This window comes from Streptomyces lichenis (assembly GCF_023218175.1).
Classification (GTDB): domain Bacteria; phylum Actinomycetota; class Actinomycetes; order Streptomycetales; family Streptomycetaceae; genus Streptomyces; species Streptomyces lichenis.
The window spans coordinates 55,000-112,016 of the sequence record NZ_JALPTH010000023.1; the positions used below are offsets into that span (position 1 = coordinate 55,000).

The window sequence follows — 57,017 nt, forward strand, 5'->3', positions numbered from 1 at the left end:
TGGCCCGGCGCAGGGTGTCGGTACCGGCGTCCCGGCTGTCCAGCCGGTGCCCGTCCTCGGCCATGGCCGTGTTGGGCAGACAGGCGAGCGTGACGGCGGCCAGATGCCGTACGGCGGTGGCCACGACCAGCTCACCGGCGTCGGGGGCGGTCAGGACGTGGTCGCGCAGGAACGCCATGGTGGCGCCCAGCCGGCGGTTGGCGGCCGGGTCGATCGCGCGGTGGCCGGTGAGCTCGATCGGCCCGCGGCCGCGGGCGCCGGTGGCGGCGACCTCGGTCAGCAGGGCGGGGTCGAACATGGCGACCGTGTAGCGGGCGGCGTGCACTGCGCCCGTGTAGGGCCGGTCGGGCCGGGTGATCAGGAAGGAGTCGCCGGGGCCGTAGACCTCGTGGCGGCCACCGGTGGTGTCCACCACCGTGCCCGAGTGGACGGACAGCAGGGTGACCCGGTTCAGCACCCCGGCGTCGTAGGCCATCGTGTAGTCGAGGGCCAGCCGGTCGACGCTGATCCGCTCGGTGGCCGTGCGCTCGACCCGCGTACGGGTGCCCTGCGGACGGCCGCCGATCCGCATCGGCGCGTACGCCCGCGACATGAACTCCTCCGTCGCCTCCAGGCTGGTGCTGTCAAAACGAAGAGTGTCCACGTTGCCGCCTTCGGTAGCGCCCCGCCCAGCGCTTGTGCCCGGTGCCTCCGTCCGTACGCCCCCCGGACCCACGGGCGGGCCGCCAAGTGACCGGAAGCCTCAGTCGCGGCCCTCGCCCTCGGGCGGTTTGGCCGCGGCGCGGCGGAACTCCGCGTTGACGCGCTGGGCCTCCTCCAGCTGGTCCTCCAGGATGACGATGCGGCAGGCCGCCTCGACGGACATGCCCTGGTCGACGAGCTCGCGGGCGCGCGCGGCGATGCGCAACTGGTAGCGCGAGTAGCGGCGGTGGCCGCCCTCCGAACGGAGCGGAGTGATCAGCCGGGCCTCGCCGATGGCGCGGAGGAAGGCGGGAGTGGTGCCGAGCATCTCGGCGGCCCGCCCCATGCTGTACGCGGGGTAGTCATCGTCGTCGAGACGATCGTTGAGCGGGGAGTCTGCCGTCATTCCCACCTCCTTGTCCTCGTGCGGGAGGCGCCCCGGCAGCCTCACGGCGACAGGGCCCGTAAGAAATTCAACACCATCCGCCACCCGCACCCCGGCGCCGAGTCCCACCCGCACACCACTGAGGGGGCCGACCGGTGTCCCACCGGTCGGCCCCCTCTCCAGGTCTGTTCAGGGGAAGGCCCCCTTCCCGCCCCCTGGCTGCGGCCCCCTTTACGCCGTTTACGCGGGCGCCGAGCCCCCCAGCAGTTCCGAGGCCTCCTCGACCGCGGTCAGCCCCGCCGCGGGGGCGGCCGGCTGGGGAGCGGCGTGGCAGGTGAAGCCGAGCCGGGTCATCGCCCGGGTGACCTCACCGGCGGTGAAGTCCCGCCGGTCCTGCCGGGTGATGACCTCCCCCACCTGCATCACGGGGAAGTGGCGGCGGCCGATGACCACCGAGGCACCGGTGATCGGCTCGGGCTTCACCCGCTTCATGGAGGCCGTCACCTCGTCCTTGGTCAGGTCGAACGGAAAGCGGGCGATGATGCAGCGCATGGTGTCTCCTGGTCTCTCCGGGGGTGCGGGCCGTCGAAAGGGTGGGCGGCGGCGGAGCGGTCGGCTCCGCCCGCCCGGTGCTGCGGACTACGCCGCGGCGTCCCGGGCGGACGGGCGTCCCCCCGTGGCGCGCCCCGCCGCGCGGACGCCCCCACGCCTCCGACCGCCCCCGTCCCGGCCACCGCCGTTGCGGCCGTCGACGCTCAGACCGCCACCGTCCCGGCCCTCAGCCGTCCGGCCGCCACCGTTCCGACCGCTCCCACCGCGCCCGCCGGCGCTCCGCCCGTTGGCACTCTGCCCGCTCGCACTCTGCGTGCCGCGTCCGCGGCGCCGACTGCGGGAGCCGGAACCGGAGCCGGAGGCGCTCGCGGCGCGCTCCACCGGAGGTGCCGCGATGGTGACCGGGATGCCGGACGGGGTGCGCGCCCCGGTGATACGGGTCAGCTCGGCCTCGCCGGAGCGGACCCGGGTGGCCACCGGGGTGATCCTGGCGTCCGCGAGCAGACGGTCCATGTCGCGCCGCTGCTCGGGGGTGATCAGGGTGACCACGCGGCCGGACTCCCCGGCGCGGGCGGTGCGGCCGCCGCGGTGGAGGTAGTCCTTGTGGTCGGCGGGCGGGTCCACGTTGACCACGAGGTCGAGGTCGTCCACATGGATGCCGCGGGCCGCGACGTTCGTCGCCACCAGCACCGTGACCCGCCGCTCCTTGAACTGGGCGAGGGTCCGGGTGCGCTGGGGCTGCGACTTGCCGCCGTGCAGTCCGGCGGCCCGCACCCCGTTGGCCAGCAGGTGGCGGGTGAGCTTGTCGACGGCGCGCTTGGTGTCCAGGAACATGATGACCCCGCCCTCGCGCGCGGCGATCTCGGTGGTCACCTGCTGCTTGTCCGGGCCGTGCACATGCAGCACATGGTGCTCCATGGTGGTGACCGCGCCCGCCGACGGGTCGGTGGAGTGCACCACCGGGTCGGTCAGATAGCGGCGGACCAGCTGGTCGATGTTGCGGTCCAGGGTGGCCGAGAACAGCAGCCGCTGCCCGTCCGGGCGCACCTGGTCCAGCAGCTCGGTGACCTGCGGCATGAAGCCCAGGTCGGCCATCTGGTCGGCCTCGTCCAGGACGGTGATCTCCACCTGGTCCAGCCGGGCGTGGCCGCGCGCGAGCAGGTCCTTGAGCCGGCCCGGGGTCGCCACGACCACCTCGGGGCCGTCCCGCAGCGCACTCGCCTGCCGGCCGATCGACATCCCGCCGACCACCGTGGCCAGCCGCAGCCGCAGGGACCGGGCGTACGGGGTGAGGGCGTCGGTGACCTGCTGGGCCAGCTCACGGGTGGGTACCAGCACCAGGGCGAGCGGCTGCCGGGACTCGGCCTTCCGGCCGGCCATCCGGGCCAGCAGGGCCAGCCCGAAGGCGAGGGTCTTGCCCGAACCGGTGCGTCCGCGCCCGAGCACATCGCGGCCCGCCAGCGAGTTCGGCAGGGTCGCGGCCTGGATGGGGAACGGCACGGTCACGCCCTCGGTGGTGAGCGTGTCCAGTATCTGCCGGGGCAGGTCGAGCGCGGTGAACGTCTCGACCGCGGGCAGCGCGGGGGTCTCGGTCGCCGGCAGGGCGAACTCGCCGGGCGCGGTGGCGGCCCGCCCGCGGCCACCGGGGCGCCCCCCGCCACGGGCGGGACGGCCCGCGCCGGCGCCACGGCGGCGGCTGCCGCCCTGCCCGGAACGAGAGGCGGCGGTAGCGGTACGAGCAGACGGGCCGGACTGGCCGAACTGACCGGACTGACCGTTCTTGCGTGTGCGGTTCAAAGGAACCCTCCTCGAATGGGCGCGTTGTCGAGGAGTGCCCGCGCGAGAAAAACGGCGCGGGGAGTCGCGAGAACGAGCCGGTAAATACGAAGGTGAATCAACCCGGAGCACGGGCTCACAAGCCGGTACTCCGAATAGGATCGCGCCCCGTCATCAGCGCACCGGGCCGGCGGCATCCCGCCCCCGAGCCCCGGCGCCCGCCAGGCGCGGAACGCGATCCGCCCCCAGCGACCTGGAGGCCAACGCGCCTGGGGCCCGCACGCACGGTGCGGGCCCCAGGCGCGAACGGCGCGCCTCAGACTCAGGCGGGAGTGATGTTCTCGGCGCTCGGGCCCTTCTGGCCCTGGCCGATGTCGAAGCTCACCTTCTGGCCTTCCTGCAGCTCGCGGAAGCCAGTGCTGGCGATGTTCGAGTAGTGGGCGAAGACGTCGGGGCCGCCGCCGTCCTGCTCGATGAAGCCGAAGCCCTTTTCGGCGTTGAACCACTTGACAGTGCCAGTAGCCATTTTTCTCTCCTCAGGAAGTGCGAAATCCGCACCGTGCGGATTTCGGCCGCCGTGATGATTTCCGTCGGAAAGTACCTCTGGCCACCACAACTGCAACGGACACCAACGGTACCACGCCACCCCCGCCCCGCCCCGGAATTAACCCCCACCGCCCCCGCGCCGACTAATTCTCCCACCCACGAAGAAAATATCTGCTCCCGCGGGACCAGATATCTCCGGCGGTGGGGACGAGACGGCGACAGGCCGGCGCCCGCCAGCCCTCTGCCGACCGGGGCTGCGCTCCAGGCACCGATAGAGCAGCGGCAACCGGCCGCGGAGCGGGAGGTCGGCGGTGCCGTTTCGCGCAGGATCGCTGCCACCGAGTCAGCTCTGAAGCTGCCGTTCGGTCCGCTCCAGCCAACTCCGGTACCAGGGGCCGAAGTCGTGCCCGGTCGGCTCGATCCCCCGGTCCGCCGGTCGCAGATCCTCCCAGATGGCACCTCGGTGCGGACCTGTCATCACCATCAGCGACGCATAGCCGCAACCCTGCTCGCCGAGGTACACCGCTCCCGCCTCCTGCGCGTCGTACAGCTCCTCGTAGCGCGCGTCCCACGCCGCGTGTGCGCAACGGAACTCGTCCTCAGACGCATAGTCGTCCGAGGCGGGCTGCTGTGCCTCGATCGCGTCGAGCTCTTTCTGCAGCTCCTCGGCCACGAAGGATCGTCCGGCGAACTCGGCGGTGGTCGGCTGCGCGGAAAAGGCAAGCCCGGCGCCGAGCCACTGCCACCCGGAGCTACCCAAGGTCGGTGTCATCAGACCGTAGTCGGGGCCGGCTCCCCCTCCTCCGACGTGGAGCAGGAAGCTCCGATACTGCCCGGGCAGGCCGACGCCCAGGTCCGCCTCCAGCGCCCGGAGCTGTTCCTCATCCATGACCGGACCGAGGCGAAAGCCATGCCCCTGTGCCCCGAAGACCTTGTCCGCCCCGGGACGTCCGGCAAGCCGAAGCACCCGCTCCCGCACTCCCGCCCACGTTTCCTCGCTCACGCGTCCACGCTAGAGAGACGCACACCGCACCGGCACGTTGTTTTCCCGCGCGGCAGTTACGAGGCCCCTTCACGTCGACTGATGCACTGTTAACCCCTGTCATCATCTGCTCTGACACGATACTCAGCCAGGAGAGTGCGCCTGAACAGGCATTTCACCCGCTTCCGGATCGATTCTCGGGCTCTGGGTGACTGACTTCCCTCTCGTTCCACTCCGGTGAACGCATGAGCACCCAGCATGCGCACTTGTTGTGCAAGGCCTCCTCCTCGTACGGTCCTCGCATCGGAAGATCAACCGGCCCGATCTTGAGGAGCCATGATGGAGCCGCCCCACCATGAACGAACCGCTCTGGTCACCCGGACCCAGATCGCGGACCGCTTGGGCGTCAGGCGCCCGGCCGTGTCGAACTGGGCCCGGCGGCACAAGGACTTCCCCACCCCGGTGCGCTCCGGTGACATGGAGCTTTTCCGGGAGGCCGAGATCCTGCGGTGGCTGGCGAACCGCACCATCCCGCCACGGCAGCTGGTGAACGGGGAGCGGGCGGGAACGACCTACGCCGATCGATTCCTGGCCCGCGGCAAGCACCGGGAGGCGGGCCCGAAGGCCGCGAGGAGCCTTTCCCCGCGGAGTGCGGACGAGGACAGGAAGGCCGTCGACCAGTTGATGGGCCGGCTCGCGGAGCGGGTGCGGGGCCCGGCAGCGATGGCGGATTTCGTCAACCTCTGCCTCATCGTGATGTATGTGCGGCACGCGGAGCCGGAGCAATGGCGGCGGATCGAGAGCGCCGTGTCGGCGGATCGAGGTGCCCAGGACGTCAAGGGGCTGCTGAGCTCCCTCGGTGACATGGCCCAGGACACGCTGCGCCGGAACGGCGACCGCACCGACATGCGCAGCAGCTTGCTGCAACTCGAACCGCGGAGCTGGGACGACCTCGTCACGGCGGTACGAACGGCGGCCGGCACGGGCGTGGGCGCGTTCCAGCTCGTATGGGAGTCGTTCAGCTCCCGGGACGGACTGAAGAGCACGGAGTTCTGCAGCCCGGCGGGCCTGGCCTCGTTGGCGGCGGAGCTGCTGCTGGCCCCGGGGAGGAAGGCCACCGTGCTGGACCCCTACACGAGGGGCGGGGAGATGCTGGCGGCTGCGTACCGGCACATCGGGGACGCGGGCGGGACCGTGTACGGCGAGACCCTCGACGGCCGTCTGCAGGCGGTCGCGAGCCTGTACCTCCTCCACCTCGGTGTACAGCCGAAACTGAGCAGCCACCGGTCCGACCGGTGGCCGCCTCGCCGTGAGCACGTCGCCGACGTCGTGTTGACCAACCCGCCGTTCAACATGAGCGACGCGCCCGGTCCCGGTCGACGGACGGGCAACTGGCCGTACGGGCCCCCACCGCGGGGCAACGACAACTTCGCCTGGCTGCAGTACGTCCTGGAGGCGCTGGTCCCCGGCGGCCGAGCGGCGGTGGTCATGCCGGTGAAGGCGGGCAACTCGGTGAACTCGGCCGAGCGTGGGATCCGCCGTGCGCTGGTTCGCACCGGAGCGGTGGAATGCGTCATCACACTGCCGCCCCAGCTGTTCTCCGCGACCCCTGTGCCGGTCTCCCTGTGGTTGCTGCGACGGGTCGAGCAGCCGGAGCGCGAGGACGTCCTGTTCGTCGACGCTCAGGAACTGGGGGAGAGGAACCGGCGTCGGCGCGTGCTCCGGGACACGGATCGCGATGCGATCACCGCGGTGGTCCGCCCATGGCTCGACGGAGCGGAACTCGATGGTGCGGAGTACGCACTGCGCGCTGCCGACCGGGGTCTCTCGGTTGCTGTCGTGGCGCGCGCGGACATCGTCAGCGAGGAGTGTTCGCTGCGCCCCGCCGACTACCTCGGCAGCGGACACTACGGCGCCGCCCCCGACGCGGCCCGGTTGCGTGCAGCCGATGACGAGGCAACGGCCCACGGGCACGGGCTGCGCCTGCTGGAGCAGCGGGCGGCCGGAACGGGGGGCGGCTACCGCGCGGGTCCGGGGCCCGGCGGCTGGGAGGAAGCGCTTCTCGGGGACCTGTGCGAGATCCAGGCCGGTCCTTCGTACACCCGACTTCCAGCGGCGGCTCGTGCGGGGGACGCCGGTGTTCCTCTCGTCTTCCCGCAGGATCTCGTCGAAGGGAGGATCACGGACGAGCCCCACAGCCACGTGCCGTGGAAGACGGCCGAGCGCTTCGAGAAGTTCCTGGTGCGCCAGGACGACATCGTCTGTGTGCGCACGGGTGCGCAGCGACGACCCGCGCTGGTCTCTGGTCCGCAGGCCGGTCGGCTGCTCAGTTCGAACGTGACGCGTCTGCGGGTACGCCCGGAGGCCGGCGTCGATCCGCAGTACCTCCACGCCTGTCTCGGTCTCCGGTACGCGCGGGAGTGGATGTCCCACCGTGCCGCGGCCACGGCGGCTCCCTCGCTGAGCTCTGCGGCCCTGGCCCACCTTCCTGTGCGTCTTCCGCCCATCGAGGAGCAGCGCCGGTGCGTGGGACTCCTCGAAGACCTCGCGCGGCGCGCCGAGGCGTACGAGGCGTATGCCGCGGCACTCGGCCGGCTGCGAGCCGAGCTCGCCGAGCACCTCCTGCACGGGTCGGTCGAACCGCTGTGACGGCCTGCCATGAGCCGATCCCTCCACTCACCCGCCCTTCCCCCTCCTCATCCGTGACCCCCGAAAGGATCGAGTCCATGTCCGACGCGACAGCCCCTTCCGGACGCACGTGGCGACTCTGGCTCGCGCTGTACGTCGCCTGCTCCATGGTGGTCGGCCTCGTCGTGAGCCTGCTCGTGCTCCGGTCAGGCGCCGGCACCACGGAGGTCGTGCTGGCTGGGGGAGGCGGCTTCGCGACGTCCTTCGCCCTCTGCCTGGCGCTGCCCGCGGCCGTCCGCGAACTCAAGCGTCTGGGCTGAGTCGGACCGGCGCGTCCGGGGTCAGCTCGTGGCCACGGACGCGCCGAACTCGGCGATCGCCTTCCGCAGCGGTTCGGCCGCGGTCTTCGGGTCGACGCGGGTGTTCAGGCCGAGCACCAGGATGCGGCCCACCAGACCGCGCGGCCCCCGGAACTCCAGCCGGTGGCTGGACGGTCCCTGAGGGTCGGGATGGACCACCAGGGCCAGGGGGTTCGAGGGGTCGGTGTAGCCGGCGATGTAGGTGAGGAGCTGATGGCGGTCCTCGCGGGAGACGTCGCACTTGGCGTAGTTCTTGTACTTCGCGTCCACGGCCAGGTAGGTCGTGGACGGTTGACCGGGCGGGTCGAAGGACAGCAGGACGTCGGGCAGGAAGGGCGGGCTGTCACCGCCGTGCCGCCCATGGGTCCGGATGCGGTCGCCGTCGTCCTGGGCCGGCCGGCCACCGACGGAGGCCGCTGCCTCCGTCGCCATCCGCCGGACCACGCTCTCCCAGAGACCGTCCAGCTTCAGCAGTAGCCCCTGTGCTCTGAAGCCGTACGGGTTCAGCAGATCGTCGGGCCCGCCACCGCCGAGCACCATGCGTGCCCATGCGTGGGCGGGCCGGTAGTGGGTGTTGAGCGCGGAGTACCGGGCGCGGGCGAGCACCGACAGCGCGTCAGGGGCCCGGAGGGAGTGCGGGAAGTCCTTCGCCGTGGAGTGCAGCTGGTGCTTGAGGATCGGAGAGGCCACCTGCTCGGCCGCGACGGAGAGGGCGGCACCGCATACGAGGTTCTCCCAGCACCCGTCCTCGTACTCGAAGGTCCTGACGTGCAACTGGTCGACCGCGCCGAAACACCTGGTGGCCTGCGCCTCCACGTCCAGCCGGCCCCGCAGCGTGGTGTCCACACGCTGTCGGCGTACGTAGTCCCGGCGCAGACCGCGGCGCAGCAGCAGGCGGCACTCGTGCAACAGCGCGGCGGGTACGAGGCCCGCGTAACCGTCCTTTCCGAGAGGCCAGTTGCGCAGCTCCTCGTCGACGGTGCTGTTCTGCCCGTTGGCGTACGAGAGCCAGTCGATCAACCGGTTTCCCGCGATCGGGAATTTGGGACGGAGTACCAGGCGGAAGGAACCGAGCTCCATGACCCCGGTGACCGTCCGCGCGCTGAGGACGTAGTGATCCTGCTGCTCCACGACACCGACGGACTTGAGGGAACGGAGTCTGTGGAGATCGGCGGCGCTCAGAAGAGATTTCGGCACCCTGCCGGACTTGTACTCATCGAGCGTCACTTCCCTCCTCGCGGCTCCCTGTGACACCCGGCTACTCCTCGCCCCACTCGGAATCGACCGACGCGCCGTCCTCGTCGGCGGCTCCGTTGGTGACGAAGACCTTCGCCAGCATTCCCGGAAGGTCCTGCGGGCTTGTCTGAACGACCCGACCCGTCTTCTCGTCCACCAGCTCGCCGAGCACGGTCCGCAGCATTGCGGGACGGCCGAGGCAGTAGTCCGTCACGAGTGGCACGATCTCGTGGTGGAAGGCGTGGGAGAGCTGCTCGACGGTGGCGAGCGGACGGTCGTCCGAGAGGAGGTACGCCTGGCCGAGCAGATGGTCCGGGCCGAAGTGCAGGTCGAGTCGCTCGTTCAGACCCTCCAGCAGGGAGGCCAGCCCGAGCCCCTCGATCTCGCCGTCCAGAGCGTCCAGGTCCGGCGGTACGTCGAAGAAGGCGAACCTGCGACGGATCGCGGAGTCGATGTGGCTCACGCTGCGGTCGGCGGAATTCATGGTGCCGATGATGCGGATGTTGGGCGGAACGGTTTGCTGCCGTCCACTGGTCGGCAAGGTGATGGAGACGGACCCCCGCTTGTCGAGTTCCAGCAGAGTGATCAGTTCGCCGAGAACGCGCGGCAGATCACCGCGGTTGATCTCGTCCACCACTATCAGGAAGGTCTGGTCCGGGAACTTCTCGGCGGCCGCGCAGACCCGCAGAAACACACCCTTCTTCATCGTCAGATGGAGGCCGGCTCCGTCCGCCGTCGTGTCCGGCCTGAATCCCTCGACGAAGTCCTCGTACCCGTAGGACGGATGGAAGGTCACCATGGTGAGCCGTGCGGCCAGGTCTTCCTCGGGTCCACTCGCGTTCACGGGCACCGCGGACAGTTCCGCGAGAACAGCGGCCCGCTCCGCCGGAGTGGCCTCAAGCAGGTCCGCGCGGCCCGCGAGGGCCAGGGCGACGTTGAGCGCCAGCCGGGTCTTTCCGGTGCCGGGTGGCCCCTGAAGGATGACCTGCCCCTTGTGTACCAGCAGATCCCGTACGTTCCGCACATCATCGGGAAGCTCGTCGTCGAGCAGCACGACCTTCCCCGGCGCGCTCCCCTCCAGGGCGACGACCTCGTTCGCCACCTCGACCGCGACTGCTGGGCCGAGAACCTGAGTGGTCCCGCGTCGGCCCTGCCCGCGCCGGATCTCCCGCATCAGGGTGGCGGGCACCTTGGCGAGGGTCTGCTGCCACGCGTGCCGCGGCTCGTCGAAGCTCTGGGCGTACGAGGTGTCCCAGTCCACGCCCACGGTATGGCGGTGACTCCCCGCATCGGAGAGGTACGCGTAGCCGCCCACGACGGTGCCTACGGCCAGCACCTCTGACTTGCCCCGGTTGGCGACGATGAGATCACCGCGCTCCAGGTCGCGAAAGGCCAGCAGTTGCCGTGCGAGCCGAAGGTTTCCTCCCGTGCTGTGCGGCCAGTGCCAGTCCAGTGCGGCCTTCAGCTCCTGGTCGCTCTCGTACTGCCCCAGACTGCCCACCTCGTCCCAGGCGATCCGGATGCGATGGTTCCGGAGGCAGTCGTCCCAGAGGCTTGCCCGTTCCCCGGGTGCGATCTTCCAGATCACCCGGTCCTGCGGACGGGGATCGTGGAAGGCGTACAGGAATGCCGTCACCTCATGCGGACTCCACTCCCTGAACTCCTCGTACTCCCGCAGGAGCTGCAGCAGCTCGCGGTTCGCCCGCCACGTACGTACGCCGGAGGAGTGCGCACGTGGCTTACCGCCCAGCAGAGCGGTGAAGTGACGGACGTGCGCGGCCGAGAAGACGGGCAGGAACTCACCGGGGAAGTAGACCGCCAGTGCCTTGGTGGTCAGCGCCTGCCCGTACGACAGCGACTCCAGGTCGTCCAGACGCTCGTACGCCCCCTTCCCCGCCGCTTCGAAGGCCGTCACGAACTCGGAGCGCACCCGGGCCCATGCCGCTTCCACCTCGAGCCCGCGCAGTGCGCTGGGCACGACTCGCCACTGGTCCGATCGGTGCTGGTAGATGATGTGCTTCGCCGCGCTGCCGCCGCGGATGCTGCCGAAATGGTCGGTGCCATACTCCATCAGCCGGCAGAAGGAGAGCCCGTTCCGGCGGCCGTCGGGGCCCAGCGCGTACCGATCCAGTTCCAGGTCTTCCCAGCCCGACAGCGGGAACAGGGTCAGCACCCGCTGCCGCTCCTCCTCCGCCAGGTCGGCGATCCGTCGCGCCCCCTCCCGATCGAATCGCGCGATGCGCGCGGCGAGCCCTTCCCGGAACCGTCCAGCGTCAGCCATGGGCCCATTCTTCGGCATCCCACCGTCCCGGGACACCGGCGTCTGAGTTTTCGAGCAACGACAAAGCCCCAGGTCACTGACCTGGGGCTTCGCTCACGAGCGGGTGACGAGAATCGAACTCGCGCTCTAAGCTTGGGAATCAGCGGGGCTTGGGCCTCTGGAAGGGCTCTGACCTGCACTTTCCTGCGAGGAAGCTGGGATTGCCATGGCCTCTGGAGGCTGTACCTGACCGCTGTTGTCCGCTCTGCTGGGCACGGTTGGGGCACGAGCAGAAGGGGCGAAGGGGCCCTCATGACCAAGCTGAGCAATCCTCCAGCGAGATCTCCGCGCCGGCCGTGTCTGTAACAGCCTCCAGGTCCGGGATGTAAGGGGCGGGCGTCGGGAAGGACGTAGGTGCCAGGTGCCTCCGGACAGAGGTCGGTCAGCACGCGCCCACCGGCGGCTGTGAGGGACCACCCGCGCTCTGCGGCTTCAAGGTACATGGGGGTGTCCCGATGGCTCAGGTCGGTGATGTCTGCCGCCCGCAGGATCTCCTGCATCTGAGGATGCTTCGCATACCTATCCCTCGCCGAGTGCGGCGAGCCCCTTTATGATCCCTGCGATGAAGCCCGGACTGCCTCCGACGGCTTTCTCGACGCCGCGTGGAATCCCTTCTTTCCTGTGTATTGCTCCGGTCCTGGAAATGGAGTTGCCCCACTCCTCCGTCGGGGTCGGGAAAATGATGACTCGATTCCTGTGGGTAACCTTTATTTACTGTTTCATTTACTCATCCGTCGACGTCGCACCTCTTTCAGTATTTCCTCACGGTCTGCCATCATTCCGATTACGGTGACAATGTCACTGCCTACCTGAATGTCCTGGGTTTTCACAAAACTTGCTAGTTCCTCTGAAGTTATCGGTTCGTCTTCGAAGTGCATCTTCAGTCGATTTGATCGGTCGAAGCCCGGAGCGTTCTCCCGATCCAGCAGGCGAACGATCGCGGGCAGATCGAATCCCGGCGCAGAGTCGTGCCACGTCTCGGTCCAGCCGCCCTGTGGAAGATGCCTGGAGGTGGCTCCCTGTCGATATTCAAGAACCCTGTTTAGGACGTATCGTTCGACAGTAAAGGCCGCCTCGCGATTGGGGACAATGACTTTTTCGATCAAAGTTCCCCCTTGCTTTACATGTGCCTTGATCCGGTTGTAGCGTCGATCTTCCGTGTTTGTGATCCCAACCTTCATCAACTCCAATTCGGGGAAATGGATGAGATATACCAGATGAGGCGAATCGGGGTCGATCGATTTGGCGCACGTTAGGCAAGGCTGCGCGTTTTGAGCGAGTGCCGATAGGGATATCCTGCGCTCCGCCCCACAGTTCAGGCAGATGGCCGGGACCGGCTGGGTGAGCTTGGCGTAACCGTCGAAGTTCCTAGCCAGGCCGTGTGCCGCAAAGAATTCCGTGTGCTGGCGAATGAGATCCGAAATGTCCAGATATGGGCAGTGATCACCGTGTCGCCATGAACTGGCCAGTACGTGAACGACGCTTCGCCGAGACTCTTTTCCGCAGGTTACGCAACGTACATCGACGATGTCCCATATGTTGGGGAGGATTATCTTGGCCGCTTCCTCGACCGCCGCTTTTCCATCCTTTTCGAGAATTGAATAACCCGCTTCGCGCAGCACGGAAAAGGCTTCCTGAGGGGTTTTCGCCCATCGCTCCGGTTCCGATCGCAAGCGTGCTTCGTAAATCCTTCGGGAAGAACAATGCTCGCAAGCCGAATGGTCATGGTTGCGAATGCTGTTATAGGCTACTGCTCCCGCCTGCCCGCATGTTAGGCATCGGAAATTGCGTTGGGCCGTCGGGGATTCATGGTGACCGATAGGATGGACGCCGACTCGCCTGAACTGCTTATCAATGCACTCATGGCAATGGCCGGGTTTCCCTTTTCGGTTGGCGCATTCGTTTCGTCCACATCTGGAGCACGCGCGCACGATTGCCATAACAGTCCTCCTGGCATCTCCTTGGCCTTGGGGAAGCCTACAGTCGACCACTGACAGGCGGTCGAGATCAGTCGGGCGCTGGGTTGCCCGGTAGGCATGGGCGGCTCTGGTGCGGCCGGGAGGGCCTGCCTGCCGATTGTCTGGGCCTCCGAAGGCTGACTGCGGCCCGTGCCAGTACGACGCCCATCCCTACACCGACTGGCCTGAGCTCATCCCGCTTGCCCACGCGATAGGGATAGGGCACCCGAGCGGACGCTCCCCCACCCCGCGGAGCTCACGTCAGCCGAGATCCGCCGGCTCCGGGCAGCTGCCCTGACCCCCCTGCTGCGCGGAGTAAGCACCCAAGGAAGGTGAAGTGGTCGCGATGGAGCCGCCAGCGCCAGGCCGGAGCCCACTACATGTCACGCAAGCAATCGTTCGCGGGACGGGCTTAGCGAACCCACCGTGGATGGCGCCTTGAGGGACGACGTCGCTGGGAGTTGGAGCACGCGAAGGGCGCGGCGGGCCCAGAGTGGTCTAGGCAACAAACAAGGCCCTGGTCTCCGACCAGGGCCTTCATCGCGGAGCGGGTGCCGAGAACCGAACTCGCTCTCTGAGCTTGGGAACTAGCGGTGACCAAGGGCGCTTCGTAGCGCCGGCCAGCCACGATTAGGGTAGGCGCGCTGCTCAGAGAGTGCCTCTAGGCCCCGTCGTTGGTCGTACTTAGTTGGCCGCTTTGGTTCGGAACTGGCACTACGGCACTGTGCTGCGATGCGTTCGATCCCCGGCGGCAACGGGCGGCGTCTTTCGGCAGCGCCGAGACCATCGCATCCCGCCTAGCCGACACCGAGGCGCAGCTCCGCAGCAAGGAGCCCGCCGTTGAGCAAAAAGTTGCAGCGCCGACGCCGCGGGTCTGCCTTCAGCCGGCCGCAGCAATCCTCCGGTAGCCGCTCCGTCGGCTTACGGAGGTCGACGGAATCGAATAGATGTTTTATTAATCATGAGTCTATAAATCTGAAGAAGTTGCATTCGCCCTCTTTCCATCAAGGGGTCAACCTGGGGGCGTAATCCTCTTGGGCGACACGTGGGGGCGAGCACATGCGCGTATCGATCTACCTCTTCCGTGAGGAAGCTGGCGATTTTGAGGACTTGCTTCGCGACTTCCCTGAGGGGGCGAGAGTCCCGGAACGCCGGGAGTTGAGCGACGGGGTGGATTTGGACTGCGAAATCCGGGTTATGCCGCAAGAGCCAAAACCGCCAATGTGGGCAAAACACGTTTCCCCTCTTGTTGAAATTTCAGACCTAAAGAACGCTAACGCCTCGGTCGTAGTCTTCTTTAATGTTAGCGGAAGATTCTTTGCAGTCTGCTTCGGCTACGCTCATGCTCTTCTCAAAGGAGAATTGCTAGAACCGGAATTTGGGTTGCGTGTGACGGCCAATCTAGCAGACCCCCTCAAGGTGGCTGCTATGCAGGTCAGGACGCTCAGCGAAAACTCGCGACAACAGCTTTCTCCCCACTCTGATGCTCACTCGAGCCGCGCGACCGGAGCGAGCCGCCTTGATGAAGTAGGGAAAGTTCTACTGCGCTGGGAGCAGGTTCCCGGCGCAGCTTGTGTGCCGGACGTGGCCGCCCCCCCGTCCAACCGAAGCAGTCGACGGCCACGTCCGGAGGCCGTCAGGCCGCAGCAGCGGCCTCGCGGCCCCTTCGCGTTCGGCGGTGGAGGATCTCGTCGAAGGTGGCGCGGGCGCCTGTGGGGTCGATGTAGTGCATGGCCAGGAGGGCGGCGATGACGGCGCCGACGAGGTCGTTCTGGACCTCGGACCAGGCATGGTTGTCGCCGCAGGTGGTGAGTCCCTTCAGGCCGTGGAGGGCGTGCATGGCCTCGCCGGCTTCCTCGGCGACCTTGCCGACCTGGAGGGCTTTCAGCTCCTCGTTGGGGAGGTGGGCGCCGGCCGCTCGGCAGACGGCGGAGAGCTTCTCGATGTTGTCCCACAGGGTGTCCACGTCGGACCTCCGATCGATGGGTTCGGCTATTCCTGTGCGGGTCGTCCGAGCTGGCGTACGGTCCATCCGGCCATGCGCCAGGCGTCGGCGTCGATGAGGTTGCGGAGGTCGACGAGGACCTGGTCCGCGACCAGTGGGGCGAGGGCCTTGGGGTCGGCCTCGCGGAAGTGGGGCCATTCGGTGGCAAGGACGATCAGCTCGGCTGCCGCGAGGGAGCCTTCGAGGGTTTCGCAGTAGTCGAGTTCGGGGTGGCGGCGCAGTGCCGTGGGCACGGCGTGCGGGTCGTGGACGGTGACGGTCGCGCCGCGCTGATGCATGAGCGCGGCGATCGCCAGGGCCGGGGATTCGCGGACGTCGTCGGTGCCGGCCTTGAAGGAAGCGCCCCAGACGGTGATGCGTACGCCGTCGACGGGTCGGCCGAGCGTCTGCTCGATGAGTCTCAGCGCGGCGGTGGGGCGGGATTCGTTGACTTCCTCCGCCGCGCGCAGCATGGTCGCCGCCTCGGCGGCGCCCAGGGTGCGGGCGGAGGCGGTGAAGGCGCGGACGTCCTTCGGCAGGCAGCCGCCGCCGTAGCCGGGACCTGCGTTGAGGCCGCCCCGACCGATGCGGGGGTCCAGGCCGATGGCCTCGGTGAGCTGTTGGACGTCGGCTCCGGCGGCGGTGCACATGTCGGCGACGCCGTTGATGAAGGAGATCTTCATGCCGAGGTAGGCGTTGGCGGCACCCTTGATGAGTTCGGCGGTGCCGGGGTCGGTCACGAACAGCGGGATGCCGTTCGCCAGGAGGGGTGCGTAGACCTGGCGTACCGCGTCCTCAGCGCGGGCCGACGGGACGCCGACGACGATCCGGTCGGGGCGCAGGGTGTCGTCGATGGCATGGCCCTCGCGCAGGAACTCGGGGTTCCAGACGACCTCCACGTCCTCACCAGCCGGGGAGAGCCGGGCGAGCAGAGCACCGAGGTCACGAGAGGTGCCGACGGTGACCGTGGACTTGCCGATGACGACCGTGGGGCGGGTCAGGTGCGGGGCGAGGGCGCGGGCTGCGCCGAAGACCTGCCCGGTGTCGTAGCTCCGCCCGTCCGCGTCGATCGGCGTGCCCACCGCGAGGAAGTGGATGTCGGCGAACTCGGCCGCCTCGGCGAGGCTGGTGGTGAACCGCAGCCGTCCAGTGGCGATGTGGGTGCTGAGGAGTTCGGGCAGGCCGTCCTCGTAGATGGGGCACTCGCCGGCGTTGAGGCGGTCGATCTTCGCCTGGTCCAGGTCCACGCCGATGACCTCGTGGCCGATCTCGGCCATGGCAGCGGCGTGGGGGATGCCCAGGTGACCACAACCGATGACGGATACGCGCATGGGGTCGACGCTCCTTTCCTTGCCTCTCGCCCGCCCGGGGAGTCCGGGCCGGCCGGGTGCGTCACGCTAGCGCCAACGCTCGGCGCGGCCCGCTTCGCGCAGGTGGATCAACCAGCTTGCTGTTTCAGCAGGTTGACGAGGGCGGGCAGTGCCTCGGCGGCGGTCGCCCGGCACACCAGGTCGCCGTCCTGGGGTCCTTCCAGCGGGTACGGCATGAACTGGCCGTCGCGCCAGAAACCCTCCGGGTCCAGGTAGACGACCTGCATGCTGCGAGCGCGGGCGCGCGCCTGGACCTTGCGGCGGTCGGCGTGCAGGCCGACGACGAGGAGGGCCTTGACGCCATCCACCCACTCGACATCGGGTACGGCCTGGTCGTAGCGGCGCATGAAGCACTCGTCGAGCCCGGCACGCGCCGCGAGCACGTCGAAGTTGTTGGTGATGACCGGGCCGACGAGGTGACCGGCGTCCTTCAGTTCCTTCAGCGCCCACATGGCCGGAGTCGGTTCGGCCAGGAAGCAGGCGCGGAACATCTCCACGAATTCCGCAGTCTTCTCCTCCGGCTCCGTCAGAACCTCGTGGAGGAGCGTGTCCGCTGTCGGGGAGAGGGTGAAGCGGTGCTCCCGAGGCTCGTGGCCTTGGCGGTCGGTGACCCGGTAGATCTCGTGGAGCCGGTGCAGGGGCGGAATACCCGCCTCCACCGACGTACCGCATCCGATCTCCACCTGGAACGGCAGCAGGTCCGCGAGGACGGACAGGTCCGGGACGCGGGTCGGCGTACCCGGGCGGTCCTTGGACCTGATCCCGGTGGAGAGGACATTCCACGGCAGCTGCCGGACCGAAGGCGGCGGTGCGTAGGACACCGAGGCGATCTGCACGTCCAGGCTCCGGTAGCCGACGGGGAGGATACGCCCCACTGCCGCGTCCTGGGGATGGACGTCGTGCTCCGTGATCCGGCACTTCAGATCCCGACGTGTCCATAAGAATCCACCGGGAGCCTCCTTCCAGCCGCCGGTGGCCAGCGAGTCCCACAGGGCGTCGTGGTGCGCGTCGATCTCGTGCGCTGGAGCGGTAGCGGAGTGGTAGAGGTACAGGTCGGTCAGGCCGATGGCCGGCGCGGCGGTGGTGGGGACCAGGCCGTACCGGTAGCGGTAGTGGATGATCCGCCGCCGGGCGTCGTCGGCAGTCGTCCAGCCGCTCTGTTCGGCCGTGGCCTTCTCCTGCGTACGGCGCCAGATGCCTTCCTCGATGTAGCGGGGTCGGTCGGCGTCGCCGAAATAGGTCCTCCAGACCTGCTGTTGGTCGGGGGTGAGCTGGTCGATGACGATGTACGGGATGTCCATGATCTCTCCCTGGAGAATCACGTCTGGATGTTCCGGGTGCATGGCGGGCTCCGTTGGCCGGGAGGGTGGGGTGAACGACCCGGACAGCGGAGCGGAGCCAGCGGTCGGAGGGCGGGCTCGCGTCCGTTGAGACGGCGGCGGGCTGGTGACCGAGGACGTTGAGGAGCGGGACGGCCTGCTCACGCAGTGCCCAGGCCGGTCCCACCAGCCCGGCCACGGCCAGAAGCGTGAGCGCGATGCCTCCGCCTTCGGGGCGTACGGAGCGCGGCGCGGCCTTTCGGGCGTGGCGTCGCCGCGCACCGGTCACGGGGTGCCGCCGAGGGCCTGTCCGTGTGCGTCGACGAGACGGCTGGTCTGCTGGTGCAGCCACTCCAGCTCGACAGAGGTGAGGATGAGTGCGCCATCGAGGGTCGAGCCGTCATCCAAGTGGAACTCGATGGGAACCGATCCCTGCCTGGCCCGCGGGTCGTAGACCGCGTCCCGTCCGGCCGAGAGCGTGGCGTGGGTGGCCCTCACCGGCACGGGCCTGAGCGTCGTCCCGTCGGCGGGCGCGGACCACGGGGCCCCGCCCCCGGGCGGACGCAGGTGGTACGTCGTAGCAGAGCCCTCACCAGGGAGGGCGACCACGACCCCGACACGGCCATCGCGAGCACTGTCCGTGGCGAGGTCGCCGAGCAGCGGGCGGAAGGGTGCTGCCGCACCTAACTCGGCTCCCTGCGAGTGAAGATGAGAAGAACGTCGTCGCGTCATGCCCCGAAGCTAGGGGCAGGACGGCCCTCGAATATGAGCCGGAGGAATACGACCCCTATCCGTCCAGGTGAAAGCGGTCGGACATGTGCCGCAGCTTCTCCCTCGTGGCTGCCCGTTCCGCGTAGACGATGCTGCGAAGCGTTGAACGGGCGATGGGATGGTTCCGCACGAGCTGCGGCGCGATCCGCTCAGCCGTCTCCAGCTCGGTGAGGGCCTCTGCCCGGTTTCCGTCCCACAGCCAGGCCCGCGCGACGTCCATGTGGTGGTGTCCCTGACGGGAGTTGGGCAGTGACCCGACCAAGCTCGGGCTGGTGCGGCGGTTTATCTCCAGAGCTTTGCCCTGCTTGCCCATTTCCAGAGCCACGCTGATCGCGTGGATCTGCACGTTTCCGGCGGAGAACGTCAGCGAATGCCGGTCGTACACCGGTGCCCCGACGTACGCGTCCATGCGTTCCGCCGCGTCCTTCGCGTGCCCGATCCGGTCCTCCGCTTCCGATGGGCGGTTGGCCCGAGCGGCGGAGATGGCTGCTCGAAGCTGAAGCGTGCCCCACGCCCGTACGGCCAGCGGATCACCGTGCTCGTACGGCTGTTGCACCGAGGCGATCGCCTTGTCCGAGAGGGTCAGAGCGTCGGCCCAGTCAGCCGTCGCCCACATGTCCCAGACGCGCATCCAGTCGGCGACGGCAGGCAGCACCGGATCTCCCGACAACCTGGCCGACCACGCGGCCCGTTCGCACGCCATGGCCACTAGCTCGGGGTGCCCGAGGGCGTGTGCGGCGGTGTGTGCGAACTTGCAGCACACGGCGTAGACGGCGTACGCCTCCTCCCGCTCGTGCCCGTCCGAGTCTTCCGCCAGGGCGCGCGCTTCCCGGAAGAGATCCGGGAGAACTCGGAGAATCGCGACGTTGGAGGCGGTGTCCCGCAGGCGGTGCAGCCGGGTCACCTCACGCCATAGCTGTGACGCCGGTCGCGGAACCCCGTCGAAGACGGGAACGAGGTCGTAGCGACGCAGCTCGCGCAGGATCGACGAGGCGGCGATCTGCCACTGGCTGTCGTCGGGGGAACTGCTGTACGGGCGTCCGATCAGATCGTTCGGATGGACGTGCAACTCTGCGGCCACCTGGTTGAGCAGGCCGACCCGGTCCAGCTCGATCAGTCCACGCTCCATCTTCGACACCCAACCCTGTGACTTCCCGAGGGCCGTCGCCAGGTCGGCCTGCGGCATGCCCAGCCGCAGCCTTGCCCTGCGAGCTCGCTTGCCGATCTCCTCGGCTTCCTCCAGCATCAGGACACCTCCCGGCCGCCGGACGATCCGGCGCGACCGCCGGTCTGTCCGTACAGAGTTCGTCTCCTGCACGGTACCCATGACGCGGCTTCAGCGTGAGACGAGCTGTTAGGACAGTGGGGGTCACGGCCCGTGTACGGCTGTCTCGTCCTGAACGGCCAATCCGAGATCGGAGGTACTTCTGTCCGCCATCAGTGCCCGGACTGCCGCCAGGTAGCGATCCTGAAGCCGCCGGTGCCGAGCGACAGCGGATCATGGGGATGAGGAACACTCCACGTCGCACACCGCCGGAGGCAGCCAGTGATCACCGTGACCGTCCTCCACCCTGGAACCATGGGCGCGGCGATCACCGCCGAGATCGTCGCCGGCGGCCATGAGGCACTGTCGGTGACCAAGGGCCGCAGTGAGAACACCAGGCTCCGCGGGCGAGAAGCCGGTGCCACGGCGTACGACTCGCTCGCGGAAGCGCTGTCCCGAAGCGCGGTCGTTCTCTCGGTCTGCCCACCACAGGCGGCGGAGGACGTTGCGGCGGCGGTGGCCGCGCACGGCTTCGCGGGGGTGTACGCCGATGTCAACGCCATCAGCCCTCAACGCGTACAGCGCATCGCCGACGAGATCCGCCCCGGCTCCGCAGTCGTCGACGGTGCCGTTTTCGGTCAGCCACCAGGTGAGGGGCGTGCCACACGGCTCTATCTTGCGGGGGCCGACTCTGCCGTCGAGCTGGTGGCGTCGCTGTTCACGGACTCTGCGCTGCACGTGTGCCGGGTCGGGGACACACCTGGTTCCGCTTCCGCTCTGAAGATGGCCTTTGCCAGCTACCAGAAAGCCGCTCGCACCCTCGCCGGCGTCGCTCACGCACTCGCCGACTCCCATGGAGTCGGTGATCAGCTCACAGCCGAAGCCGAGGTCATGATTTCCGCGATCCTCTCCGATCCGGAGTATCTACCGAGCGTGGCGGCCCGAGCCTGGCGCTGGGCACCCGAGATGGAGGAGGTCGCCGATACTCTCCGTGCGGCTGACCTGCCCACGGACATGGCCGAGGCCACGGCTCGGGTACTCGCTTTCTGGGAGCAGGATAAAGACCAGTACGACTTGCCGGTCGTGCACGCCCTCTCCCAGCTCCGGTCAGGAAGGAGCGCGTAGGCAGCTCTAGACAACAAACAAGGCCCAGGTCGATGACCTGGGCCTTAGTCGTGGAGCGGGTGACGAGAATCGAACTCGCGCTCTAAGCTTGGGAAGCTCATGTTCTACCATTAAACTACACCCGCATCGACGCGACATGATCTTGCTTGGGCCCGGAGGCCCGGTGTCGCATCGTCGCTCACTCTACCCCATGAGCCGTCGGCGGTGTGCGCGCCCGGTGGCGGAGTGCCGCGTGGAGTGGCGTCCTCTTCATCCCCTAATGTGGCGGTCTCGTCCACGCGTTGATGTTGATGGGGAAGGGACTTGATGGACTCCATGGAGCGCACCGTCGTCCGCTGTGCCGAGGGGCACGTGTTCAGTACCGGGACGTTCCCGATGCAGCAGCTCGGGACGGAGCGTATCGGGCCCGGGCGGCTCATCCGGTGTCCCCGGTGCGCGCGGCTGCGGCATGCCGTGCCGGTGGGGCACGAGCGGCGGTAGGCGGGCACCGGAAGGGTGAGCGTCGGCGCGCGGGGTGCCGTCCGGTTCGGGCGGGCCCGCGCGCTTCGCGTGTGCGGGGCCCGTATCCTCGATGAGTGCTTCTCTCAGACAAGGACATCCGGGCCGAGATCGACGCCGGACGGGTGCGCATCGACCCGTATGACGAGTCCATGATGCAGCCGTCCAGCATCGACGTACGGCTGGACCGCTATTTCCGGGTGTTCGAGAACCACCGGTACCCCCACATCGACCCGGCCGTCGAGCAGATCGACCTGACCCGGCTGGTCGAGCCGGAGGGGGAGGAGGCGTTCATCCTGCACCCCGGGGAGTTCGTGCTCGCCTCGACGCACGAGGTGATCTCGCTGCCCGACGACATCGCCTCCCGGCTGGAGGGCAAGTCCAGCCTCGGCCGCCTCGGCCTGGTGACCCACTCCACCGCCGGGTTCATCGACCCCGGCTTCTCCGGCCATGTGACGCTCGAACTGTCGAACCTCGCCACGCTGCCGATCAAGCTCTGGCCGGGCATGAAGATCGGCCAGCTGTGCATGTTCCGGCTCAGCTCACCCGCCGAGCACCCGTACGGCAGCGACCGCTACGGGTCCCGCTACCAGGGCCAGCGGGGGCCGACCGCCTCGCGGTCCTTCCAGAACTTCCATCGGACGCAGGTGTGAGCATGAGTGACGTACGGGAGAACCTGACCTACGAGGGCTTCGGCCGCGCCGTCCGGGAGCTCGCCCAGACCATCGCCGACGACGGCTACGAGCCGGACATCGTGCTGTCCATCGCCCGTGGCGGCGTCTTCGTGGCCGGCGGGCTGGCATACGCGCTGGACTGCAAGAACATCCATCTGGTGAATGTTGAGTTTTATACGGGGGTGGGGACCACGCTGGAGATGCCGGTCATGCTGGCCCCGGTCCCCAACGCGATCGACTTCTCCGACAAGAAGGTGCTGATCGCGGACGATGTCGCCGACACCGGCAAGACGCTGAAGCTGGTGCACGACTTCTGCCTCGGCAACGTCGCCGAGGTCCGCTCCGCCGTCATCTACGAGAAGTCGCACTCGCTGGTGAAGTGCGAGTACGTGTGGAAGCGTACCGACGAGTGGATCAACTTCCCGTGGAGCGTGGAGAAGCCGGTGGTCCGCCGGGAGGGGCAGATCCTGGACGCCTGAGAGGCTCCCTCCGGTGTCAGCCCGCTGACAGGCCCCCCTCGGGCAGGCGGACGTCGACGTCGGACGCCGTCGTGGTGTCGGCGGGGCGCGGCGGAGGCTTCTGACCAGCCGCCCACCTCATGGACGCATCCGACCGTGAACCGGGGCGGCGGAAGCGTGAACTCCCGCCGCTCCCAAGCCCGTCGGGCTGCCAGGTCTCAGATGGTGCCGAGCTTGATCAGCGACAGCAGGGCGACCAGCTGGATGGCGGAGGCGCCCAGGGCCTTGGGCCAGGGCAGGTCATGGGACTTGCTCACCATCGAGGTGAACAGCGCACCCGCCGCCAGCCAGGAGAGCCAGCCCAGGATCTGGACCAGGGTGTTGTCGCCGCCCAGGAAGAGGGCGAAGACCAGACGGGGCGCGTCGGTGAGGGCCATGATCAGCATGGAGAGGCCCACCGTCGGCTGCCAGGCCCCGTTGCCGCCGAGCTGGCGGGCCAGGGTGTGGGTCACCGCGCCCAGGATGAGGCCGCCGATGACGAACATGACGCCGGTGAGCAGCACATAGGGCACGGCCGTCGAGAGGGTGGCGTTGATCGCCTCCTCGCGGGCCTCGTCGAAGCCGAACAGCGCCAGCAGCCCGTAGAGGAAGGTGACCACCACCGCGGGGCCCCAGACGGCGTGGTCGCGCATCTGGAAGAAGGTCGGGCCGGGGCGCATCACGATGCCGCTGAGCAGCTGCTTCCAGTGCAGTCGCGGGCCGGCCGGGGCCGGGGCCGCACCGGCCTGGTAGGTGGCGCCGTCGCCGTAGCCGCCCTCGTAGCCGCCGCCGGCCCCCGCGTACGCCTCGTCGGGGACGCTGAACGCCCGGGTGTGGCCCGGGTTGTTCGCCGCGTAGGGGTCGTGCGGCGGCTGGTGCTGCTGCGGGTGGGCGTAGGGGTCCCCGAAGTACTCGGGCTCGCCGTGGCCCTGCGGCGGCGCCTGGTGCCCCTGGTGGCCTTGATGCCCCTGGTGTCCCTGGTGCGCCGACGGCCACTGCTGCTGCCCCGAGGCGTACGGGGGCGGCGGTGCCGTGTTGTTGCCGTACGGCGCCGCCTGCTGCGGTTGCTGTCGCGAGGTGCGGTTGTCCCGGCCGCGTCCGATCCTGAATCCAGCCACGTCAACGAACGTACCCGCTCGCGCCGGATGGAGTGGACATGCCCGGACGGAGGCGGCCCATTGCGGCTGAGCTGTGACATCCCCTAAGGGGACCCGGAGGGGCTACCACCAGGGCGGATGGGGGTGAATGGGCGTATTGCCGGGAATGGCCGTGCTGGGGGTGCCTTGAACGACGATGGCCGGACCTGCCTGTGCGGTGCAGGTCCGGCCATCGCCGGGCGGTACGCGGGGTCGTGCGTACGCGGGTGGTGCGTACGCGGTCGGGATGGACGGCGCGTACGCGGTCGGGCGCCCCGGAGGGTGCCCGGCACGTGGGGGCCGGCTACTTCACCGGGGCCGGCTCGTCGGCCGGGGCGGAACCGGGGCCGCCGGAGCCCGCGCCGGGACCGGAACCGGTGCCGTCGCCGCCGCCCTCGGAGCCGGAACCGCCGTCGGGACCGGAGCCGGTGCCGTCCTCCACCGGGGGCTCCGGCTCAGGCTCGGCCGGGGTCTTGACGGAGTCCAGCAGGAGCTGGGCGACGTCGACCACCTGGAGGGACTCGGGGGCCTTGCCGTCGTTCTTCTTGCCGTTGACGGAGTCGGTGAGCATGACCAGGCAGAAGGGGCAGGCGGTGGAGACGATGTCGGGGTTGAGGGAGAGGGCCTCGTCGACGCGCTCGGTGTTGATGCGCTTGCCGATGCGCTCCTCCATCCACATGCGCGCGCCGCCGGCGCCGCAGCAGAAGCCGCGTTCCTTGTGGCGGTGCATCTCCTGCTGGCGCAGGCCCGGCACGGCGGACATGATCTCGCGCGGCGGGGTGTAGACCTTGTTGTGGCGGCCCAGGTAGCAGGGGTCGTGGTAGGTGATCAGCCCGTCCACCGGGGTGACGGGGGTGAGGCGGCCCTCGTCGATGAGGTGCTGGAGCAGCTGGGTGTGGTGGATGACCTCGAACTCACCGCCCAGCTGGGGGTACTCGTTGGCGATGGTGTTGAAGCAGTGCGGGCAGGTGGCGACGATGCGCTTGGCCGACTTGGGCTTGCGCGTGGACTCGTCCTCGTCATCCTCGCCGAAGGCCATGTTGAGCATGGCGACGTTCTCCTGGCCGAGCTGCTGGAAGAGCGGCTCGTTGCCCAGGCGGCGGGGGGAGTCACCGGTGCACTTCTCGTCGCCGCCCATGATCGCGAACTTCACGCCCGCGATGTGCAGCAGCTCGGCGAAGGCCTTGGTGGTCTTCTTGGCGCGGTCCTCCAGGGCGCCGGCGCAGCCGACCCAGTAGAGGTAGTCGACCTCGGAGAGGTCCTCGACGTCCTTGCCGACGATGGGGACCTCGAAGTCGACCTCCTTGGTCCACTCGACCCGCTGCTTCTTGGCCAGGCCCCAGGGGTTGCCCTTCTTCTCCAGGTTCTTCAGCATCGTGCCGGCCTCGGAGGGGAACGCCGACTCGATCATGACCTGGTAGCGGCGCATGTCCACGATGTGGTCGATGTGCTCGATGTCCACCGGGCACTGCTCGACACAGGCGCCGCAGGTGGTGCACGACCACAGCACGTCCGGGTCGATGACGCCGTTCTCCTCCAGCGTGCCGACCAGGGGGCGCTCGGCCTCGGCCAGGGCGGAGGCGGGCACGTTCGCCAGCTGCTCGGCCGTGGCCTTCTCCTCGCCCTCCATGGTCTTGCCGCCCCCGGCCAGCAGATACGGGGCCTTGGCGTGCGCGTGGTCGCGCAGCGACATGATCAGCAGCTTGGGGGAGAGGGGCTTGCCGGTGTTCCAGGCCGGGCACTGCGACTGGCAGCGCCCGCACTCGGTGCAGGTGGAGAAGTCCAGGATGCCCTTCCAGGAGAAGTGCTCGACCTGGGAGGCACCGAAGACCGCCTCCTCGGCGCCCTCCTCCTCGTCGAAGACCGTCTCGAAGTCGATCTCCTTGCCCCGGCTGGTCATCGGCTGGAGCGCGCCCAGCGCCACCGCGCCATCGGCGTTCCGCTTGAACCAGATGTTCGGGAAACCGAGGAAACGGTGCCAGGCGACACCCATGTTGGTGTTCAGCGAGACGGTGGTCATCCAGATCAGCGAGGTGCCGATCTTGATCATCGCGGTGAGGTAGATCAGCGTCTGGAGGGTGGGGACCGAGAGCCCCTTGAACGCGAGGACCAGGGGGTACGAGGCGAAGTACGCGGCCTCGTAGTGGCCGACGTGGTGGATGGCCCCTTCCAGGCCGCGCAGCACCCAGATCGCCAGGCCGATGACCAGGATGACGTACTCCACGAAGTACGCCTGCCAGGCCTTCGAACCGGCGAAGCGCGACTTGCGGCCGGCCCGGGAGGGCAGGCTGAGCAGCCGGATGCCGATCAGCGTGAGGATGCCCAGGACGGTCATCACGCCGATGAACTCGATGTACATCTCGAACGGCAGGAAGCCGCCGATGATCGGCAGCACCCAGTCGGCCTGGAAGAGCTGCCCGTACGCCTGGAGCAGGGTGGGCGGCAGGGTCAGGAAGCCGATCGCCACGAACCAGTGCGCGGCGCCGACGATCCCCCAGCGGTTCATCCGGGTGTGGCCGAGGAACTCCTTGACCAGTGTGATCGTCCTGGCCTTGGGGTCGTCGGTGCGGCTGCCCGCGGGCACGGGCTGGCCGAGCTTCACGAACCGGTAGATCTGCGCGACCGCTCGGGCGATGAGCGCGACGCCGACCACGGTCAGCGTCAGCGACACAATGATCGCGGCGAGTTGCATGGGGGCTCCTCGGGCCTGCGAGGTGGGGTTTCAGCACGTGAGTCAATACGTGAGTCAGCACTCACCAGTGTCACCGCTCGGCGGGCGACCGGTGCACTACTAAGCGGTAACTTATGCGGTTCGTGCTGAGCGTACCCAGTTATGAGGCCGGGCTGTAGCCGGGTACGCGGTGATCTGCGTCGCTCAGGTGAGCCTGACCGCGTACACACGGCGACGACCGCCGCAGCAGCCGCCTGGCCAGCAGCGCCAGGTCCATTCCCAGCCAATGGTGCTCGACGTAGTGCTGGTCCAGCAGCAGCGGCTCGTCCCAGGGGAGTTCGGAGCCGCGGGCGAGCTGGGCGGGTCCGGTCAGCCCGGGGCGCACCGAGTGGCGCCAGGGGAGGTGGGCGGCCGGGTCGCCGGGCGGCAGCGGCGCCGGGCCGACGAGCGCCAGCTCTCCCCGTACGACATGGGGCAGCCGGGAGAGCGCGTCCAGCCGGAACCGGCGCACCGGAAGGGAGCGCAGGGTGAGCGGGGCGCCGCCGAGGCCGATCCGGGGCTCCCGGACCAGCGTGCCGCCGGGTGGGCGCCGGGCGGCGACGGCCAGCGCCGCCGCGGCCAGCAGGGGGGCGAGCAGGGCCAGCAGGAGGGTCGCGAGGGCGGCGTCCAGGAGCCGTTTCGGATCCGGCGGGCGGGTGGCGGCGGGGGCTGCGGCGGTGAGGGGGACGGGGGGAGGTGGCGGGGGAGCGGCCATGGAGGGTTTGCCCACTTTTTACGCCTTTCCATGCCATTTGGGGCGTTCTCCGAACGATCGCATGGGTACGGGTGGGCGGAGGGGTGGTCCCGGGTAGGCGGCGGGTCGTGGCGCGCCGTCCGTACGCCGGCGTCGCGGCGTTTCCGGGTGGCCTTGTCCCTTGTGTACGGTGCCGCGAGGCGCGTATGCGCATAAGCCCTGGATAAAAGTTGAGTGGGGTCGGCTCAGGTCTGTTGACGGATGGCGATCCGTGTTGCATCCTTGAGCCTGTTGCACTCAAGTCAGCTGGAGGAATCGAAATGGCACGTGCGGTCGGCATCGACCTGGGCACGACTAACTCCGTCGTCAGCGTTCTGGAAGGCGGCGAGCCCACCGTCATCACCAACGCCGAGGGCGCCAGGACCACGCCGTCCGTCGTCGCCTTCGCCAAGAACGGCGAGGTGCTCGTCGGCGAGGTCGCCAAGCGCCAGGCGGTCACCAACGTCGACCGGACGATCCGTTCGGTCAAGCGCCACATGGGCACCGACTGGAAGATCGAGCTGGACGGGAAGAACTTCAACCCGCAGCAGATCAGCGCCTTCATCCTGCAGAAGCTGAAGCGCGACGCGGAGTCCTACCTGGGCGAGAAGGTGACCGACGCGGTCATCACCGTCCCGGCGTACTTCAATGACTCGGAGCGCCAGGCCACCAAGGAGGCCGGTGAGATCGCGGGCCTCAACGTCCTGCGCATCGTCAACGAGCCGACCGCGGCCGCGCTCGCCTACGGCATGGAGAAGGACGACCAGACCATCCTGGTCTTCGACCTCGGCGGCGGCACCTTCGACGTGTCGCTGCTGGAGATCGGCGACGGCGTGGTCGAGGTGAAGGCCACCAACGGCGACAACCACCTCGGTGGCGACGACTGGGACCAGCGGGTCGTGGACTACCTGGTCAAGCAGTTCCAGTCCGGCCACGGCGTGGACCTCTCCAAGGACAAGATGGCGCTCCAGCGCCTGCGCGAGGCCGCCGAGAAGGCGAAGATCGAGCTGTCCTCGTCCACCGAGACCACGATCAACCTGCCCTACATCACGGCCTCCGCCGAGGGCCCGCTGCACCTGGACGAGAAGCTCACCCGCGCCCAGTTCCAGCAGCTCACCTCGGACCTGCTGGACCGCTGCAAGACCCCGTTCCACAACGTCATCAAGGACGCCGGCATCCAGCTGTCCGAGATCGACCACGTGGTCCTGGTCGGCGGCTCCACCCGTATGCCGGCCGTCGCCGAGCTGGTCAAGGAGCTGACCGGCGGCAAGGACGCCAACAAGGGCGTCAACCCGGACGAGGTCGTCGCCATCGGCGCCACCCTCCAGGCCGGTGTGCTCAAGGGCGAGGTCAAGGACGTCCTGCTGCTCGACGTCACCCCGCTGTCCCTCGGTATCGAGACCAAGGGCGGCATCATGACCAAGCTGATCGAGCGCAACACCACGATCCCGACCAAGCGCTCGGAGATCTTCACCACGGCCGAGGACAACCAGCCGTCCGTGCAGATCCAGGTCTACCAGGGCGAGCGCGAGATCGCGGCGTACAACAAGAAGCTCGGGATGTTCGAGCTGACCGGTCTGCCGCCGGCCCCGCGCGGTGTGCCGCAGATCGAGGTGTCCTTCGACATCGACGCCAACGGCATCATGCACGTGACCGCGAAGGACCTCGGCACGGGCAAGGAGCAGAAGATGACCGTCACCGGCGGCTCCTCGCTCGCCAAGGACGAGGTCGACCGGATGCGCCAGGAGGCCGAGCAGTACGCGGAGGAGGACTCCCGCCGCCGCGAGTCGGCCGAGACCCGCAACCAGGCCGAGCAGCTCGTCTACCAGACCGAGAAGTTCCTCGCCGACAACGCGGAGAAGGTCCCCGGCGACGTCAAGACCGAGGTCGAGACGGCGGTGACCGAGCTCAAGGAGAAGCTGAAGGGCGAGTCCGCCGAGGGCGACAACACAGCGGAGATCCGCACCGCGACGGAGAAGGTCGCCGCGGTCTCCCAGAAGCTCGGCCAGGCCCTGTACGCCGACGCCCAGGCCCAGCAGGCCGCGGGCGCCCCGGCGGGCGAGCAGCCCGGTGCCCAGCCGCAGGGTGACGACGACGTGGTGGACGCGGAGATCGTCGACGACGAGAAGCCCAAGGGCGGTGCCGCATGACGGAGGAGACCCCGGGATTCGACGAGAAGCCCGACGTCCCCTCCGGCGCCACCCCCGACGGCGCCGCCGAGGCCGCCGAGAGCCCGTCCTCGAAGTCCGCGCCCGACGCCGCCGCCCCGGCGGCGGACGGGGGCGGCCCCGAGGAGGGCCCGGCGTCCCCGGCCGGGGACGCGGACCGCACGGCCGGCCTGACCGCCCAGCTGGACCAGGTCCGTACCGCGCTCGGCGAGCGCACCGCGGACCTCCAGCGGCTCCAGGCCGAGTACCAGAACTACCGCCGCCGGGTCGAGCGGGACCGGGTGCAGGTCAAGGAGATCGCCGTGGCGAACCTCCTGACCGAGCTGCTGCCCGTGCTGGACGACATCGGCCGGGCCCGGGAGCACGGCGAGCTGGTCGGCGGCTTCAAGTCGGTGGCCGAGTCGCTGGAGACGGTCGCCGCCAAGATGGGCCTCCAGCAGTTCGGCAAGGAGGGCGAGCCCTTCGACCCGACGGTCCACGAGGCCCTGATGCACTCCTACGCGCCGGACGTCACCGAGACGACCTGCGTCGCGATCCTTCAGCCCGGGTACCGGATCGGCGAGCGGACCATCCGCCCCGCGCGGGTCGCCGTCGCCGAGCCCCAGCCCGGCGCGGCCCCGGCGTCCAAGGACGCGACCGCCTCGGACGAGGCGCCGTCGGGCTCGGACGAGGAGAGCGGTGGCCCCGAGGAGGGCTGACGTATTGAGCGGTAGCAGCGGCGCCTGCGCCGTACGGGGTGCGGGCCGTGGAAGCGGCCCGCACCGCGCGGCGCACACAGGTGGTTTCCGGAAGGAGGGACGTCGATGAGCACGAAGGACTTCGTGGAGAAGGACTACTACAAGGTTCTCGGCGTCCCCAAGGACGCCACCGAGGCCGAGATCAAGAAGGCGTACCGGAAGCTCGCCCGCGAGTTCCACCCGGACGCCAACAAGGGCGACGCCGACGCCGAGACCCGCTTCAAGGAGGTCTCCGAGGCGAACGACGTCCTCGGCGACCCCAAGAAGCGCAAGGAGTACGACGAGGCCCGCGCGCTCTTCGGCAACGGCGGCTTCCGCCCGGGCGGCCCCGGCGGCGCCGGCGGCACGTTCAACTTCGACCTGGGCGACCTCTTCGGGGGCGCCCAGGGCGGTGGTGGCGGGGCGGGCGGCGCCGGCGGCTTCGGCGGCGGCCTCGGAGACGTGTTCGGCGGGCTGTTCAACCGCGGCGGCGCGGGCACCCGCACCCAGCCGCGGCGCGGCCAGGACGTCGAGTCCGAGGTGACGCTCAGCTTCACCGAGGCGGTGGACGGGGCCACGGTCCCGCTGCGGATGTCCAGCCAGCAGCCGTGCAAGGCCTGCTCCGGCACCGGCGACAAGAACGGCACGCCCCGGGTGTGCCCGACCTGCGTCGGCACCGGCCAGGTCTCCCGCGGCGGCAGCGGCTCGTTCTCGCTGACCGACCCCTGCCGGGACTGCAAGGGCCGCGGGCTGATCGCCCAGGACCCCTGCGAGGTCTGCAAGGGCAGCGGGCGCGCCAAGTCCTCGCACACGATGCAGGTCCGCATCCCGGCGGGCGTCTCCGACGGGCAGCGCATCCGGCTGCGCGGCAAGGGCGCCCCCGGCGAGCGCGGCGGACCGGCCGGCGACCTCTACGTGGTGGTCCATGTGGACGCCCACCCGGTCTTCGGCCGCAAGGGTGACAACCTCACCGTCACGGTGCCGGTCTCGTACCCCGAGGCGGCGCTCGGCGGCGAGATCAAGGTGCCCGTGCTCGGCGGGCCTCCGGTCACCCTGAAGATCCCGGCCGGCACCCCCAACGGCCGCACCATGCGGGCCCGCGGCAAGGGCGCGGTCCGCAAGGACGGCACCCGCGGGGACCTGCTGGTCACCGTCGAGGTGGCGGTGCCTGAAGAGCTGGACGACAAGGCGCGCGAGGCGCTGGAGACCTACCGGGAGGCCACGGCGGGCGAGGACCCGCGGGCCGCGCTGTTCCAGGCCGCGAAGGGGGCTTGAGGTGGACGGACGCCGTCGCAACCCGTACGAGCTGACCGACGAGACGCCGGTGTACGTCATCTCGGTCGCCGCGCAGCTCAGCGGGCTGCACCCGCAGACCCTGCGCCAGTACGACCGGCTGGGCCTGGTCTCCCCGGACCGCACCGCGGGCCGGGGCCGCCGCTACTCCGCCCGCGACATCCAGCTGCTCCGCCAAGTGCAGCAGCTGTCGCAGGACGAGGGCATCAACCTGGCCGGAATCAAGCGGATCATCGAGCTGGAGAACCAGGTCGCCGCCCTCCAGTCCCGGATCGCCGAGCTGAGCGCTGCGGTCGAGGGCGCGGCGGCGGCGATCCGCCAGCGCGAGGCCCAGGTGCACGCCTCCTACCGCCGCGACCTGGTCCCGTACCAGGACGTCCAGCAGGCGAGCGCCCTGGTCGTCTGGCGCCCGCCCGCCACCAAGCGCGGCGACTGACGCCCTTCGCGTACGCGTACGCCCCGGCCCCCGCGCCCCGGCTCCGGTCGGGCGCGGGGGCTTTCGGCTGCAGGGCGCCGCTCATGGTGGATTCCCGCGCGGGAGACCGTACTTGGGCGCGCATGGCATGATCCGGGCATGCCTGACGGACCTGCCGCCCGCCCGCCCGAGCACCGCCCGCTCCGTGTCGCGCGGTGGGCCGCGGGGGTGCTGGGGGCGGTGGCGCTGGTGGTCGGGGCGGGGCCGCTGCTGGCGGGGGGCGACGACGAGACGGGCTCGGCGCCCCTGCCCGTACGCGAGGCGAGTCCGTCCGTACGGGAGGCGCGCCCGCCGGCGGGCGCGGGGAGCCCGCCCGGAGGAGCCGGAAGTCCGCCCGGAGGAGCCGAGAGCCCGCCCGTACGCGCGGAGGGCCTGCCGCCCACTGCGGACGCGCCGCCGTACGGCACTGTGCCGAGTCCGCCCGGCGGGGTCTCCGCGGGCCCGTCGGCGGAGGCGGCCGGGCCCTGTCCGGCGGGCGGGGTGCGGGTGGCGACCGGGATGGTGGACGGGGCGACGGGGGTGCGCGCCATGGAGGTGTCGCTGGCCAACTGCGGCGCCCGGCCGGTCCGGGTGAGCGGCTATCCGGTGGTGAAGGTGCTGGACGGGGCGTCCGCGCCCATGGAGTCGGTCACCGTCCACCAGGGGTCCGGCACGGACGGCGCGCACAAGCCGATGACGTTCCGCCTGGAGCCGGGGGAGCGGGCGGTCGCGGCGGTGGTCTGGCGCAACACGGTGACCCTCTCGGACCGTCCGGCCGCCCAGGGCGCCTATCTGGCCGTCACCCCGGTGCCGGGCGCCCCCGCGCAGCAGGTGCGCCCGGGTGACGGCGGCCCGCTCGACCTCGGCACCACCGACCGGGTCGAGGTCACCGCCTGGCGGCCGGAGCGGGCGTAGACGCCCGGCCGTCAGCCCGGGTCGCGCTCCAGCATCCCCGAGCGCGCGATCAGATAGCCGAGCTGGGTCCGGCTGCCGCTGCCCAGGACCGCGGCCAGTTTGGCGATATGGGCGCGGCAGGTGCGGACGTTCATCCCCAGCCGGCGCGCGATGGCCTCGTCCACGTGCCCCTCGACCAGCAGCCGGGCGATGGACCGCTGCACCCCGCTGACGCCGTCCGACTTCAGGTCGTAGGGGATCTCCTCCTTCAGCGGCACGGCCAGCTGCCAGAACTGGTCGAAGACCCCGGCGAGGTACGCCACCAGCCCGGGGTGGCGCAGTTCCAGCGCGATCTGCCGGTCGCTGCGGGCCGGCACGAACGCCACCTCGCGGTCGACGATGATCAGCCGGTCGATGATCTGCTCCAGGGTGCGCACCTCCACCTCGGGACCGACGTGGTCGAGGTAGTTGAGCGTCAGCTCGGTGTGGCGCGCGGTGTGCTGGTAGAGCGTGCGCATCCGGATGCCCCGGTTCAGCAGCGGCTGGACCCGGCGCAGCGCCTCGCGCAGGGCGGTGGCCGGCCGGCCACCGCCGGGCTGGACGGTGAGCAGTTCGCGTTCGCAGCCGGAGATGACCCGGTCCAGGGTGCTGTTGATCCGGTGCAGACCCTCCAGGACGGTGATCGAGTGGGTCTCCGGCGCGTTCTGCGCGCTGATGGCCATGAACGGCTGGAACGCGTCGGACAGCTCGACCGTGCGCCGCCTGCGCTGCAGGATCTCGCGCTCGATGGGCTGGAGCAGCTGGGCCAGCGCGGACGAGGGCGGCACCGGCCGCAGCCACTGGGCGTCGTCCGGGTCGGGGTGGAGCAGGGCGAGATCGAGCAGGCAGGGCGTCCTGAGCGCCTCTGACCGGGAGATTCTTCCCGTGCGCAAGGCGGTCGCGTACAGCTCGGATCCGACCGGGCACAGCTCCGTATGCGAATGGGGGTGGTCTGGTTGGTCCGCTTCTATCCCCATTTGTTCACCCCCAGGCTCCTGCATCTCAGGAACATGATGCCTGGCGTAGGTGGTGGAAACGTGGAGAGTGAGAAATCGTCTTATCCGCGGGGGTTGGAGAAGACGTTGCCTTCAAGTGAGGTTGCTCGGTGATGATCAAGAGACTCATGCGTGCAGCGGCCGCTGCTGCCGTCATCGGCGCGGGCGCCATAGGCGTCCTGGGGGCGGCCGAGGGTACCGGTTCGTACGCGGTCGACAGTGTGGTGGCCCAGCAGCAGGATCCCGGCTGGCACCGGACCCCCACGTCCGGGGCCCAGGACCCGGGCTGGCACACCGCTCCCGCGTCGGCGCAGCAGGATCCGGGCTGGTCCACCGCTCCGGCCGTGGTCCGGGACCCGGGCTGGCACCGGGCCCCCGCGACCGGGCAGCTCGACCCGGGCTGGCACACCGCTCCCGCGGTCGCCTCGGCCGTGACCGACCCCGGCTGGCACGTCCTCAGCGCATGAACGTGCCCGACGACTCGCGCTTCCGGCGTGAGATGGCGTCCGCCTACCGTTCCGGGTGGCATTTCATCGACCTCGTCACGGCGGTGCCGCACCGTGGCGATTCGTTGATGGTCACCCTCTTCGGTGAGCCGATCGTCATCACCCGCGGGGACGACGAGGACATCCGAGCGTACCGCTGCCTGCGCCGGCCCCGAGGGGCCCCGCAACCCGTCCGCTGTGCCATCCGGTACGGCATGATCTTCGTCAACCTCGACCAGCGGGACCACGAGCTGGTCGAGCCGGAGACCACCACCGCCACCCCCCGCAGTGCCTGAGCGATTCCCCCGTCGTTGTCGATCGCTCAGGTGCTTCCCCCACACAACGGCGCCATCGTGACCTGAACACGATGGCGCCGTTGTGCTGTCCGGGTACGGACCGGGGGAGCCGTCCGGCTCAGGTGCGGCCCATCGCCCGGGTCAGGGCGATCTCGATGACCACCCGGTCCGGGTTCGGGGAGGGCGTACGCCCGTAGCGGGCCGTGTACCGCTCGACCGCGTACGCGACCGCCTCCGGCTCGGTCCGGATCCGCGCCACGCCCTCCAGCGTCGCCCAGTGCCGCCCGGCCACCTGGCAGAGGGCCGCCCGTGCCCCGTCCGGGCCCGCGGCCAGCACGTTGGCGACCTTGCGGCTGTGCCGGTTGGCGATCACCCGCGCGATGCCGCGCTCGCCGTCCTCGGGCGCGTAGGTCCCGCCCACCGCCACCACATGCGGAGTTCCGTCGGGTCGGGGCGTGGTGAGGGTGCACACGTGGTACTCGCGCCAGAAGGCGAGGAAGGTCTCGCCGGGGTCGCGGAGGTCGACTGCCATGCCGGTGAACCTACCGCCGGGAGCCTGACCGCCCCGCCCCGCCCGACACCCATCACACCTACGAGTCCGGCCTTGAGTGGAATACACTCAACTTTATAGACGCTGAGATAGTCAGCGCCATCGCGTGGGCATGAGCGTATGAGCACATGAGCGCATGAGGAACGTGCCATGAGACGGGAAGGGACGATGTGGACGCCGAGCTGACCAACAAGAGCCGGGACGCGTTGAACGCGGCCACCAGCCGCGCCGTGTCCGAGGGGAACCCGGACCTGACCCCGGCGCACCTGCTGGTCGCGCTGCTGGAGGGGCAGGACAACGAGAACCTCGTGGACCTGCTGGCCGCCGTGGGGGCCGACCAGGCCGCCGTACGCTCCGGGGCGGAGCGGGTGGTGGCGGCCCAGCCCAGCGTGCGGGGCTCCACCGTCGCCCCGCCGCAGGCCAACCGCGAGCTGCTGGCCGTCGTCGCCGACGCCTCCCAGCGGGCCAAGGACCTGGGCGACGACTACCTGTCCACCGAGCACCTGCTGATCGGCATCGCCGCCAAGGGCGGCCAGTCCGGCGACGTGCTCAAGGAGCACGGCGCCACCGCGAAGAAGCTGCTGGAGGCGTTCCAGCAGGCGAGGGGAGGGCGGCGGGTGACCACCGAGGACCCGGAGGGCCAGTACAAGGCGCTGGAGAAGTTCGGCACCGACTTCACCGCGGCCGCCCGCGAGGGCAAGCTCGACCCGGTGATCGGCCGGGACCAGGAGATCCGCCGGGTGGTGCAGGTGCTCTCCCGGCGCACCAAGAACAACCCGGTCCTGATCGGCGAGCCCGGCGTCGGCAAGACCGCCGTGGTCGAGGGGCTGGCCCAGCGGATCGTCAAGGGCGACGTCCCCGAGTCCCTGCGCGACAAGCGGCTGGTCGCCCTGGACCTGGGCGCGATGCTGGCGGGCGCCAAGTACCGCGGCGAGTTCGAGGAGCGGCTGAAGACCGTACTGTCCGAGATCAAGGACAGCGACGGGCGGATCATCACCTTCATCGACGAGCTGCACACCGTGGTCGGCGCGGGCGCCGGCGGCGACTCCGCGATGGACGCCGGCAACATGCTCAAGCCGATGCTGGCCCGCGGCGAGCTGCGGATGGTCGGCGCCACCACCCTGGACGAGTACCGCGAGCGGATCGAGAAGGACCCGGCCCTGGAGCGCCGCTTCCAGCAGGTGCTGGTGGCCGAGCCCACGGTGGAGGACACCGTCGCCATCCTGCGCGGGCTCAAGGGGCGGTACGAGGCGCACCACAAGGTGCAGATCGCGGACTCCGCGCTGGTGGCCGCCGCCACCCTCTCCGACCGCTACATCACCTCCCGCTTCCTCCCCGACAAGGCGATCGACCTGGTCGACGAGGCCGCCTCCCGCCTTCGGATGGAGATCGACTCCTCGCCGGTGGAGATCGACGAGCTCCAGCGGGCCGTGGACCGCCTCCGCATGGAGGAGCTGGCGCTGTCCAAGGAGACCGACGAGGCCAGCCGGCAGCGGCTGGAGAAGCTGCGCCGGGACCTCGCCGACAAGGAGGAGGACCTGCGCGGGCTGACCGCCCGCTGGGAGAAGGAGAAGCAGGGCCTCAACCGGGTCGGTGAGCTCAAGGAGCGGCTGGACGAGATGCGCGGCACCGCCGAGCGGGCCCAGCGCGACGGCGACTTCGACACCGCCTCCAAACTGCTCTACGGGGAGATCCCGGCGGTCGAGCGGGAGCTGGCCGAGGCCAGCGAGGCCGAGCAGGAGGCCGCCAAGGACACCATGGTCAAGGAGGAGGTCGGCCCGGACGACATCGCCGACGTGGTCGGCTCCTGGACCGGCATCCCGGCCGGGCGCCTCCTGGAGGGCGAGACCCAGAAGCTGCTGCGGATGGAGGAGGAGCTGGGCAGGCGGCTGATCGGCCAGGGCGAGGCGGTCCGCGCGGTCTCCGACGCGGTACGCCGCACCCGGGCCGGCGTCGCCGACCCCGACCGGCCCACCGGCTCGTTCCTCTTCCTCGGCCCCACCGGCGTCGGCAAGACCGAGCTGGCCAAGGCGCTCGCGGACTTCCTCTTCGACGACGAGCGGGCCATGGTCCGCATCGACATGTCGGAGTACGGCGAGAAGCACAGCGTCGCCCGCCTGGTCGGCGCCCCTCCCGGCTACGTCGGCTACGAGGAGGGCGGCCAGCTCACCGAGGCGGTGCGCCGCCGCCCGTACAGCGTGGTGCTGCTGGACGAGGTGGAGAAGGCCCACCCGGAGGTCTTCGACGTGCTGCTCCAGGTGCTGGACGACGGCCGGCTGACGGACGGCCAGGGCCGCACCGTCGACTTCCGCAACACCATCCTGATCCTCACCTCCAACCTGGGCAGCCAGTACCTGGTCGACCCGGCCACCAGCGACGAGGAGAAGAAGCAGCAGGTCCTCACCACCGTCCGGTCCGCCTTCAAGCCCGAGTTCCTCAACCGCCTGGACGACATCGTGGTCTTCTCCGCCCTCTCCGGCGGCGAACTCACCCGGATCGCCCGCCTCCAGGTCGACCGCCTCGCCCGCCGCCTCGCCGAACGCCGGCTCACCCTGGACGTCACCCCGGCGGCCCTGGACTGGCTGGCCGAGGAGGGCAACGACCCGGCCTACGGCGCCCGCCCGCTGCGCCGGCTGGTGCAGACCGCCATCGGCGACCGCCTCGCCAAGGAGATCCTGGCCGGCGAGATCGCCGACGGCGACACCGTCCGCGTGGACCGCGCCGACGACGGCCTGATCGTCGGCCGGGCCTCGTAACCCCGCGCGCCGAGCGCGACCCGAAGGCCCGCCTCCCGTACCCGTACCGGAGGCGGGCCCTCCGGGGTACCCGCCCCGGACTCCCCGATTCCGGACGGATCACGTCCGCTTCTGGCGGATCGCCAGGCCTCGGGGTTGCCACCTCCGGGCGGCCATGGGGGAGGATGGCGGCAATCGTTCGAAGGGAAATTCACGGTGAGCATCGACCCGGCCTCGATCCCGAATTTCGGTGGCCAGCAGCCCGAGCCCGAGCAGGCCGGCGGCCCGGCGGGCCCCGTCGTGCCCGACCAGGACCTGGTCAAGCAGCTCCTGGACCAGATGGAGCTGAAGTACGTCGTCGACGACGAGGGGGACCTGGCGGCTCCGTGGGAGGAGTTCCGTACGTACTTCATGTTCCGCGGTGAGGACGAGCAGCAGGTCTTCTCCGTGCGGACCTTCTACGACCGCCCGCACCCGGTGGACGCCAAGCTCCAGATCATGGAGCTGATCGACGACTGGAACCGCCGCACCCTGTGGCCGAAGGTCTACACCCACCTGCACGAGGACGAGCAGGGCGGCGCGACCGTGCGGCTCATCGGCGAGGCGCAGATGCTGATCGGCACCGGCGTCAGCCTGGAGCACTTCGTGCAGTCCACGGTCAGCTGGGTGCGCGCGTCGATCGAGTTCGACAAGTGGTTGCTGGAGCAGCTCGGCCTGGACGGCGAGGGCGGCGAGCCCACGCCGGACGGGGTCTGAGCGCCCGGAAAGCAGCAGACGCGGTGGCTTGAGAGGGCCATCGTGGACTACAGCGCCATCGTGGCGAGGGTCAGCAGATAGGCCCCGTAGCCGAACGACAGCCCGGCCAGGGCGGCGACCACCACGGTCGCGGCCCCCGGCCGGGCTCGTCGCAGCGCGAGGGCGAGCGGCGCCAGCAGCGGGAAGGCCGGCAGCAGGAAGCGCGGCTTGGACTCGAAGAAGCCCGCCCCGCCCACCGCGATCACCACCAGTACGGCGGTGTAGACCAGCACCGGCAGCGGCGGCCGCTCCAGCGCCAGCAGCGCCAGCAGCACCACCGCCACCCCGGTGAGCAGCAGCGACACGGTGAAGCCCAGGTCCATCGGCCGGGTGGCGATCGTCCGGGCGAACCGGACCGTGCCCCGCCCGAAGTCGAACCGCGAGGTCCAGCCCGCCTGGACGCGGAAGTACCCGCCCAGCAGGTCACCGGTGCGGGCGCCCACCCACAGCACGTATCCCAGCCAGCCCGCCGGGGCGAGCAGCACCGCCGCACACGGCCGCCAACCTGGTGCCCGCCGCTCACGCAGCCGGCGGTACACCTCCAAGGCCCCGGCCGCGCCCACCGCCGCCGCCACCGCGACCCCGTTCGGCCGGGCCGCCCCCGCCAGCGCCGCCAGCACCCCCGCCCACAGCCAGTGCCGGGTCAGCACCGCGTACAGCGCCCAGGCCGCGAACGCGGTCAGCAGCGGCTCGGTGTACGCCATGGTCAGCACCACCGAGTGCGGCAGCAGCCCCCAGAGCAGCACCAGCACCCGCGCGGTGCCCGCGCCCCACAGCCGCTCGCCCACCGCGTACACACCCCAGGCCGCCGCTCCGGCCGCCAGCCAGGAGACCAGCAGCCCGGCGGTGCCGCCGGCCACCGGCAGCACCGCCGTCACCCCGCGCACCAGCGCCGGGTAGAGCGGGAAGAACGCCAGATCCGACTGGACCACCCCGTCCGGCCAGTACAGCGTCCGCCCGTAGCCCTCGGCGGCGATCCGGGTGTACCAGCCGGAGTCCCAGGACTTCGCCAGCAGCGCCCGCGGCGACCGATCGATGTGCAGGCACCACAGCGCCAGCACCGCCGTCCCGGTCAGCCGGGCCGCCGCGAACAGCCCCAGCGCCGGCGCCGCCCGCCCCAGCGCGGCCCGCCACGGCGGCAGCGGGCGTACGGGGGCCGGTGGCACCTGGTCGACAGTCTGGGCGGACAGGGGGCACCTCCACGCGCGCGGACACTCCCCCTGACCTTCGGCACCCCCGGCCCGGCCCGCGACCCGGCCCACCCGCCCGGGTGGTCGCCCCCGCTCCGTACCGCCCCTACGGGGGACCCCCCATCCCGCGGCCGGCGGACTGGGGGGCGGGCTCGTCGCCGGAGAGGATCCCGCGTCCTTTGAGGCTCAGCAGGATGGTTCCCGTCCGCGGCGGTCCGCCGCGGACCAGTGCAGCAGACCGTGGAACCAGGGGGGACCACCATGCCCGTCGACACCCGTATCCGAACCCGTACCGCCGTAGCCGTCGCCCTGCTGGCCGGGCTCCTCGCCGGCGGCACCGCCCACACGGCGACCGCCGCGCCCGCCGTACCCGCCGCGCAGCTCCGGGCCGCCGCCACCGGTCCGGACGTGGCCGCGCTGGAACGGGCGATCGCCCAGGTCCCCGACGACGACGTCACCGCCGCCCTCATCCGGGTCGGCGGCGACGGCAGCTGGACCGGCACCGCCGGACTGCGCAGCCGGCACACCGGGGCGGCGGCCACCCAGGACCTGCGCTTCCGGGCCGGTTCGACCACCAAGGTGGTCACCGCCTCGATCGTCCTCCAGCTGGTCGCGGAGGGGCGCGTCGAACTGGACGCCCCCGTCACCCGCTACCTGCCCGGGCTGCTGCCCGCCTCCTTCACCGAGCCGCCGACCGTCCGCCACCTGCTCACCTGGACCAGCGGCCTCAAGGCCGGCGCGGCCCTCGGCGACACCCCCGAGGAGATGTACGCCCAGCGGTTCCGCACCCTCACCCCGCAACGGGTGGTGGCCACCGCCGTGGCCAAGGGACCGGCGTTCACCCCGGGGGAGCGGCAGGTCTACCAGAACATCGACTACACGGTGCTCGGCCTGCTGATCGAGAGGGTCACCGGCGACCGCTACGCCCATCAGGCCGAGGTCCGGGTGCTGCGGCCGCTGGGCATGCGGGACACCGGCTTCCCAGCCGGTCCCGACCCCGTCATCCACGGGCCGCACCTGCGTGCGTACGCGGAGGTCGGCGGCCGGACCGTGGACGTCACCGAGTGGAACATGTCCGACCGCTGGGCGGCCGGCGACATGATCTCCACCACCGCCGACCTGGAGAAGCTGGTGCGCGGCCTGTTCGGCGGCCGGGTGGTGCCCCGGCCGCTGCTGGACCGGATGCTCACCCTGCCGGACGTCGAGGGCGCGACCCATGGCATGGGCCTCCAGCGCTTCGTCCACGACAACGGCACGGTGATCTGGGCCAAGACCGGCTCCCGGCCCGGGTACCACACGGTGCTGGCCGCCGCCCGGGACGCGAACGGCAGGCTGACCCGTACGGTCGTCTACTCGGTGACCGCGCGAAGCGCCCGCGACGACGGCCTCGGTCTCGCCTCCCGGTTCGCCCTGCCCGCCTTCAACCGATAGCCGGCAGCCCGCACGGCTCAGAGGGCGGCCAGCCGCTTCACCGCGTCCTGGAGGACCTCGGTCCGCTTGCAGAAGGCGAAGCGGACGAAGGGGGCGCCGGCGTCCCGGTGGTCGTAGAAGACGGCGTTGGGGATGGCCACCACCCCGCAGCGCTCGGGCAGCGCCCGGCAGAAGGCGACCCCGTCGCTCTCGCCCAGCGGGCGGACGTCGGTGGTGACGAAGTAGGTGCCCTGGGGGCGGAAGACCCCGAACCCGGCCTTCGCCAGCCCGTCGGCCAGCAGGTCGCGCTTGGCCAGCAGATCGGCCCGCAGGTCGGTGAAGTAGGAGTCCGGCAGCCGCAGCGCCTCGGCCACCGCGTACTGGAACGGCCCGCCGGAGACGAAGGTGAGGTACTGCTTGGCCGCCCGCACCGCCGAGAGCAGGGCGGGCACGGCGGTCACCCAGCCGATCTTCCAGCCGGTGAAGGAGAAGGTCTTGCCGGCCGAGGAGATCGACACGGTCCGCTCGCGCATCCCGGGCAGGGCGACGATCGGCAGATGCCCGGCGGGGTCGAACACCAGGTGCTCGTAGACCTCGTCGGTGACCACCAGCAGATCGCGCTCCACGGCCAGCTCGGCGATCGCGGTCAGCTCCGCCCGGGTGAGCACGGTGCCGGTGGGGTTGTGGGGGGTGTTGAGCAGGATGAGACGGGTGCGGTCGGTGACGGCGGCCCGCAGCTCGTCCAGGTCGAGCACGAACCGGTCGCCGTCCGGGCCGGTGTGCGGCCGCAGGGTCACCGGGACCCTGCGGCCGCCGGCCATCGCGATACAGGCCGCGTACGAGTCGTAGTACGGCTCCAGCGCCACCACCTCGTCCCCCGGCTCCAGCAGCCCCAGCAGCGCCGCCGCGATCGCCTCGGTCGCCCCCGTGGTGACCAGCACCTCGGTGTCCGGGTCCCAGGTCAGCCCGTGGAAGCGCCGCTGGTGGTCGGCGACGGCGGCGCGCAGCTCCGGGACGCCGGGACCGGGCGGGTACTGGTTGCCCCGGCCGTCCCGGATGGCCCGTACGGCCGCCTCGCGGACCTCCTCGGGCCCGTCGGTGTCCGGGAAGCCCTGCCCGAGGTTGACCGCGCCGGTGGTGGTGGCGAGGGCGGACATCTCCGCGAAGATCGTGGTGCCGAACTCGGCGAGGCCGCGGTTGAGCGGCGGTCGGGGCGATCGGGACGGGGACGGCTGCGGGGCTGGTGTCATGGGCGCCATCCTGCGGCGAAGCTCTGGACTTCCTCAAGTGTGCTTGCGCGGTGCGCGGCGCGGGGACGACCGTCATGCCACACCCGCGCCGACCGGGCGCGGGGGGCGGACAGACGGGGGACAGGGCTGTGCTGACCTGGGTTCTTGCGGGGATCGCGGTGGCGATCGTGGTGGGTGTGGTGGTGGCGGTGCTGCGCGGCCCGGAGGGCTCGGGCGAGGACAGCTGGTGGGTGGCGGAGACCCGGCCGCGCGTCCACACCGGCAAGCGGACGGGGGCGGGCCGTACGGGGTCGGGGTCGGGGACGGATGTGTCGAGTGCCGGGGCGCTGCTGGTGCTGGACGCGGGGACGTCGGACGGCCCGGCCGGTGACGGAGGGGACGGACGGGACGGGGCAGGAGACGGTGGGTCGGGGGCGGATGCGGGCGGCGGATCGGACGGGCACGCGTCGTCCTCCCCGTCCGACTCCCCTTCGTCCTCGTCCTCGTCTTCGTCCGACTCCTCTTCGTCCTCCTCGTCCTGTTCGTCCTCGTCGTCGTGCTCCTCGTGCGGCGGGGGTGGGGGCGGGTGCAGCTGAGCCGCCGGGGCGAAAGCTCTGGATTCGCTCAATTCGCGATTGGCGCGGGTGGCCGGCCGGGCATCCCCCGGACACAGAACACACGAGGGACGGACAGACGGGGGTGGGAGCGATGACGTTCGTCATCATCATGGCCGGTGTGATCGTGTTGACCGGGTTCCTGATCGCGGTGAGCAGGGCCGGCAGCGTCTCGACGTCCGGGGCGAGGAAGCCCCGTCGGCGCGGCTCCTCGGGCGGCGGCTGGTGGGCCGGGGGCGACGGCGGCTCAAGCTGCGGTTCGGGCGGGCACTCCTGCGGCGGCGGCTCCTGCGGCGGGGGCAGCTCCTGCGGCGGCGGGGGCGGGGGCGGCGGATGCGGTGGCGGCAACTGAGACAGGCCGCCCGCGCGGAATCACCGGGGCGCCCGGTCGGACAACTCCGGCCGGGCGTCCTGCCGTTTGCCTTCCTGCCGGCGGGCCGGTCGGGCGGGTCCGGTTCCCGGCGCGCCGGTGGTTCAACGGTGAACACCTGAACCGGCGGGTCCCCCGGTGGGTGGAAACCGCGTCAAGTGGGGTAAAAACGCTGTGAGTCCGCGCGCGGTTCGTGATTCGCTCGCTGTCGACACCATTCCGGCCCCTGGGCGGCCGGGACCGCTCCCGGCCGTGCCCGGAGCGGTGACGCCCGACGCCCGAGCCCCATCGCTTCTGCCGGGAACCCCCGGCCCATCCCCGTCTCACCGTGTGTGCGGAGCCGACCCATGCTCACGACGCTGAACACCTCCTATACCGATACCCGCGCCGCGGACCTGGCCTGGGCGCTCGGCCAGGAGCCACTGCCCGCCCTTGCCGTACTCGACCTCGAACTCGCCGGTGCCCGGCTCCAGCTGCGGCTTCTCGGTGCCTCGCACCAGGTGCTGCTGGAGGAGGCGGGCGGCCGCTGTTCGGAGACGGTCGCCTGCATCCCCGGGAGCAGCACCCCGCTGCCGCTGGGGGTGTCGAAGCGGCTGGGGGAGTACGAGTACGAGTTCGCCGCCCGCGTCGAGACGCTGGGACCCGGCTCCTTCGCGGGCCGCGCCCAGGAGTTGCTGGCCCTGGTGGCCGACCACCCCAACGGGCTGGCCGGCACGTTCCCCGGTTCCCCGCACGCCTTCACCGCGATGCTGGCGCACCGTCACGAGGGCCAGGTCCGCTGGCGCACCTGGCACGCCTACCCCCAGGAGGGGCAGCTCGTCGCGACCAGAACCAGCGTGGCCGTACGTATGCACGCGGGCGCGAGATAGACCCTTGTGGGTGACAAAGAGCAACACAGATGTGACGTAGCGTTGCTTGTGTGATCGACGCACCACAGGGGGCAACGCAGGGCGTACCGAAACGCGGGCCATCCGGTCAGGGCGCGACGAGTGCCTCGGATACGAGGAGTGCCTCGGACACGGGGCCGGCGGCGGGGGCGGGAGACTCGGCGCAGGCTGGACAGGGGCCGGGCGCGCGGCCCCGTTCGGCCCGGCTGCTGGTGCTCGCGGCGGTCTTCGTCTGCGCCGCCTGCGGCCTGGTGTACGAGCTGGAGCTGGTCGCCCTCGCCTCGTATCTGGCGGGCGACTCGGTCACCCACGCCTCGGTCGTGCTCTCGGTGATGGTCTTCGCGATGGGGCTCGGCTCGCTGCTCGCCAAGCGGCTGGTGTGCCGGGCGGCGGTGGGCTTCGGCCTGGTGGAGGCCGCCCTGGCGCTGGTCGGCGGCTGCTCGGCGCTGGTGCTCTACGCGGCCTTCGCCTGGGTCGGCGCCTCCCGGGTCCCGCTGGTGGTGTTCTCGCTGGCCATCGGGGTGCTGATCGGCGCCGAGGTGCCGCTGCTGATGACGCTCATCCAGCGGGTCTCGCGCCGGCGCGGCCCGGACGCCGGGGCCGCTTCGGCCGCCTCGGCCGAGCAGGACGCCGGGGGCGCGGTGGCGGACCTGTTCGCCGCCGACTACGTGGGCGCGCTGGTCGGCGGGCTCGCCTTCCCCTTTCTGCTGCTGCCCTGGCTGGGGCAGCTCACCAGCGCGCTGGCCACCGGCGCGGTCAACGCGGTGGCGGGTGCCGTGCTGGTGTTCTGGCTGTTCGGGCGGGATCTGACGGCCCGGCAGAAGTGGCTGCTGCTGGCGGTGAACGGCACGGTGCTGCTGGTGCTGGCCACCACCGCCCTGCTGGTGGCGGACTTCGAGCGGGCGGCGCGCCGCGCGGTCTACGGGGACGCGGTGCGGGTCGCCGTGCACACCGGCGTCCAGGAGGTGGTGCTGGCGGGCCCGCCGGGCGAGCCGCCGGACCTCTTCCTGGACGGCCGGCTGCGGGTGCGCGGCCATGACGAGCGGCGCTACCACCGGGCCCTGGTGCACCCCGCGATGCGCGGCCCGCACGCCCGGGTGCTGGTGCTCGGCGGCGGTGACGGGCTCGCCCTGCGCGAGGTGCTGGGTTACCGCGACGTGGCGGCGGTGACGGTGGTGGAGCTGGACCCGGGCGTGGTGCGGGTGGCCCGTACCGACCCCGCGCTGACCCGGCTGAACCGCCGGGCGTACGCGGACCCCCGGGTGCGGGTGGTGCACGCCGACGCGTTCGTCTGGCTGCGCCGGGCCGCCGCCGCACCCGCCACCCCCCGGTTCGACGTGGTCGTCTCCGACCTGCCCGACCCGGAGTCGACCGCCGGCGCCAAGCTGTACTCGCAGGAGTTCTACGGGCTGGCCGCCCGTTCGCTGGCCGACAGCGGCCGGCTGGTGGTGCACGCCGGGGCGCCGTCCGCGCGGCCCCGCGTCTTCTGGACGGTGGACGCCACCCTGCGGGCGGCCGGCTTCGCCACCCGTCTCTACCGGGCCTCGGCCGCCCCGCCTCCCCCCTTCCCGTACCACCCGGGGCACCCCTCGGCGCACGGGCGGGTGGCCCGGGGCGCCCCGGCCGACTGGGGGTTCGTGCTGGCCGCCCGCGGTGGCTCGGCCCCGCTGCGGTCGGTGGACGGCCCCGGGACGGACGCCGTCGCGGGCCCGCCCGCCGCCGGCATCCGCCCCTCGACCCTGGTCCATCCGCGTTACGCCGAGTAAAGGCGGTACGGACACACGTACGGACATGCCTGGGGACATGGGCAGACGTGTGCGCCGGTCGTGGGTAGGCTCGGGATCCATGGAGCATGAGGTGTTCGTTCCGGTTGCCGAAGAGACCCTTCGAGCCGTGCTGGCGGATCCCGCCCGCCTGGCACCCTGCGTCCCGGGCCTCCAGCAGGACGCGGACGCGTCGGCGGGGCCGCTGTCCGGCCGCCTCAAGGTGCGGGCCGGAGGGCACTCGATCACCTACCGGGGCGCGCTGCGGGTGGCCGCCGGGGAGGACGGCTCCTACACCGTCGAGGGCGAGGGCGAGGAGGTCCGCGGCACCGGCGCGGCCACGCTGGCGCTCACCGTGCGGCTGGCCCCGGTCGAGGGCGGGACGACTCTGCACTTCGCCGGCACCACCACCGCGGACGGCCGGCTCGCGGAGCTGCCCGACGACACCGCCGTCGCCGCCGCGCACCGGCTGCTGGACCGTTTCGCCGAGTCGCTCACCGAGGTCGCGACGGGGGCGGACGAGTCGCGGTCCGGCGCCGACTCGGGCTCGGTGTTCGACGCGCCGGTGCCGCCGCCCGCGCTCGACCCGGGGGCGGACGCGGAGTTCGACGAAGACAGGGCCGAGGGGCTTTCCGGGCCCGGGCTGCCCGGGGCCGGGATTCCGGGCGGCGGCTCGATCGGCGATGGAGTGGGGGACGAGTTGGAGGACGAGGTCGGGGACGGGCTGGACGGCGGGCTGAGTGACCCGCCGGCCCCGGACCAGCCCGTGGAGGCGGCCCACGCCCGCCGAACGATGATCGGCCGCAGCGCGGAGGAGGTGGACCACGCCCCGCCGCGCGGACGGTACGCGCCGACGCCCGGCCCGGAGGCCGCCACCGCCACGGCCACCCTGCGCTGGCTGGTGCCCGCCGCCGCGGCCGCCGTCGCCTCGGCCGTGGTGATCGGACGCGCGCTGCGCCGCCGGAGGTAGCCCCCCTCGGCCCGGGCGCCCGTCGGCGCCGCCCCCAGTAGGGTCGGGCAGTGTGACGAACAGCAGCAGTAGCAGCAGCGGACAGCACGTCAGGCTCGGTGCGGGGGACGCCGAGGTGACGGTGGATCCGGGGAACGGCTGCCGGATCAGCAGCCTGCGGGTCGGCGGCACCGAACTCCTCCGCCAGGGCGAGCGGTACGGCTGCTTCCCGATGGTGCCGTGGTGCGGGCGGATCGCCGAGGGCGTCTTCCGCGACGGGGCGACCGAGCACCGGATGCCGCTCAACGCCCCGCCGCACGCCATCCACGGCACCGGACGGGACACCGCCTGGCGCACCGCGCGGGCCGACGCCACCGAGGCGTCCTTCGTCTACGACCTCGCCGAGCCCTGGCCGTACTCGGGCCGGGTGACCCAGACCTTCGAGCTCACCGAGGACGCGCTGACGCTCCGGCTGGGCGTGGAGACCTACGCCGACTCCTTCCCGGCCCAGGTGGGCTGGCACCCCTGGTTCCGCCGCACCCTCGACGGCGGCGAGGAGGCGGTGCTGGACTTCGCCCCCGCCTGGCAGGAGGAGCGCGGCGCCGACCACATCCCCACCGGCCGCCGGATCGATCCCCGCCCCGGCCCCTGGGACGACTGCTTCGGCATGCCCGACGGCGTGGCCGCCACCCTCACCTGGCCCGGCCGGCTGGAGCTGACGGTGACCAGCCGCGCCCGGTGGGTGGTGGTGTACGACGAGCAGGAGGCCGCGATCTGCGTCGAGCCGCAGTCCGGCCCGCCCAACGGGCTCAACACCGCGCCCCACCTGGTCACCCCCATCGAGCCGCTGGAGCTGGCCGCCACCTTCGCCTGGCGACGGCCTGTCTAGTCAGGCCGCCTAAGCTCGGAGCCATGACTGACGTACGAGCCGATCTGCTCCAGCAGATCAAGGACAAGGCCGTGGTGCACGGCAAGGTGACCCTCTCCTCGGGCCTGGAGGCCGACTACTACGTCGACCTGCGCCGCATCACCCTGGACGGCCAGGCCTCGCCGCTCGTCGGACAGGTCATGCTCGATCTGACCGCCGACCTGGAGTTCGACGCGGTCGGCGGCCTCACCCTGGGCGCCGACCCGGTGGCCACCGCCATGCTGCACGCCTCCGCGGCCCGCGGCCGCACCCTGGACGCCTTCGTGGTCCGCAAGGCGGCCAAGGCCCATGGAATGCAGCGCCGGGTCGAGGGACCGGACATCACGGGCCGCCGGGTGCTGGTGGTCGAGGACACCTCCACCACCGGCGGCTCCCCGCTGACCGCGGTGGAGGCGGTGCGCGAGGCCGGAGCGGAGGTGGTCGCGGTCGCCACCATCGTGGACCGGGCCACCGGTGCCGCCGAGAAGATCAGTGAGACGGCGGGCGTCCCGTACCGCTACGCCTTCGCGCTGGACGAGCTCGGCCTCGCCTGAGACCCGCTGTACGGGTGGGGGCGGCATGTTTCACGTGAAACATGCCGCCCCCACCCGTATGCCCCACTCGGGTGCCCTTTTCGGCCGCCGCCCGGTGGCCGCTCGGGCGCCGGGTGGACCCTCCGGGGCCATCTGGAAAGATGGGGGCGACGATGACGTCGCCCCCAGGTCAGGGACACCAACGCAACACCACCCGCGGATCACAAGGAGCGGACCATGCCCATCGCAACCCCCGAGATCTACAACGAGATGCTCGACCGGGCGAAGGCAGGCAAGTTCGCCTACCCGGCCATCAACGTCACCTCGTCGCAGACCCTGCACGCCGCGCTGCGCGGTTTCGCGGAGGCCGAGAGCGACGGCATCATCCAGATCTCGACCGGTGGTGCGGAGTTCCTGGGCGGTCAGCACAGCAAGGACATGGTCACCGGCGCGGTCGCGCTGGCCGAGTTCGCGCACATCGTCGCCAAGAAGTACGACATCACCGTGGCGCTGCACACCGACCACTGCCCCAAGGACAAGCTGGACGGCTATGTACGTCCGCTGATCGAGGTCTCCGCCGAGCGGGTGGCCCGCGGTGAGAACCCGCTCTTCCAGTCCCACATGTGGGACGGCTCCGCCGAGACCCTGGCCGACAACCTGGCCATCGGCCAGGAACTGCTGGCCAAGGCCGCCGCCGCCAAGATCATCCTTGAGGTCGAGATCACCCCGACCGGTGGCGAGGAGGACGGCGTCACCCACGAGATCAACGACGAGCTGTACACCACCGTCGAGGACGCCATCCGCACCGCCGAGGCGCTCGGCCTGGGCGAGAAGGGCCGCTATCTGCTGGCCGCCTCCTTCGGCAATGTGCACGGCGTCTACAAGCCGGGCAACGTGGTGCTCCGCCCCGAGCTGCTGAAGGACCTCCAGGAGGGTGTGGCCGCCAAGTACGGCAAGGCCGACCCGTTCGACTTCGTCTTCCACGGCGGCTCCGGCTCCACCGCCGAGGAGATCACCACCGCGCTGGAGAACGGCGTGGTGAAGATGAACCTGGACACCGACACCCAGTACGCCTTCACCCGCCCGGTCGCGGCCCACATGTTCAAGAACTACGACGGTGTGCTGAAGGTGGACGGCGAGGTCGGCAACAAGAAGACCTACGACCCGCGCACCTGGGGCAAGCTGGCCGAGGAGTCCATGGCCAAGCGGGTCGCCGAGGCCTGCGCCGCGCTGCGCTCCACCGGCACCAAGCTGAAGTGACACCCGTAGGACTTCCGTAGGACCCCGCGAACGGGCCCGGCACCGATGGACGACGGTGCCGGGCCCGTGGCATAGGCGGACGCGGTGCCGGGCCCGCGGTTCAGGTGGGTGACACTGGGGGGCATGGCCATCCACGAGAACCTGCTGGGGGGACCGCCCCCCACCCGTCTGCCCGACGATCCCGAGCCGCGTGAGCTGCTGGCCGCCGGCACCGCCCCCTCGGACGTCGCGGCGAAGTACCCCGCCTCCTCACTCGCCTGGGCGCAGCTCGCCGACGACGCCTTCGAGGGCGGCCGGGTCGTCGAGTCGTACGCCTACGCCCGGACGGGCTACCACCGGGGCCTGGACTCCCTGCGGCGCAGCGGCTGGAAGGGACACGGCCCGGTGCCCTGGGAGCACGAGCCGAACCGCGGTTTCCTGCGGGCCCTGCACGCCCTCGCCCGGGCCGCCGGCGCCATCGGGGAGCAGGAGGAGTTCGCGCGCTGCTCGCAGTTCCTGCGGGACTCCTCGCCGCTCGCCGCCGACACCCTGGGCTGAGCGCGGGGGACGGTCCACGAAGCCCCGGGTGCGATCGCGCGCCCGGGGCTTCGCGCGTTCCGGATCGCGCCCCGGCTCGCACACACGGTCGGGCGAACCGTGTCATGATGCGATCGGGGCCGCCGTAGCACCGAGGGTGGCGGGGCCCCGAGGGGACCGGGGCTCTCCAGTCGACTGGACGGAGCGGACCGCTACCCGGTAGCACGCATTGATGGAGACAGCGATGTCTACTGCCCCCGATGCCGCAGCGGCCGGTTCGGACACCCCGAACCTGGACTTCGCCGGCACCACGCCGTACGAGGACTACGTCCAGGCGGACGTCCTCACCCACCTCCAGCATCCGCTCTCGGACGACCCGGGCGAGATGGTCTTCCTGGTGACGACCCAGGTCATGGAGTTGTGGTTCACCGTCATCGTCCACGAGTGGGAGACCGCGAGCCGCGCGCTGCGCGAGGACCGGATCCCGGTGGCGCGGGACGCGCTGAAGCGGTCGGTGCGCGAGCTGGAGGCGCTGAACGCCTCCTGGACGCCGCTCGGCCAGCTCACCCCCGCGCAGTTCAACTCCTACCGCGCCGCGCTGGGCGAGGGCTCCGGCTTCCAGTCCGCGATGTACCGGCGGATGGAGTTCCTGCTCGGCGACAAGTCGGCGTCCATGCTGGTGCCGCACCGGGGCGCACCCCGGGTCCACGCCGAGCTGGAGAAGGCGCTCCAGGAGCCGAGCCTGTACGACGAGGTGCTGCGGCTGCTGGCCCGGCGCGGGCTGCCGGTGCCGCGCGAGGTGCTGGACCGGGACCTGTCCCAGCGGTACGAGCCGTCCCCGGCCGTGGAGGAGATCTGGGCCGGCATCTACGCCGACCCGGACCAGAACGGCGAGCTGATCCGGCTCGGCGAGGCGCTCACCGATGTCGGGGAGCTGGTCTGGCGATGGCGCAACGACCATCTGATGGCCACCCGCCGGGCGATGGGCTCCAAGACCGGCACCGGCGGTTCGGCGGGCGTGGCCTGGCTGGAGAAGCGCGCCCGGAAGAACGTCTTCCCCGAGCTGTGGACGGCGCGCAGCCATGTCTGAGATCGCAGGGACATCTGTGGCCGAGGGGCTGGGCGACCGCGCGCGGGAGCTGGACGCGGTCGACCCGCTCGCCGGGCACCGCAAGCTGTTCGCGCTGGACGAGGAGACCGTCTATCTGGACGGCAACTCGCTGGGGGCGCTGCCCGCGCACGTGCCCGCCCGGATGGCGGAGGTGATCGGCCGGGAGTGGGGCGAGCTGCGGATCCGCTCCTGGGACGAGAGCGGCTGGTGGACCGCGCCGGAGCGGATCGGCGACCGTATCGCCCCGCTGGTCGGCGCCGCGCCCGGGCAGATCGTGGTCGGCGACTCCACCAGCGTCAACGTCTTCAAGGCGGTCGTGGCGGCGGTCCGGCTGGCGGGGGAGGGGCGGGACGAGATCCTGGTCGACGCCACCACCTTCCCCACCGACGGCTACCTCGCCGCGTCCGCCGCCCGGCTGACCGGGAAGCGGCTGGTCCCGGTGGCCCCGGGCGAGGCGGCCTCGGCGGTGGGGCCGGGTACGGCGGCGGTGCTGCTCAACCACGTCGACTACCGGACCGGCCGGCTGCACGACCTGCCGGGCATCACGGCCGCCGTCCGGGCCGCCGGGGCGCTGGCGATCTGGGACCTGTGCCACAGCGCCGGGGCGCTGCCGGTCGGGCTGGACGCGCACGGCGTGGACCTGGCGGTGGGCTGCACGTACAAGTACCTCAACGGCGGGCCGGGCGCCCCGGCCTTCCTGTACGTGGCCGAGCGCCACCAGGCGGCCTTCGACTCGCCGCTGCCCGGCTGGACCTCGCACGCCGACCCGTTCGGGACGACCCCCGAGTACGCGGCGGCGGACGGCGCGGTACGCGGCCGGGTCGGCACCCCCGACATCCTCTCGATGCTGGCGCTGGAAGCGGCGCTGGACGTGTGGGACGGGGTCGCGGTGGAGGCGGTACGGGCCAAGAGCCTGGCGCTGACGGACTTCTTCCTGGAGTGCGTCGCCGCGTACGTCCCGGCGGGGCGGGTCGTCCCGGTCACCCCCGAGGTCCACGCCGAGCGCGGCAGCCAGGTCTCGCTGAGCTGCCCGGAGGCGCCGGAGGTGATGCGGCGGCTGATCGAGCGCGGTGTGGTGGGCGACCTGCGCCGCCCGGATGTGCTGCGGTTCGGCTTCACCCCGCTGTACGTGGGCTTCGCGGACGCCGAGCGGGCGGCGCGGGCGCTGGCCGAGGTGCTGGCGGAGGTCCCGGCCGGGGCCCGAGGCGCCTCGTAGCGCCGGGCACCCGTAGCGGCGGACTCCCGCCCCGAGGCCCGGACCGCGGCAGGCGAGCGGTCCGGGCCTTCGGGTGCGGGGAGGGTGCTTGTCCGGAGTGTCCTCCGGGTCCGGGGAGTGCGGGGACGGCCGCTGTCCCGACGGCCCTCCGCCCCGGCGCACCGGCAGCAGCGCACCGGCGGCCCGTCCCCGTGATCGGTCCGCCCTGGTACCGTCCCCGCAGCCCAGGCCGGTCCGGCCCCGTCACCGAAAGGCTCCGCCGCATGCCCGATGCCGCCGCCCGCGAGGCCGCCCGCGACGCCGCCGAGGAGGCGTCGGCCTTCTCGCACCCGGCCGTCGCCCCGGACTCCACCGCCGCCTACGGCGACCGCCCCGACCAGGTCGTGGACTTCTACGCGCCCCGGGGCGGCGGGTCCGGAGGGCGGGCGCCGCTCGTCGCGGTGCTGCACGGCGGCGCCTGGCGGGCCCGGTTCGACCGCCGGCACATCACCCCGTTCGCGGACTTCCTGGCCCGGCGCGGGTTCGCCGTCGCCACCGTCGAGTACCGGCGGGGCGGCGCCGAGGGCGGGACGGCGCCGGACGGCGAACCGCTCGCGGGGCGCTGGCCGGAGACCTTCGACGACACGGCCGCCGCACTGGACGCCCTGCCCGGCCTCGCCGAGCGGCACCTGCCCGACGCCGACCCCCGGCGGCTGGTGCTCACCGGCCACTCGGCGGGCGGGCACCTGGTGCTGTGGGCGGCCGCCCGGCACGTACTGCCGTCCGGTTCCCCGTGGCGGCTGCCGGAGCCGCCCGCACTGCGCGGGGTGGTCGCCCTGGCGCCGCTCGCGCACCTCGGCCGCGCCGCCGAGCTGGAGCTGTGCGGGGGAGCGGTGCGGCAGCTCCTCGGCACGGGCGGCCTCTTCGAGGAGCGCGCCGCGCACGCCGATCCGGCGGCCCTGCTGCCGACCGGCATCGCCACCACCCTCGTCCAGGGCCGCGCGGACACCGTCGTCCCGGCCGAGGTCGCCGAGGCCTACGCGGACGCGGCGGCCGCGGCGGGCGAGAGCGCCGGTCTCACGCTGCTGGACGGGGTCGGCCACTTCCCGCTGATCGACCCGGCCGCGGACGCCTGCGCGGTGGTCGCCGAGGAGATCGCCCAACTCGCCTGGTGAGGATCCGCTCGCCTGGCGTAGCACCTGGTCACCGCGTAGTACCTGGGACGGACGCGGAAGGATCCGTATCCAAGGTGACGACCGCGTCCCCGTCCCGGCTTACCGTTTTCGTTGTGACCGACACCAAGACCAGAAGCCCCGAGTACGTCATGGCGCAGGGGCTGCTCCGGGGCCTGCGCCGGGAGCTCCTCCAGGACGCCCTCGACTACCGGCTGCTGCCCCGGATGCGCACCGACGGCCCGGTGACCCGGCGCCTGCCGGCGCGGATACGCGCCCACGCCGGCTACCTCCCGCACGCCGTCCTCGTCGCCGTGGCGTTCTGGGTGGCCGGCTTGGCCTGGAGCACCGGCGCCGGGCTGGGCGGGGTGGTGCCCGCCGCCGCGATCGTGCTCACCCTGGTCCGGCCGGTCGCCGCGTTCTGGCTGTCGATGCTCTCCGCCCCGTTCGTGCTCGTCCTGGGCCATGGGGACTGGTACGACTGGCCCTGGACGCCCCCCTCCTTCATCGCCCATCTGATCGTCCTGGTCGTCGCCGCCGCGCGCACCCGGCCCCGGGCGGCCGTCTGGATGTGGGTGATCACCGCCTTCTACGGCCCGGTCGCCCACTTCGTCTTCGGCCGGGGGATCACCTCCAACGCCTTCGCGATGACCGCCCTCTCCGCCTTCTTCCTGCTGGTCGTCACCCTGCTCCAGGTGCGCCGCCAGGCCACCCAGGAGGTCACCGCCGAGCGGACCGTCACCCAGCAGGAGCGCTCCCGCCGGACCCTGCTGGAGGAGCGCACCACCATCGCCCGCGAGCTGCACGACGTGGTCGCCCACCACATGTCGGTGGTCGCCATCCAGGCCGAGGCCGCGCCCTACCGGGTGGAGAACCCGCCGCCCGAGCTGGAACAGGCCTTCGCCACCATCCGGGAGAACGCGGTCTCCGCCCTCACCGAGCTGCGCCGCATCCTCGGTGTGGTCCGCGCCGAGGACTACCAGGCCCCCGAGGCCCCGCAGCCCACCCTCGCCGACCTGGACGGGCTGCTGTCCAACGTCCGCGACGCCGGGCTGACCGTGGAGGCCGCGGTCACCGGTGCGCGCCGGGAGCTGCCGCAGGGCGTGGAGCTCTCCGCGTACCGGATCGTGCAGGAGGCGCTGAGCAACGCGCTGCGCCACGCACCGGGCGCGGAGGCCCGGGTGGAGGTGTCCTACGTCCTGGGCGGACTGGGGCTGCGGGTGGTCAACGGGCCGCCGCGCGGACTGGTCAAGCCCTCGCCGGGCGCCGGGCACGGCATCACCGGCATGCGGGAGCGGGTGGCGATGCTGGACGGCGAGATGACCGCCGGTCCGACCGAGGAGGGCGGTTACGAGGTGGCCGCCTGGCTCCCCGTACCGGCCGTACCGGCCCCCCGGGACGCCGCCGCCGACCGCACCGAGGAGCTGTCATGACCATCCGAGTGCTCATCGTGGACGACCAGGTGATGGTCCGGGAGGGCTTCTCCGTCCTGCTGAACGCCATGCCGGACATCGAGGTCGCCGGGGAGGCCGTCAACGGGCGGGAGGCGGTCACCCAGACCGCCGCGCTCAGACCGGACGTGGTCCTCATGGACATCCGGATGCCGGAGATGAACGGCATCGACGCCACCCGGGAGATCATCGCGGCGGACGGCGACGCCAAGGTGCTGGTGCTCACCACCTTCGACCTGGACGAGTACGTGTACCAGGCGCTACGCGCCGGGGCCTCCGGGTTCCTCCTCAAGGACGCCTCGGCCCGGCAGCTGGCGGAGGGCGTGCGGGTGGTCGCCGAGGGCGAGGCGCTGCTCGCGCCGACCGTCACCCGGCGGCTGATCACCGAGTTCGCCAAGTCGGCCGAACCGTCCCGTCCGGCCGCCCAGGCCCAGATAGGGGACCTGACCGAGCGCGAGACGGAGGTCCTGGTGCTGATCGCCCAGGGGCTCTCCAACGGGGAGATCGCCTCCCGGCTGGTGGTGGCCGAGTCGACCATCAAGACCCATGTCAGCCGCATCCTGGTCAAGCTGGGCTTGCGCGACCGCACCCAGGCGGCGGTCTTCGCCTACGAGGCCCGCCTGGTCACCCCGGGCTGAGCGGGCCCGCTCGTCTCTGGTGGTCGGCGCGGCGAAGGCCTATCGTCCGCTGATGGACTTCGACCCGTGGTCACCCGCGTTCCTGGCCGACCCGTACCCGGCCTACGCCGAGCTGCGCGCCCGGGGCCGGGTGCACTGGTTCGAGCCGTCCCGCCAGTACCTCGTCCCGCACCACGCGGACGTCTCGGCGCTGCTGCGGGACCGGCGGCTGGGCCGCACCTATCTGCACCGCTTCAGCCACGAGGAGTTCGGCCGCACCCCGCCGCCCGCCGCACACGAGCCCTTCACCGTGCTCAACGGCAACGGGCTGCTGGACCTGGAGGCCCCGGACCACACCCGCATCCGGCGCCTGGTGGCCAAGGCGTTCACCCCGCGCACGGTCGAGCGGCTGGAGCCGGTGGTGCGGCGGCTGGCGGCGGAGCTGGTCGACGGGCTCCTCGCGGACGGCGGCGGGGACCTGCTCAGCGCCGTCGCCGAGCCCCTCCCGGTCGCCGTGATCGCCGAGATGCTCGGCATCCCCGCCGCCGACCGCGCGCCCCTGCGCCCCTGGTCGGCGGCGATCTGCGGGATGTACGAGCTCAACCCGGACGAGCGGACCGCGCGCCGGGCGGTCACCGCCTCCCAGGAGTTCTCCGCCTGTCTACGGGAACTGATCGCCGTACGCCGCAAGGACCCCGGCGACGACCTGATCAGCGCCCTGATCGCGGCCCACGACGAGGGCGACCGGCTCAGCGAGCAGGAGATGGTCTCCACCTGCGTCCTGCTGCTGAACGCCGGCCACGAGGCCACCGTCAACACCACCGCGAACGGCTGGTGGGCCCTGTTCCGCCACCCCGAGCAGCTCGCCGCCCTGCGGGAGGGCCGGGTCGCGCTGGACACGGCCGTCGAGGAACTGCTG

Annotated in this window: 51 protein-coding genes and 1 tRNA gene (2 of these 52 only partly in view); 30 read left to right on the forward strand and 22 right to left on the reverse strand. The window is 71.1% G+C overall.

What is annotated here, in order from left to right; translation table 11 throughout:
- The 6 genes from M1O15_RS22135 to M1O15_RS22160 all read right to left on the reverse strand — a co-directional run.
- Positions 1-643 carry the 5' portion of a helix-turn-helix transcriptional regulator gene (locus M1O15_RS22135; RefSeq protein WP_248635855.1) on the reverse strand. The gene continues 308 nt to the left of window position 1, outside the view, so 643 of the gene's 951 nt are visible here — the first part of the coding sequence; its start codon is at positions 641-643; its stop codon lies off the left edge, out of view.
- A gap of 99 nt (positions 644-742) precedes the next feature.
- On the reverse strand, positions 743-1,087 hold the full coding sequence (locus M1O15_RS22140; protein ID WP_248635856.1) for a helix-turn-helix domain-containing protein: 345 nt from the start codon (positions 1,085-1,087) through the stop codon (positions 743-745).
- A gap of 219 nt (positions 1,088-1,306) precedes the next feature.
- Complete coding sequence (locus tag M1O15_RS22145) at positions 1,307-1,618, reverse strand: SCO5918 family protein (RefSeq protein ID WP_248635857.1); 312 nt, start codon at positions 1,616-1,618, stop codon at positions 1,307-1,309.
- Positions 1,619-1,705: 87 nt separating this feature from the next.
- Positions 1,706-3,415 carry a DEAD/DEAH box helicase gene (locus M1O15_RS22150; protein ID WP_248635858.1) on the reverse strand — a complete coding sequence of 570 codons (1,710 nt, stop codon included), beginning with the start codon at positions 3,413-3,415 and terminating at the stop codon, positions 1,706-1,708.
- A gap of 301 nt (positions 3,416-3,716) precedes the next feature.
- Complete coding sequence (locus M1O15_RS22155; protein WP_248635859.1) at positions 3,717-3,920, reverse strand: cold-shock protein; 204 nt, start codon at positions 3,918-3,920, stop codon at positions 3,717-3,719.
- A 363-nt stretch (positions 3,921-4,283) separates the two neighbouring features.
- Positions 4,284-4,943 (reverse strand): SMI1/KNR4 family protein, encoded by a 660-nt coding sequence (locus M1O15_RS22160; protein ID WP_248635860.1) that lies wholly within the window; start codon positions 4,941-4,943, stop codon positions 4,284-4,286.
- 315 nt (positions 4,944-5,258) lie between these two features.
- Between M1O15_RS22160 and M1O15_RS22165 the strand changes: the two genes are divergently transcribed.
- Together M1O15_RS22165 and M1O15_RS22170 are read left to right on the forward strand one after the other, a co-directional pair.
- Complete coding sequence (locus M1O15_RS22165) at positions 5,259-7,571, forward strand: N-6 DNA methylase (RefSeq protein WP_248635861.1); 2,313 nt, start codon at positions 5,259-5,261, stop codon at positions 7,569-7,571.
- 77 nt (positions 7,572-7,648) lie between these two features.
- Entirely contained in the window at positions 7,649-7,870 is a 222-nt protein-coding gene (locus M1O15_RS22170) for a hypothetical protein (RefSeq protein WP_248635862.1), read from the forward strand.
- Between the two features lie 21 nt (positions 7,871-7,891).
- Here the strand turns inward: M1O15_RS22170 and M1O15_RS22175 are convergent, their stop codons facing one another.
- The 3 genes from M1O15_RS22175 to M1O15_RS22185 form a co-directional block, all read right to left on the reverse strand.
- On the reverse strand, positions 7,892-9,040 hold the full coding sequence (locus M1O15_RS22175) for a 5-methylcytosine restriction system specificity protein McrC (RefSeq protein ID WP_248635863.1): 1,149 nt from the start codon (positions 9,038-9,040) through the stop codon (positions 7,892-7,894).
- A gap of 127 nt (positions 9,041-9,167) precedes the next feature.
- Positions 9,168-11,426, reverse strand: a complete 2,259-nt coding sequence (locus M1O15_RS22180; protein ID WP_248635864.1) for an McrB family protein — start codon at positions 11,424-11,426, stop codon at positions 9,168-9,170.
- Between the two features lie 758 nt (positions 11,427-12,184).
- The gene (locus M1O15_RS22185) at positions 12,185-13,087 is read right to left on the reverse strand and encodes a hypothetical protein (protein WP_248635865.1); all 903 of its coding nucleotides are present in this window, start codon (positions 13,085-13,087) and stop codon (positions 12,185-12,187) included.
- A 1,395-nt stretch (positions 13,088-14,482) separates the two neighbouring features.
- Here M1O15_RS22185 and M1O15_RS31915 point away from each other — a divergent pair.
- Positions 14,483-15,175: a TIGR04141 family sporadically distributed protein gene (locus tag M1O15_RS31915; RefSeq protein WP_372499539.1), complete on the forward strand. Its 693-nt coding sequence runs from the start codon at positions 14,483-14,485 to the stop codon at positions 15,173-15,175.
- Here M1O15_RS31915 and M1O15_RS22190 read toward each other — a convergent pair.
- From M1O15_RS22190 to M1O15_RS22210, 5 genes are all read right to left on the reverse strand, one after another.
- Positions 15,060-15,389, reverse strand: coding sequence for a MazG-like family protein (locus M1O15_RS22190; RefSeq protein ID WP_248635866.1), 330 nt, complete (start codon positions 15,387-15,389; stop codon positions 15,060-15,062). The genes M1O15_RS31915 and M1O15_RS22190 overlap by 116 nt on opposite strands.
- 26 nt (positions 15,390-15,415) lie before the next feature.
- On the reverse strand, positions 15,416-16,738 hold the full coding sequence (locus M1O15_RS22195) for a UDP-glucose dehydrogenase family protein (RefSeq protein WP_248635867.1): 1,323 nt from the start codon (positions 16,736-16,738) through the stop codon (positions 15,416-15,418).
- 107 nt (positions 16,739-16,845) lie between these two features.
- Entirely contained in the window at positions 16,846-18,078 is a 1,233-nt protein-coding gene (locus M1O15_RS22200) for an SIR2 family protein (RefSeq protein WP_248635931.1), read from the reverse strand.
- 303 nt (positions 18,079-18,381) lie between these two features.
- Positions 18,382-18,600: a hypothetical protein gene (locus tag M1O15_RS22205; protein ID WP_248635868.1), complete on the reverse strand. Its 219-nt coding sequence runs from the start codon at positions 18,598-18,600 to the stop codon at positions 18,382-18,384.
- A gap of 283 nt (positions 18,601-18,883) precedes the next feature.
- Positions 18,884-20,113: a helix-turn-helix domain-containing protein gene (locus M1O15_RS22210; protein ID WP_248635869.1), complete on the reverse strand. Its 1,230-nt coding sequence runs from the start codon at positions 20,111-20,113 to the stop codon at positions 18,884-18,886.
- 300 nt (positions 20,114-20,413) lie between these two features.
- On the opposite strand from M1O15_RS22210, the gene M1O15_RS22215 reads away from it, so the two are divergent.
- Complete coding sequence (locus M1O15_RS22215) at positions 20,414-21,256, forward strand: NAD(P)-dependent oxidoreductase (protein WP_248635870.1); 843 nt, start codon at positions 20,414-20,416, stop codon at positions 21,254-21,256.
- Positions 21,257-21,307: 51 nt separating this feature from the next.
- Here M1O15_RS22215 and M1O15_RS22220 read toward each other — a convergent pair.
- Positions 21,308-21,381, reverse strand: a tRNA-Gly gene (locus M1O15_RS22220).
- Between the two features lie 450 nt (positions 21,382-21,831).
- On the opposite strand from M1O15_RS22220, the gene dcd reads away from it, so the two are divergent.
- Positions 21,832-22,407, forward strand: a complete 576-nt coding sequence (gene dcd, locus M1O15_RS22225; RefSeq protein ID WP_248635871.1) for a dCTP deaminase — start codon at positions 21,832-21,834, stop codon at positions 22,405-22,407.
- 2 nt (positions 22,408-22,409) lie between these two features.
- Positions 22,410-22,907: a phosphoribosyltransferase gene (locus M1O15_RS22230; RefSeq protein ID WP_248635872.1), complete on the forward strand. Its 498-nt coding sequence runs from the start codon at positions 22,410-22,412 to the stop codon at positions 22,905-22,907.
- A gap of 197 nt (positions 22,908-23,104) precedes the next feature.
- On the opposite strand, the gene M1O15_RS22235 is transcribed toward M1O15_RS22230, so the two are convergent.
- The 3 genes from M1O15_RS22235 to M1O15_RS22245 form a co-directional block, all read right to left on the reverse strand.
- Positions 23,105-24,043, reverse strand: a complete 939-nt coding sequence (locus tag M1O15_RS22235) for a Yip1 family protein (protein WP_248635873.1) — start codon at positions 24,041-24,043, stop codon at positions 23,105-23,107.
- 322 nt (positions 24,044-24,365) lie between these two features.
- Positions 24,366-26,753: a (Fe-S)-binding protein gene (locus M1O15_RS22240; RefSeq protein ID WP_248635874.1), complete on the reverse strand. Its 2,388-nt coding sequence runs from the start codon at positions 26,751-26,753 to the stop codon at positions 24,366-24,368.
- Between the two features lie 139 nt (positions 26,754-26,892).
- Positions 26,893-27,501, reverse strand: coding sequence for a sugar transferase (locus M1O15_RS22245; RefSeq protein ID WP_248635875.1), 609 nt, complete (start codon positions 27,499-27,501; stop codon positions 26,893-26,895).
- A gap of 284 nt (positions 27,502-27,785) precedes the next feature.
- On the opposite strand from M1O15_RS22245, the gene dnaK reads away from it, so the two are divergent.
- The 5 genes from dnaK (at position 27,786) to M1O15_RS22270 (ending at position 33,050) form a co-directional block, all read left to right on the forward strand.
- Entirely contained in the window at positions 27,786-29,654 is a 1,869-nt protein-coding gene (gene dnaK, locus M1O15_RS22250; protein ID WP_248635876.1) for a molecular chaperone DnaK, read from the forward strand.
- Positions 29,651-30,370, forward strand: coding sequence for a nucleotide exchange factor GrpE (gene grpE, locus M1O15_RS22255; protein ID WP_248635877.1), 720 nt, complete (start codon positions 29,651-29,653; stop codon positions 30,368-30,370). Before dnaK ends, grpE begins: the two co-directional genes overlap by 4 nt.
- Before the next feature lie 105 nt (positions 30,371-30,475).
- The gene (dnaJ, locus tag M1O15_RS22260) at positions 30,476-31,663 is read left to right on the forward strand and encodes a molecular chaperone DnaJ (RefSeq protein ID WP_248635878.1); all 1,188 of its coding nucleotides are present in this window, start codon (positions 30,476-30,478) and stop codon (positions 31,661-31,663) included.
- Position 31,664: 1 nt separating this feature from the next.
- Complete coding sequence (locus tag M1O15_RS22265) at positions 31,665-32,117, forward strand: heat shock protein transcriptional repressor HspR (protein WP_248635879.1); 453 nt, start codon at positions 31,665-31,667, stop codon at positions 32,115-32,117.
- Between the two features lie 138 nt (positions 32,118-32,255).
- The gene (locus tag M1O15_RS22270) at positions 32,256-33,050 is read left to right on the forward strand and encodes a DUF4232 domain-containing protein (protein WP_248635880.1); all 795 of its coding nucleotides are present in this window, start codon (positions 32,256-32,258) and stop codon (positions 33,048-33,050) included.
- Positions 33,051-33,061: 11 nt separating this feature from the next.
- On the opposite strand, the gene M1O15_RS22275 is transcribed toward M1O15_RS22270, so the two are convergent.
- Positions 33,062-34,045, reverse strand: coding sequence for a helix-turn-helix transcriptional regulator (locus M1O15_RS22275; RefSeq protein ID WP_248635881.1), 984 nt, complete (start codon positions 34,043-34,045; stop codon positions 33,062-33,064).
- Between the two features lie 131 nt (positions 34,046-34,176).
- On the opposite strand from M1O15_RS22275, the gene M1O15_RS22280 reads away from it, so the two are divergent.
- Positions 34,177-34,530, forward strand: a complete 354-nt coding sequence (locus tag M1O15_RS22280) for a hypothetical protein (RefSeq protein ID WP_248635882.1) — start codon at positions 34,177-34,179, stop codon at positions 34,528-34,530.
- The gene (locus M1O15_RS22285) at positions 34,527-34,844 is read left to right on the forward strand and encodes a Rieske (2Fe-2S) protein (RefSeq protein WP_248635883.1); all 318 of its coding nucleotides are present in this window, start codon (positions 34,527-34,529) and stop codon (positions 34,842-34,844) included. Before M1O15_RS22280 ends, M1O15_RS22285 begins: the two co-directional genes overlap by 4 nt.
- Before the next feature lie 118 nt (positions 34,845-34,962).
- On the opposite strand, the gene M1O15_RS22290 is transcribed toward M1O15_RS22285, so the two are convergent.
- Positions 34,963-35,376 carry a pyridoxamine 5'-phosphate oxidase family protein gene (locus tag M1O15_RS22290; protein ID WP_248635884.1) on the reverse strand — a complete coding sequence of 138 codons (414 nt, stop codon included), beginning with the start codon at positions 35,374-35,376 and terminating at the stop codon, positions 34,963-34,965.
- A gap of 188 nt (positions 35,377-35,564) precedes the next feature.
- Here M1O15_RS22290 and clpB point away from each other — a divergent pair, with 188 nt between their 5' ends.
- Both clpB and M1O15_RS22300 read left to right on the forward strand, forming a co-directional pair.
- On the forward strand, positions 35,565-38,150 hold the full coding sequence (gene clpB, locus M1O15_RS22295; RefSeq protein WP_248635885.1) for an ATP-dependent chaperone ClpB: 2,586 nt from the start codon (positions 35,565-35,567) through the stop codon (positions 38,148-38,150).
- 195 nt (positions 38,151-38,345) lie between these two features.
- Entirely contained in the window at positions 38,346-38,885 is a 540-nt protein-coding gene (locus M1O15_RS22300) for a type III secretion system chaperone family protein (RefSeq protein ID WP_248635886.1), read from the forward strand.
- 47 nt (positions 38,886-38,932) lie between these two features.
- On the opposite strand, the gene M1O15_RS22305 is transcribed toward M1O15_RS22300, so the two are convergent.
- Positions 38,933-40,090, reverse strand: a complete 1,158-nt coding sequence (locus M1O15_RS22305; RefSeq protein ID WP_372499540.1) for a putative hexosyltransferase — start codon at positions 40,088-40,090, stop codon at positions 38,933-38,935.
- Positions 40,091-40,375: 285 nt separating this feature from the next.
- On the opposite strand from M1O15_RS22305, the gene M1O15_RS22310 reads away from it, so the two are divergent.
- A complete protein-coding gene (locus M1O15_RS22310; protein WP_248635887.1) occupies positions 40,376-41,545 on the forward strand; it encodes a serine hydrolase domain-containing protein in 1,170 nt (389 codons plus the stop codon).
- Between the two features lie 17 nt (positions 41,546-41,562).
- Here the strand turns inward: M1O15_RS22310 and M1O15_RS22315 are convergent, their stop codons facing one another.
- Complete coding sequence (locus tag M1O15_RS22315; RefSeq protein ID WP_248635888.1) at positions 41,563-42,774, reverse strand: pyridoxal phosphate-dependent aminotransferase; 1,212 nt, start codon at positions 42,772-42,774, stop codon at positions 41,563-41,565.
- A gap of 687 nt (positions 42,775-43,461) precedes the next feature.
- Between M1O15_RS22315 and M1O15_RS22320 the strand changes: the two genes are divergently transcribed.
- The 14 genes from M1O15_RS22320 to M1O15_RS22385 all read left to right on the forward strand — a co-directional run.
- The gene (locus tag M1O15_RS22320; protein ID WP_248635889.1) at positions 43,462-43,719 is read left to right on the forward strand and encodes a hypothetical protein; all 258 of its coding nucleotides are present in this window, start codon (positions 43,462-43,464) and stop codon (positions 43,717-43,719) included.
- Between the two features lie 365 nt (positions 43,720-44,084).
- Complete coding sequence (locus M1O15_RS22325; protein WP_248635890.1) at positions 44,085-44,606, forward strand: DUF2617 family protein; 522 nt, start codon at positions 44,085-44,087, stop codon at positions 44,604-44,606.
- A gap of 50 nt (positions 44,607-44,656) precedes the next feature.
- Entirely contained in the window at positions 44,657-46,390 is a 1,734-nt protein-coding gene (locus M1O15_RS22330) for a polyamine aminopropyltransferase (RefSeq protein ID WP_443735620.1), read from the forward strand.
- A 79-nt stretch (positions 46,391-46,469) separates the two neighbouring features.
- Entirely contained in the window at positions 46,470-47,357 is an 888-nt protein-coding gene (locus M1O15_RS22335; RefSeq protein ID WP_248635892.1) for an SRPBCC domain-containing protein, read from the forward strand.
- 52 nt (positions 47,358-47,409) lie between these two features.
- Positions 47,410-48,225: an aldose epimerase family protein gene (locus M1O15_RS22340; protein ID WP_248635893.1), complete on the forward strand. Its 816-nt coding sequence runs from the start codon at positions 47,410-47,412 to the stop codon at positions 48,223-48,225.
- 23 nt (positions 48,226-48,248) lie between these two features.
- A complete protein-coding gene (pyrE, locus tag M1O15_RS22345; RefSeq protein WP_248635894.1) occupies positions 48,249-48,797 on the forward strand; it encodes an orotate phosphoribosyltransferase in 549 nt (182 codons plus the stop codon).
- A 216-nt stretch (positions 48,798-49,013) separates the two neighbouring features.
- A complete protein-coding gene (fbaA, locus tag M1O15_RS22350; protein WP_248635895.1) occupies positions 49,014-50,036 on the forward strand; it encodes a class II fructose-bisphosphate aldolase in 1,023 nt (340 codons plus the stop codon).
- Positions 50,037-50,159: 123 nt separating this feature from the next.
- Positions 50,160-50,573, forward strand: a complete 414-nt coding sequence (locus M1O15_RS22355; protein WP_248635896.1) for a DUF3151 domain-containing protein — start codon at positions 50,160-50,162, stop codon at positions 50,571-50,573.
- A 223-nt stretch (positions 50,574-50,796) separates the two neighbouring features.
- Entirely contained in the window at positions 50,797-51,642 is an 846-nt protein-coding gene (locus M1O15_RS22360) for a tryptophan 2,3-dioxygenase (protein WP_248635897.1), read from the forward strand.
- Entirely contained in the window at positions 51,635-52,879 is a 1,245-nt protein-coding gene (kynU, locus tag M1O15_RS22365; RefSeq protein WP_248635898.1) for a kynureninase, read from the forward strand. The genes M1O15_RS22360 and kynU overlap by 8 nt, the downstream gene beginning before the upstream one ends.
- A 263-nt stretch (positions 52,880-53,142) precedes the next feature.
- Positions 53,143-54,033: an alpha/beta hydrolase family protein gene (locus tag M1O15_RS22370; RefSeq protein WP_248635899.1), complete on the forward strand. Its 891-nt coding sequence runs from the start codon at positions 53,143-53,145 to the stop codon at positions 54,031-54,033.
- Between the two features lie 113 nt (positions 54,034-54,146).
- Positions 54,147-55,463 carry a sensor histidine kinase gene (locus M1O15_RS22375; RefSeq protein WP_372499541.1) on the forward strand — a complete coding sequence of 439 codons (1,317 nt, stop codon included), beginning with the start codon at positions 54,147-54,149 and terminating at the stop codon, positions 55,461-55,463.
- Positions 55,460-56,119 carry a response regulator gene (locus M1O15_RS22380; RefSeq protein WP_248635900.1) on the forward strand — a complete coding sequence of 220 codons (660 nt, stop codon included), beginning with the start codon at positions 55,460-55,462 and terminating at the stop codon, positions 56,117-56,119. Before M1O15_RS22375 ends, M1O15_RS22380 begins: the two co-directional genes overlap by 4 nt.
- 52 nt (positions 56,120-56,171) lie before the next feature.
- Positions 56,172-57,017, forward strand: partial view of a cytochrome P450 gene (locus M1O15_RS22385; RefSeq protein WP_248635901.1) — the 5' portion only. It continues 354 nt past the right edge of the window; only the first 846 of its 1,200 coding nucleotides appear in the window; it begins with the start codon at positions 56,172-56,174; its stop codon lies off the right edge, out of view.

Bases quoted from the DNA above. Each gene is read 5' to 3' on its own strand.
- M1O15_RS22355 (WP_248635896.1), top strand. From the start codon at position 50,160: ATGGCCATCCACGAGAACCTGCTGGGGGGACCGCCCCCCACCCGTCTG.
- grpE (WP_248635877.1), top strand. From the start codon at position 29,651: ATGACGGAGGAGACCCCGGGATTCGACGAGAAGCCCGACGTCCCCTCC.
- M1O15_RS22165 (WP_248635861.1), top strand. From the start codon at position 5,259: ATGATGGAGCCGCCCCACCATGAACGAACCGCTCTGGTCACCCGGACC.
- M1O15_RS22140 (WP_248635856.1), bottom strand. From the start codon at position 1,087: ATGACGGCAGACTCCCCGCTCAACGATCGTCTCGACGACGATGACTAC.
- M1O15_RS22200 (WP_248635931.1), bottom strand. From the start codon at position 18,078: ATGGACATCCCGTACATCGTCATCGACCAGCTCACCCCCGACCAACAG.
- M1O15_RS22320 (WP_248635889.1), top strand. From the start codon at position 43,462: ATGACGTTCGTCATCATCATGGCCGGTGTGATCGTGTTGACCGGGTTC.
- M1O15_RS22210 (WP_248635869.1), bottom strand. From the start codon at position 20,113: ATGCTGGAGGAAGCCGAGGAGATCGGCAAGCGAGCTCGCAGGGCAAGG.
- M1O15_RS31915 (WP_372499539.1), top strand. From the start codon at position 14,483: ATGCGCGTATCGATCTACCTCTTCCGTGAGGAAGCTGGCGATTTTGAG.
- M1O15_RS22170 (WP_248635862.1), top strand. From the start codon at position 7,649: ATGTCCGACGCGACAGCCCCTTCCGGACGCACGTGGCGACTCTGGCTC.
- M1O15_RS22310 (WP_248635887.1), top strand. From the start codon at position 40,376: ATGCCCGTCGACACCCGTATCCGAACCCGTACCGCCGTAGCCGTCGCC.
- M1O15_RS22145 (WP_248635857.1), bottom strand. From the start codon at position 1,618: ATGCGCTGCATCATCGCCCGCTTTCCGTTCGACCTGACCAAGGACGAG.
- M1O15_RS22230 (WP_248635872.1), top strand. From the start codon at position 22,410: ATGAGTGACGTACGGGAGAACCTGACCTACGAGGGCTTCGGCCGCGCC.
- M1O15_RS22155 (WP_248635859.1), bottom strand. From the start codon at position 3,920: ATGGCTACTGGCACTGTCAAGTGGTTCAACGCCGAAAAGGGCTTCGGC.
- fbaA (WP_248635895.1), top strand. From the start codon at position 49,014: ATGCCCATCGCAACCCCCGAGATCTACAACGAGATGCTCGACCGGGCG.
- M1O15_RS22270 (WP_248635880.1), top strand. From the start codon at position 32,256: ATGCCTGACGGACCTGCCGCCCGCCCGCCCGAGCACCGCCCGCTCCGT.
- M1O15_RS22325 (WP_248635890.1), top strand. From the start codon at position 44,085: ATGCTCACGACGCTGAACACCTCCTATACCGATACCCGCGCCGCGGAC.
- M1O15_RS22240 (WP_248635874.1), bottom strand. From the start codon at position 26,753: ATGCAACTCGCCGCGATCATTGTGTCGCTGACGCTGACCGTGGTCGGC.
- M1O15_RS22360 (WP_248635897.1), top strand. From the start codon at position 50,797: ATGTCTACTGCCCCCGATGCCGCAGCGGCCGGTTCGGACACCCCGAAC.
- M1O15_RS22290 (WP_248635884.1), bottom strand. From the start codon at position 35,376: ATGGCAGTCGACCTCCGCGACCCCGGCGAGACCTTCCTCGCCTTCTGG.
- M1O15_RS22180 (WP_248635864.1), bottom strand. From the start codon at position 11,426: ATGGCTGACGCTGGACGGTTCCGGGAAGGGCTCGCCGCGCGCATCGCG.
- M1O15_RS22315 (WP_248635888.1), bottom strand. From the start codon at position 42,774: ATGACACCAGCCCCGCAGCCGTCCCCGTCCCGATCGCCCCGACCGCCG.
- pyrE (WP_248635894.1), top strand. From the start codon at position 48,249: ATGACTGACGTACGAGCCGATCTGCTCCAGCAGATCAAGGACAAGGCC.
- dnaK (WP_248635876.1), top strand. From the start codon at position 27,786: ATGGCACGTGCGGTCGGCATCGACCTGGGCACGACTAACTCCGTCGTC.
- M1O15_RS22195 (WP_248635867.1), bottom strand. From the start codon at position 16,738: ATGCGCGTATCCGTCATCGGTTGTGGTCACCTGGGCATCCCCCACGCC.
- M1O15_RS22380 (WP_248635900.1), top strand. From the start codon at position 55,460: ATGACCATCCGAGTGCTCATCGTGGACGACCAGGTGATGGTCCGGGAG.
- M1O15_RS22280 (WP_248635882.1), top strand. From the start codon at position 34,177: ATGATCAAGAGACTCATGCGTGCAGCGGCCGCTGCTGCCGTCATCGGC.
- M1O15_RS22275 (WP_248635881.1), bottom strand. From the start codon at position 34,045: ATGGGGATAGAAGCGGACCAACCAGACCACCCCCATTCGCATACGGAG.
- dnaJ (WP_248635878.1), top strand. From the start codon at position 30,476: ATGAGCACGAAGGACTTCGTGGAGAAGGACTACTACAAGGTTCTCGGC.
- M1O15_RS22370 (WP_248635899.1), top strand. From the start codon at position 53,143: ATGCCCGATGCCGCCGCCCGCGAGGCCGCCCGCGACGCCGCCGAGGAG.
- M1O15_RS22285 (WP_248635883.1), top strand. From the start codon at position 34,527: ATGAACGTGCCCGACGACTCGCGCTTCCGGCGTGAGATGGCGTCCGCC.
- M1O15_RS22335 (WP_248635892.1), top strand. From the start codon at position 46,470: ATGGAGCATGAGGTGTTCGTTCCGGTTGCCGAAGAGACCCTTCGAGCC.
- kynU (WP_248635898.1), top strand. From the start codon at position 51,635: ATGTCTGAGATCGCAGGGACATCTGTGGCCGAGGGGCTGGGCGACCGC.